Here is a 57,213-nt window from a genome sequence, read left to right on the forward strand (position 1 = left end):
GTTCACGCTTGGTGACTTATCAGACTGATGTCAATGGTCAGCCGGTCAATAGCATTTTAGTTTCTGAGGATGTTTATCCGGTTGAGCGCGAGTTGTACTTGGGCGCTGTGGTAGATCGCTCGACTCGCCGCATCACTTTTATGGCATCGACTGAAGGCGGTGTTGAAATTGAGAAAGTGGCCGAAGAAACCCCTGAAAAAATTATTAAAGTTGAGGTTGATCCTTTAGTTGGTCTAATGCCATTTCAGGCGCGTGAAGTTGCTTTTGCACTTAAACTCAAAGATGGACAAATCAATCAATTTGTTAAAGTCATGACGGCTGCCTATCAGGCATTTGTAGACAATGATTTTGCACTTTTCGAAATCAATCCGCTGTCTGTGCGTGAAAACGGCGACATTCTGTGTGTCGATGCCAAAATCGGAATTGATTCGAATGCACTGTACCGTTTGCCTGAAGTGGCTGCTTTGCGTGATAAGTCTCAAGAAAATGAACGTGAGTTAAAAGCCTCTGAGTTTGATCTAAACTATGTGGCACTTGAGGGTAACATTGGTTGTATGGTCAATGGTGCCGGTCTTGCCATGGCAACCATGGATATTATTAAGCTGTATGGCGGTCAACCAGCCAACTTCCTGGATGTGGGTGGTGGTGCGACCAAGGAGCGTGTGATTGAAGCCTTTAAAATTATCTTGGCAGATCACTCTGTCCAGGGTGTATTGATTAATATTTTTGGTGGAATTGTACGTTGTGACATGATTGCTGAAGCAATTATTGCATCGGTTCAGGAAGTAAATGTGACAGTTCCTGTGGTTGTTCGCCTCGAAGGCAACAATGCGGAACTGGGTGCAAAATTACTGGATGAATCAGGTTTGAAATTGATTTCTGCACATGGTCTTGCTGACGCTGCAGAAAAAATCGTTGCTGCTGTAAAAGCTTAAGGAGTATCTAACATGAGCGTATTAGTTAATAAAGACACTAAAGTATTGGTACAGGGCTTTACAGGCAAAAACGGCACATTCCATTCTGAACAGGCTTTAGCCTACGGCACTAAAGTCGTGGGTGGTGTAACCCCGGGTAAAGGTGGTCAAACCCATCTGGAATTGCCTGTATTTAATACCATGCGTGAAGCGGTGAAAGAAACTGATGCAGATGCTTCGGTGATTTATGTTCCGGCACCCTTTGTACTGGATTCTATTGTTGAGGCGGTTGATTCTGGCATTGAGTTAATTGTGGTGATTACTGAAGGTGTACCGACCATCGACATGCTCAAAGCCAAGCGTTATCTGGAAACCAATGGTAATGGCACACGTCTGATCGGACCAAACTGTCCGGGTATTATTACGCCGGGTGAATGTAAAATCGGGATCATGCCGGGACATATTCATCAGCCGGGTAAAATCGGGATCATTTCGCGCTCAGGCACACTGACTTATGAGGCTGTGGCGCAAACTACAAAACTCGGTTTAGGTCAGTCGACCTGTATTGGTATTGGTGGGGATCCAATTCCAGGCATGAACCAGATTGACTGCTTGAAACTGTTCCAGGAAGATCCGCAGACTGAAGCCATCATCATGATTGGTGAAATTGGTGGTACGGCGGAAGAAGAAGCCGCAGAATATATTCAATCGAATGTGACCAAGCCAGTTGTTGGTTATATTGCGGGCGTAACTGCACCTAAAGGTAAACGTATGGGCCATGCAGGTGCGATCATTTCAGGTGGTAAGGGCACAGCAGAAGAAAAGTTTGCTGCCTTTGAGCGTGCGGGTATGGCCTATACGCGCAGTCCTGCCGAACTCGGTTCAACTATGCTGCAAGTGTTAAAAGATAAAGGTTTGGCCTGATATCCAAAGTAAACCTGTAATAAAAAGCTCCCAGATGGGAGCTTTTTATATCGCATTCTATTTTTAAGTTTTAGCTTTAAGGCTCTGAGTCATGCCGTTGATATCACCACCTTGAATACCAAGCTCACTCATCAGACTGTCAATGAGCGGTGCTTGGCTACGATAACGTAGGGCGCTATTCACCACCTGATCTGACAGGGCAACATTACCATTCTCATGATGGGCATCTGCCTGACAGGCACCGGCATGACCGCCATGTAGGCCATTCACCTGGAGAATCTTGATATCATCAATATTTTCCATTGGTTTGACGCTTTCCCGGATAATTTCAGGCAAGTATTTCAGCATGGCCAGACGGATCTGCATTTCGACCTGTTCAGGTGACAGGACGTTATTGGCTTCATTGACCGCACGCGTACCTTCAGCATCGACCTGATACTGTTTTTCCATTGCCTGAGCCAGTAGAATTTTCGCATCCGCTTCACCCTTGGCCTTCAGGCGGACTTTTTCTGCTTCAGCCTCAGCCGCAATCCGCACTGCTTCTGCATCATCTGCTGCCGCCTGTTTGCCAGCTTCAGCGGCAACTGTAATGGCAATTGCATCTTTTTCAGCGTGTTCTTTGGCTGCGACCAGTTCAACTGCTTTTTGACGCTCTGCCTGCTGGATTTGACGTACGGTGATGACTTCTTCTTCCGCTTTTACCGCTTGTGCACGTGCCTGATCGGCTTGAGCTTTAGCTTCAGATTCAGCACGTGATTTTTCCGCAATCGCAATGGCGCGATCCTGTTCAGCCAGTTCAATGGTTTTCTTTTGCTCGACCTGTGCTTTTTGAATCAGCTGGGCCTTTTGAATATTTTCATTTTCGACATCACGGGCGGCCAAAATACGCTTGAGTTCGACTTCTCGTTCAGCGGCAATTTGTGCTTCTTCTGCTTCACGTTTTTTGCCGGCTTCCTGAGCGGCAATTTCAGCCAGTTGTTCAGCTCGGCGAATGGCAATTTCACGTTCTTGCTGCAGTTTGGCATATTCTTCTTCACGAATAATTTGCAGGCGCGCCTGTTCAGCTTCCAGATTTTTAGTTTTGATCGCCAGATCGGTATCCTGTTCGATGTGGTTACGCTTGCGACGGCGGTCTTCAATGGTTTCAGTGAGCTTGGTCAGACCTTCGGCATCGAAGGCATTTTGTGGATTAAAGTATTTAAATCCGGTCTGATCCAGTCCGGTTAGGGAAACCGTTTCAAGCTCCAGACCGTTTTTGTGCAAATCTTCTGAAACCACTTGTTGGACTTTTTGTACAAAATCGACCCGTTTTTCATGCAATTCTTCCATGGCCATTTCTGCAGCCACTGCACGCAGTGAATCAACAAATTTGCCTTCCACCAGATTTTTTAATTCATTGGGTGACATGGTTTTTTGACCAAGGGTTTGTGCTGCGGTGGCAATTGAATCTGCTGTAGGTTTGACTCGGACATAGAATTCGGCCATGACATCGACCCGCATCCGGTCACGGGTAATCAGTGCCTGATCATCAGCACGGCGGACTTCAAGGCGTAGGGTGTTCATATTTACTGGAATAATTTCATGTAACACCGGAAGCACGATTGCGCCTCCACCTAAAATCACTTTTTCTCCACCCCAACCGGTACGCACAAAGGAAATTTCTTTGCTTGAACGACGGTATAAGCGTGCAATGATGAGACCGAAAGTCACCAGTGCCACAAAAATAATTCCCGAAATAATTAAAATATTATATAAATCAAATGTTAACATTGTTATAAAGTCTCAATTGAGTGCTAGCTAAATAAAATTAAAGTGCAATGGCTTGAAAGCCGTTCTTGGTTTTGTGGGTTAGAACTACATTCTGACCTTGATTTAAAATTTGATTGTTTTCTGGTTCAACCAGAACATAATGAGTCTGGCCATGTTGATCTCGGACTTTGGCTTGTGCGGGAGAATTCACTTTGGCATCTCCCAGAATAATGGTCGCGGTACGTCCGATGAGTTCATCACTGTAAATCGCGGAAGTTTCATCTTGGGGCAGGAGCTTACTGGCGGCCATGGCAAGAAAGCGCACCACAGGCATACACAGAAACAGGCAGGCCGGAGAAATCAACCAAACATTAAACAGCTGGCTGGTCAGGCGCTCAAATATGCCCTGAATCAATAAACCGCTTAACCCATAACTGGTCAGAAAAATGATTAGCCAGATAAATAAAGGCAGACGCCCCAGATATAACCAGTCAAATACTTTGCTGAAAACACCCGGAGACTGATCCGGGCTTATTTCTGGTTGCAGGGGATCTTCAGGTAAAAACTGTTCGAAGATATGCTGAGAGCCGCCGCCGAGCAGCAATAGAATACATTCTAGTGCAGCAAACATCAGCATTAGGCTCAGGCTAATACTAAATACGATATTTGATGGATGCGTAAACAGTTCCCACATTTCTTTATCTCTATAATTATGTTTTTAGGAAAAGTGTCTGAAAGTTTTTATTGATATAACGATAACAGTAATTACTGATTTTGTATGCAAAAAAATAACAAAAAACCCGATAAACAAGGATTGAATATATTGATTATTTAATAATTATTGAACTATTAAAATTAATAATAAACTATAAGAAGCTAACTGGATGTTTGAGCAAGTGATGCCATAGTGGCAATAGGAATTCTGAATAGCATGGCATTCTGTGTGTGCTTGCCTGAGAAAGTATAGAGATACATCGACCTGAGTATCTCCAAATTTTTCTGTTCAAGTTTAAAGTAGGGCAGTCTGAATCCGGACTTTCATATCTAGAGTCTGTTGCAGAATATAGTGTTGCATCCATTTGACCTGTTCGCCCATAGGATTGACCTTGACTGCAGTATTCAGGAAGTCGAGATCAGGCTGCTTGAAAAGCTGTTGTTGCAAGGTTTGCTCCAAAATCTGACTGTTGGTTGTCAAAGGTAATGCCACTAGATAGAACGCTTTAGGATAATTATAAAAGGCATATAATAAATTAAAGGCTTTTTGATCACCTTTTAGGTTGCCAGCACCAATTTCGTAAGCTGCGTTCTGGTTGCTATAAGTAACGCCGATTAGGAATTCCCAATGACCTTCTTGCAAACGCAGACCAAACTGTAATCCGATTTGATCCGCGGTCAGCTCGTGTTGCAGATAGATATTTAAAGGCTTGCCATCATCACTGAAAGGTTCTTGCAAGACTAGAATATGTTGCTGATGCTGATAAATATAACCAGCAAGCTGGGCCTGTTCCAGACGGGTTTTTACAGTGGTGAGATCAAAAGCGCTATAGGGCATAAACGAAGTATATCAATAGGGAGAATTGGGTCTTACTCTAGTAATTTTTTAACTATTTGAGAACCACTACTTTAGATTATTTTCCTAGGATTTTATTGGTTTAGCGACAGGGTAATATATACCTATATCACACAATACCCTCGCTTGAATTGTGCAAATCATTGATTCATAAAAACTGATATTCATTATTGATGAATTTTTATATGAGCTTTTGATATATCAATATCATAAAACAAGCAATGGATAGGATAAGTAAATCACTATAATGAATATAAATTTTCAAAAGTGTCATAAGTACACGTTTTTCTAAGCTGGTGTTGTCCATGTCGTTAAATGAGGAAAGACTTACTCATCTCAAACAGCTTGAAGCTGAGAGTATTCATATCATCCGCGAAGTTGCTGCCGAGTTTGAAAATCCGGTCATGCTGTATTCGATTGGTAAAGATTCGGCGGTCATGCTGCATCTTGCGCTAAAAGCGTTCTACCCAGCAAAACTTCCATTTCCATTATTACATGTCGATACAGGCTGGAAGTTTAAAGACATGATCACTTTCCGGGACAATATGGCGAAAACCCATGGTTTCGATTTGATCGTGCATCAGAATAAAGAAGGGGTTGAGGCAGGTATTAACCCGTTCGACCACGGTAGTTCTAAATATACCGACATCATGAAAACTCAGGGCTTAAAACAGGCTCTGGATAAATACGGTTTTGATGCTGCTTTTGGTGGCGCGCGCCGTGATGAAGAAAAATCACGTGCGAAAGAACGTGTTTATTCATTCCGTGATTCGAAACATCGTTGGGATCCGAAAAACCAGCGCCCAGAACTTTGGAATCTTTATAACGGTAAAGTGAACAAGGGCGAAAGTATTCGTGTATTCCCATTATCTAACTGGACTGAGCTGGATATCTGGCAATACATCTATTTGGAAAGTATTCCATTAGTACCACTTTATTTGGCTGCAGAACGTCCTGTGGTTGAACGTAGTGGCACGCTTATTATGGTTGATGATGAACGTATGCCTTTAAAAGAAGGTGAAGTTCCACAAATGAAATCGGTACGTTTCCGTACTTTGGGTTGTTATCCATTAACAGGTGCTGTGGAATCTACAGCCAATACCTTGCCGGAAATTATTCAGGAAATGTTACTGGCAACCAGTTCTGAGCGTCAAGGTCGTATGATTGACCATGATGAAGCAGGCTCGATGGAGAAGAAGAAGCAGGAAGGCTACTTCTAATTTAATCTCCCCCCTTGCGCAGCAATGCTGCTCACCTCTTTAAAAAGAGGGGGAACTCCTAAATCAGAACGGAGATAAAGTCCCTCTTTATTAAAGAGGGATTTAGGGAGATTAAAAAAAGATTCAAAACAACCGATTTCTAAAGAATATGTGGAGCTTTGAGCGATGTCTCATCAATCTGATTTAATCAGCCAAGATATCTTGGGCTATCTGAAACAACATGAAAATAAAGACCTGTTGCGTTTCCTGACTTGCGGTAACGTGGACGATGGTAAATCGACGTTAATCGGTCGTCTGCTGTACGATTCAAAATTGATTTATGAAGATCAATTACAGGCTGTGACCCGTGACTCGAAGAAAGTCGGTACGACAGGTGATGCACCTGACTTGGCACTTCTGGTTGATGGTTTACAAGCAGAGCGTGAGCAAGGCATTACCATTGATGTGGCCTATCGTTATTTCTCGACAGAAAAGCGTAAGTTCATCATCGCGGACACGCCGGGACATGAACAGTATACCCGTAACATGGCGACAGGTGCGTCGACGTGTGACCTTGCGATCATTTTGATTGATGCGCGTTATGGCGTGCAAACCCAGACGCGTCGTCATACCTTTATTGCGAGTTTGCTCGGGATCAAGAACATCATTGTTGCAATCAATAAGATGGACTTGGTGGAATTCTCTGAAACGCGTTTCAATGAAATCCAGGCTGAATATGCGGCATTCGTTGCACAATTGGGCGACCGTAAACCAAGCAATATCATCTTTACGCCTATTTCTGCATTGAATGGCGATAACGTGGTGAACAAGTCAGCCAATACGCCATGGTACACTGGTGAAACGCTGATGGGTACACTTGAATCGGTGGAAATTAACCGTAGTTCAGCGAAGCAGGATTTCCGTTTCCCTGTGCAATACGTGAACCGTCCAAACCTCGACTTCCGTGGTTTCTGCGGTACGATCGCACTTGGCGATATCAATGTTGGCGATACCGTAACAGCATTACCTTCTGGTAAATCATCGACTGTCAAAGAAATTGTCACTTTTGATGGCAATCTTGAGCATGCAGTTGCAGGTCAGGCAGTGACTTTAACGCTTAACGATGAAATTGATATTTCACGTGGTAACGTGTTAATTCGTGCGGATCAAGCTGTTCCAAATATTTCCCGTTCAGTTCAAGCGACTGTTGTGTGGATGGCAGATCAACCACTTGTACTGGGTAAGCTGTACAACATCAAGATTGGTACGCAAACCGTTCCGGCAAAAGTAACGGCAATTCATTACCGTACCAACGTTAACACATTGGAAAAAGTTCAGGTGGATAAACTTGAGCTAAATGCAATCGCCAATGTGACTGTTGAATTTGATGCACCAGTGGTCTTTGACCGTTATCAAGACAGCCGTTTCACCGGTTCGTTTATCTTCATCGATCGTTTGAATAACGTGACGATTGGTGCTGGTATGGTGGAAGAATCAGTTGAATGGTCTGCACACGATGAGCCTGTCACTGCAGAAGCACGTGCGGCACGTTTGGGTCAAAAACCTGCTGCGGTGACTGTATCTGGTAAAGCTTTGGAAAATGCTCAGGCGCTAGAAAGCTTGCTGATTCAGCAAGGGATCGTTGCTATTGCTAAAGCATGTTTGAATGCGGAGCAGGTTGCACTGGTTCGTGAAACTGGTGTGGTTGTGATTACCGATGCTGCTGAAGGTACAGACACGACTTTAACCGTAGATACAGTTGAAGAACTTGCTGAGAAGATTGTGGAATTGGTTCGTCTTTAAGACTGGACTGATTTGAAGAAACCCGCTGAAAAGCGGGTTTTTTATTGCCTAAATTTTGATTGCATGAAAATCATTCGATTAGTCAAAATGTGATCTTTCAATTTACTAGTCAATTAATACAATACTCCCTAGATTTGGGGAATATATGAAAAAATTAATATTGCTGGCTGGCTTGTGTGTGGCTTTTGGAGCTGAAGCCAAACAGAGCAGCCAAAGCGTTGAAGCAATCAAGCAAAAAATAATCCAGCAGTCGATTCAGAATTATCCGGGAAATTGTCCGTGTCCTTACAATACTGCAAGTAATGGTAGTCGTTGTGGTAAGCGTAGTGCTTATAATCGTGCAGGCGGATATGCGCCGCTGTGTTATCCGGAAGATGTGAGTGATCGAATGGTAAAGGAATATAAAGGGCGTAGTTAATTAAAGGCTCCGTATTTAGATAGTGAGCTAAAAGAAATATTTTTGTTAGATTTGGCTTCACATGGGTAATTATTCATAAGAATCATTGAGGACTAAGGCCAGAATTGCTTTCATTTCGGTTAAACTTTTCACGCCTGCAATCCTTTTAATAATTTCTCCATTTCTAAAAATAAGCGTAGAAGGCAAACCATAGGCATTATAGCGCAAGGTTAAAATCGGAGACTGATCCACATTGATCTTGCCAAATTTAACTTCAGGATTTACCTCAGCATAGTATGTCGCCAGTTCGGCAAAGATCGGAAAATTCTGAACACAGGGCTTGCACCAGTCTGCATAAAAGCGAATCACGGCAAAACCTTCAAACCACTCAAAATCACTGTAATTGTTTTCGTTATATTCGATCACTTGGATCATGGTTGGCCTATTATCAATTTCCTGAATAGTCCCCCGATTATACATAAGTCCGATGTAGCTTCATTCCTCATGCTAACTATGTTCAAATAAGTCCAAGATATATGAAATGCATAGATTAGGGAAAGAAATCATGTCGCAACAAACCATGCAGCAAGTCATTATTACAGAACCAGGTGGTGTCGATAAACTCGCTTATGAAACGGTGACTGTACCTGAACCTAAAGCAGATGAAGTTCTGGTGAAAGTTCATGCCTTTGGTATTAACCGTCCAGATATCCTGCAGCGTCAAGGCTTATATCCGATGCCGAAAGGGGTAACGCCAGTTCCTGGCCTGGAAGTGGCAGGTGAGGTGGTTGCGATTGGTAGTGATGTAAGTCAGTTTAAAGTTGGTGACAAGGTTTGTGGTTTGACCAATGGTGGCGGTTATGCTGAATATTGCGTAGTGCCAGAAAGCCAGACCTTGAATATTCCTGAAGGCGTAAGTTTTGTCCAGGCAGCGGCCATTCCTGAAACTTTCTTTACCGTGTGGGCTAATGTGTTCCAGATGGGTCAGGCTAAAGCAGGGGAAACGGTACTGGTGCATGGTGGAACCAGTGGGATTGGTACGACTGCTTTGATGCTGTGTAAATCACTTGGTATTAAAACTTTTGCAACTGTGGGTTCAGATGAAAAAGTTGCAGCGATTTCTGATTTAACCACGGCTATTAATTATAAAACTCAGGACTTTGAGCAAGTTATTAATGAAGCTACCGACAATGGTGGTGTCGATGTTATTTTAGATATGGTCGGTGCACCTTATTTAGAGCGTAATTTAAATTTGTTGCGCCGTGATGGACGTCTGGTCTATATCGCCTTCTTGGGTGGTGCTAAGGCCAAAGAAGTTAAACTCGGACAAATCATGATGAAACGTCTGACCATTACCGGTTCGACCATGCGTGCACGCAGCACGGCTGAAAAAGCGGAAATTGCACAAGGCCTGAAAGAGCAGATTGCACCATTGTGGGCAAAAGGCGAATGTCTCCCGATGATCTATAAAACGTTTAAGTTCGATCAGATTCAGGATGCCCATGCCACAATGGATACTGGAGAGCATGTGGGTAAAGTTGTAGTTGAAATTATTTAATACGAGATAAGTGATTCAAAAAAAGCCAGTAATTTTACTGGCTTTTTTTAATTTTAAGTAAAATATTATTACAAATAAATATATAAAATCTTGAATAAAAATTAAAAAATGTTAACTGTTCGACACAACCTGTCAATTATGACACGTAAATTGCATGTATAGATAATTCCGACCAAATGGTTAAACATTCACATGAATGTGAGAGGGAAAATAAGATGAAAATTATTTCAACAGCATATAGTTCAAAACATAGTTTAAGCGCATTACGACGTATTCATAAAATGATTATTCGCGGAACCATCAGCTGGGTAGAGTTACATAAAATGTATCGGGCGATGCTGCATCTGGAGCGTTATATAGAAAGATTAACAATACAAAATCGTCATTCAAGCAAGAAAGCATCCAGAAAATCCAAATAAGATCTTGTATTTTTAGGGTGAATAAAGGGTCAAGATCTGATGCAAAAAAATATCTTAGACTTTGTCCTAATATTATTCATTGATCGGCATTCAGTATAATCATTCAACATCTAGCGATAAATAAGTACATGAGAATGTATTAAGTGGGGATTTATGAAGCGCCCAGCTTCAACACATGAGCGTCTTGCAGAGCGTTTAGCCAGAATTTTGACCAAATTAAACGTCGGATATCAACTCCGGGCTGCAGAGCTAGCTGCAGAATTTCAAGTCAGCACCCGTACCATTGAGCGTGATTTTGATCGTCTAGGCTCTTACTTACCCTTACTTCAAGATGAACAGAAACGATATTATCTGGAACTCTCTTATTTAGGGCGCTTTAAATTGCAGGATATCCAGACCTTTGCCCAGCTTTCGGGGATCAGTGAGCTGTATCCGGCGCTGGATATGTCTTTTATGCGTGAATTGCTGGATGAGCGGGCAAATCAGGTATTTTCGGCAAAAGGCTATTATTTTGAAGATGCCAAACAGTTTGCCGAGCATTTCAAGTTGCTTGCAAGCGCAATCTATAAACGTCAGCAGGTTGAGTTGCAATATTCAGATCAATTGCGAATCATTAAGCCTTATCGCTTGATTCACCATCATGGTATCTGGTATCTGGTATCTGGTATCTGGTAGGTGTAGATCAGGACAAGTTGCGCACCTATCGCTTAAGTCAGGTGCAACAACTCAAGCTGGTTTCTGAGGTGGAGAGCTTTGCGCATGATCCTGAAATACTGAAAATGCTGGTAGATGAAGACAGCATCTGGTTTGGGCAGCAAAAGCAGCAAGTCTTAATCAAGGTACAACCTGAAGTCGCGGTCTTTTTTAAAGAGCGCCGTTTATTTCCAGAACAGCAGATCGAGCAGGAAACTGGGACTGGAGAGTTAGTGATTAGTTGCCAGATTCGTCACGAAATGCAGTTATTGCCTTTGGTGCGTTACTGGTTACCTTATGTGAAAATTATTGAGCCGATTCATTTCCAGCAAAAACTGGAACAGGATTTGCAAGGATATTTACGTTCTGCTGGATGATATTGAGAAAGCAGAGCAGGAGGGCCTGATTAATGATGACACTTTAAATGGGAATTTAATTTACTTATTTTTTGACTAACTAAATTACAGACATAAAAAAACCAGCTTTCGCTGGGTTCTTTATTTGCACCATCTTTCTATAGTAGAAGAATGGTGCCCGAGGCCAGACTCGAACTGGCACGCTTTGTGGGCGGGGGATTTTAAATCCCCTGTGTCTACCGATTTCACCACTCGGGCTTTAACAAGATGGAGGCGGAGGTCGGAATCGAACCGGCGTCCACGGAGTTGCAGTCCGCTGCATGACCACTCTGCCACCCCGCCGCGTCTTGTTGATGCGTATATTAGCAAGCCCAGAAAAAAAAACAATAGTGTATTCATCTGTATGCGCATAAAAACATCATCTGGCGGAAAATATTTAAATTATTCATGTAGAATGTGCAAAATTGATTCATATCAACACTTGGGAGAAGTGCCGTGGCATTAGTTCTAGACGGTCGTGCATTGGCGAAGCAAATTGAAGCTGACTTGTTTACTCGCGTAGAAGCGCTGAAAGCAAAATCAGGTCGTACTCCAATTCTTGCGACGATTTTGGTAGGTGACGATGGTGCATCTGCAACTTATGTTCGCATGAAAGGCAATGCCTGCCGCCGTGTTGGTATGGATTCACTCAAAGTGGAACTTCCTAAAGAAACCACAACTGAAGAATTATTGGCTGAAATTGAAAAATTAAATGCAAATCCTGATGTGCACGGTATTCTGCTTCAGCACCCGGTTCCTGCGCAAATTGATGAGCGTGCCTGTTTCGATGCAATCTCGCTTGAAAAAGACGTAGATGGTGTCACTTGCCTGGGCTATGGTCGTATGGCAATGGGTGAGGCAGCCTATGGTTCAGCGACGCCTGCGGGTATTATGACTATCCTGAAAGAGAACAACATTGAAATCGCTGGTAAACATGCGGTAGTTGTAGGTCGTTCTGCAATTTTGGGTAAACCAATGGCTGCGATGCTGCTAGAAGCGAATGCAACCGTAACCATTTGCCATTCACGTACTCAAGATCTTGCAAGCTTTGTTAAGCAAGCAGATATCATTGTCGGTGCGGTAGGTAAAGCAGAATTAATTCAAAAAGACTGGATCAAACAAGGTGCAGTGGTTGTTGATGCTGGTTTCCATCCACGTGATGGCGGTGGTGTTGGTGATATCCAACTTGTTGGCATTGAAGAAATTGCTTCTGCTTATACCCCAGTTCCGGGTGGCGTAGGTCCAATGACGATTACTACTTTAATCCGTCAAACGGTTGAAGCTGCTGAGAAAGCGTTAGGTTAAGCCTATTCTCCCTCTCCCTGTGGGAAAGGGTTCGGGGTGAGGGTCTTAAAAATAATCCTCTCCCTAGCCCTCTCCTTTAAAAAGGAGAGGGAACTTTCTTTATTAATTTGACTTTCATATTTGAAACTAAAATTTTGCCTATCTAAGAATAAAAATCCAATGAGCTGTACCTTCCAATTCCCTAAAGCCCCTGAGCATTTACTCCAAGCCTTGCATGATGTGATTCCACACTGTGAGCTACATGCACAGCAATTGCCGGATACACCCATTTCCCTGTGGCTGATTCCGCCAGTATTCCCAACAGATAAGCTGGATGATGAGGTGATTCGTCGCATTTGGAATGATACACCATACTGGATCTTTTGCTGGGCCTCAGGCTTGGCGATGGCGCAGTGGCTATTGGCAGAGCCGCATCATGTTAAAGACAAAGTAGTTTTGGATTTTGGGGCGGGATCGGGCGTAGTTGCCATTGCGGCGAAAATGGCAGGTGCAAAACGTGTGATCTGCTGTGATATCGATCAAGTTAGTCTAGATGCCTGTCGTGCCAATGCAGAGCTAAATGATATCGAGCTTGAATATCTGGATGACCTATATAAGGCAGAGAAGGTGGATATTTTATTAGCCGCAGATGTGCTCTATGATCAATGTAACCGTTTCTTCCTGGATGAGTTTTTAAAATTTGCACCTGAGGTGTGGGTTGCAGACAGTCGGGTAAAAAACTTTAGTCATCCTCAATATGAAAAACTTGACGAGCGTAGTGCGACGACCTGGCCGGATTTGGATGAATCGCCCGAATTTCGTAATGTCAGTTTCTATAAAACACGTTAAATTTAAAAAATTAAAAAGGGCACTAGGCCCTTTTTGATTGTCTTACTCTGATTAAGTAACTAAGTATCAGATATTAAGAACAGGTATAACGAATAACCCGCATGGTCGTAGGGCGGGCTTCTAAAGCTTCGCGTGCACCCGGGTTCTCGCTATTATGTAAATCAGGCGTATTGCTCAAGCTGATTTGCGTGCGGCTATTACCCAGTTGGCGGCCATAGTTTTCCTGTTCCGCAGTTGGATTGGAAATTTCATTGGTGCTTAAAATCTGGATGTTGTAAGTTTTGGAATTTCCTAACACGTGTCTGCAAGCGGCTTGCAAGCGATTTTCATCCTGGCTTGGTCGTCCTGAGAGGGTGTAGCTCAGGGTTGCTGTATTGCCTGAACGTTCCAGAATTTCATAACCACTTTGTCCATTGAATTGATGGGGTGTGGTCTGACATGCACTCAGTATAAAACTGCTTGCAGCCACAGCCAAAATTACTGTTGTTCTTTTCATATTTATAGTTCCTGAAGTCTTGGTTTAAGTATGCCATATTTTGCTTAAGCAGCTGCTCTGGTCAATTGTGATCAATTGTTTAAACAGCCAATAAAAAAGGCCGCTTACGCGACCTTTTTTAAATTAAATCAGCAATTAAGCAGATTTAACCGCAGCAATAAGTTCTGCTTGACGAGTTTTTAACGCTTCCGGTAAACGCTCACCTAGCTTGTCGAACAATTCAGTATGGCTTTCAAGTTCTTTGATCCATTGATCTTTATCTTGAGAAGTTACTAGGTCAAATTGTTCTTTAGTGAAGTCAGAACCAGTCCAGTTCAGCTGTTCATAAGTAGGAACTAGGCCAATTGGTGTTTCAACAGCCTCAGCACGACCTTCACAACGGTCAATGATCCACTCAAGAACACGCATGTTTTGACCGAAACCAGGCCATACGAAGTTGCCTTCAGCATCACGACGGAACCAGTTCACGTTGTAGATACCTGGAAGTTTGTTGCCAGCAGCGGCAGCTTTCGCGCCCACTTGCTCGCCCATTTCTAACCAGTGCGTGAAGTAATCCGCCATGTTGTAGCCAGCGAATGGCAGCATCGCGAACGGGTCACGACGAACAACACCTTGTTGACCAACAGCAGCAGCAGTTGTTTCAGAGCCCATCGTTGCAGCTTTGTAAACACCGTCAACCCAGTCAAATGCTTCTGAAATTAGAGGCACAGTGTCTGCACGGCGACCACCGAAGATGAACGCAGAAATTGGCACGCCAGCTGGATTTTCCCAGTCAGCGTCAATAGAAGGGCATTGACCAGCTGCAACTGTGAAACGAGCATTTGGATGCACTGCTTTTTCTTCGCCAGTGTGTGGTTGACCTTTCCAGTTAGTCAGGTTGGCAGGCGCTTCTTTAGTCAGACCTTCCCACCATACTTCACCGTTGTCAGTCACAGCGACGTTTGTATAAATCACGTCTTTGTGCATGGTTGCCATACAGTTCGGGTTGGTCTTGGTGTTGGTACCAGGCGCTACACCGAAGAAGCCAGCTTCAGGGTTGATTGCATATAAGCGACCGTCTTCACCTGGTTTGATCCAGGCAATATCGTCACCTACAGTTTCAATCTTCCAGCCTTCATAGCCAGCTGGTGGAATCAACATAGCGAAGTTTGTTTTACCACATGCAGATGGGAATGCAGCTGCGATGTAGTGTTTTTCGCCTTGTGGATTGGTCACGCCAAGGATCAGCATGTGTTCAGCTAACCAGCCTTGTTGACGACCCATAAATGATGCAATACGTAATGCCAGGCATTTTTTACCCAACAATGCGTTACCGCCATAACCAGAACCATAAGACCAGATCTCACGAGTTTCTGGGTAATGCACGATGTATTTTTCTTTGTTGCAAGGCCATGCAACATCTTTTTCGCCGTTCGCAAGCGGAGCACCTACAGTGTGTACGCAAGGAACGTATTCACCGTCAGTACCAAGAACGTCATAAACAGCTTTACCCATACGAGCCATTTTAGACATGCTTACTGCAACGTAAGGAGAGTCAGTTAACTCGATACCGATATGAGCGATATGAGAACCCAATGGACCCATTGAGAATGGAACCACATAAAGTGTACGACCTGCCATTGAACCGTCAAATAAACCGTTCAATTTTTCGCGCATGACAGCAGGTGCTTCCCAGTTGTTGGTCGCGCCAGCATCGTCTTTGTTTTCAGAACAGATGTAAGTACGATCTTCAACACGTGCTACGTCAGAAGGATCAGAATTTGCAAGATAAGAACCAGGATGAGTTTCTTGATTCAGCGCTTGCATTGTGCCGTTAGCGATCATCAAGTCGATATAACGTTGATATTCTTCTGCGCTACCGTCACACCATTCAATTTTTGCTGGTTTTGTTAATTTAGCAATCTCTTCCACCCAAGCAATAAGCTTAGGGTGACGAACGAATTCTGGTGCGTTCACTTGGGTCATGGTGAGGCCTATCTCAAATGTGTACAAATTAGATGTACAAAGTACAATCCGAGCAATAAAAAATATCGCCCAGATGAAATATGAAAAAAAGTGGCTGTATTAAAGCATAAAATGATAAAAAAAATAAGACCAAAGAAGTGCTAGATTTCTTTTGGAATATAATGCTATTTTATTTATAAATATAAGTAAAACAACAAGATAAAACTAAATATTTGAATTATTGATTCTATTTATTTAAATGATGGGTGGTATTTATTTTAAAAATTAATATTAAAATCATTATCTTAATTTTATAAGATCTCTAATATTCATTATTGATTAAATAAATGGTTGCCATTTGAATTTTACATAAAGCCACTGTTAATTGTCTATGAATTGGACAAAATGCCAATAGGCTTCAATGAAATTGCGCGAAAAATGTCTAATCAATCTAAACCCTTATCGCTAATTTTTAATCATAAAGCTGGTTTTCGCATACAGGGGCCAGAAGGCATTTATGAACAGCTGATCGATATATTTTCAGCACAGGGTTATCAAACTAAAGCTTATGAAATCAATGATTCACAGCAATTTGATAAAATTATGACTGAGGTGCTTGAACAGCATTTGGCATCTAGCGAGTCAGGAATTATCGTTGCAGCGGGCGGAGATGGCACTTTAAATACAGTCGCCAAACATGTGTTGAATACGCAAATTCCTGTCGGTATTTTGCCTTTAGGGACTTTTAACTATGTGGCCAGATTATTGGGGATTCCGCTGGATTTGCTTGAAGCGGCAAAAGTGATTGCGACAGGACAGCCACAACGTATGAATGTTGCTCGGATCAATCAGGAAATTTATCTGAATAATGCCAGTTTAGGTCTATATCCTTTATTTATTAACAAACGTGAAGACTATAATCGTATTTTTGGTCGCTTACCGCTACATGCCTATACCTCTGCACTGGATGTTCTGATTCGCGACCGTAAAGAATTAAAGCTAAAAATCTGGGTGGACCACAAGAAATATCCAGTGAAAACACCATTGATCTTTTTTGGCAATAATCCCTTGCAACTGGCGGATATGAAAATGCGCATTGCAGAAGCGGCTGAAAAAGGCAAAGTGGCGGGAGTTGTAGTTTCTAAAAGTGATAAGCTTACTTTATTTAAGCTAGTGTATCAGCTGATTCGTGGCAAGATTGACCAGGCATCGGATGTTTATAGTTTTGCAGCCGATCAAGTTCGAATCGAATCCCGAGCCAAGAAACTGATGGTAGCGATTGATGGGGAAATTGTGGAAATGGCCCCGCCACTCAATATTTCTGTATTAAAAGATAGCCTAAACGTAATGGTGCCACATGATCCTGCATCTGTCTGATCTGCATTTTGGAACAGAGAAGCCGGAGTGTTTAGAAGCGATTCGGCATTTCTGTCAGACCCATCCACTTGAAGCCGTCGTCATCAGTGGTGACCTGACTCAGCGCGCACGTTTGGGTCAATTCTTTGCCTGCAAAAAATTTTTAGATCAGCTCAATACGCCTTATATGGTGATCCCGGGGAATCATGATATTCCGCTCTATCATTTGTGGAATCGGCTTTTCAATCCATTTACCCGTTACCAGATTTTTTTTGGTGAATTGGAGCCAATATTTGAAACTGAAAATTTTTATCTGATTGGGGTGAATTCGATCCGACGTCGATATCATACCAAAGGGCATTTATCCCTTGAGCAGATTCAGCGTATTGACCTGACGCTGGCGCAGGCGCCTGCTTCCAAATTAAAAATCATTGTCAGCCATCAGCCTTTTTATGTGCCTTTTCAAAATAAGCGCGGTTTCAAGGACAGCCCATTGATGGCCAAAATTGCTTTAGAGGCCTGGGCAGAGCATGGTCTGTTTGCGGTGTTACATGGGCATCTGCATCAACCGGCGATTTATGATTTGAATCAGATGTTCGGATTGGGGATGGATCATCCTGTATATGATGTACATGCAGGGACTTCTGCGTCAAATCGTCTACATAAAGATGAACCGAACAGCTTTAATCTGATTGATGCCACAGGAAAAATTTCTCAATATTTATTCGATGAAGTGGCACAAGCCTTTATGTTGAAGGCTGATCTGCCGAATAAATAGACGAAAACCTATGATTCGTTAAAAAAAACCAATTTTTTTTCATTTTTGCCCTTGAAGCGTTTTATTCCATCTCCATAAAAGTGACATCAAAAATTTTTGATGATGACCCATGGAATAATTAAGTCGTCATCAGTGACCTAAAAAAGACTTAGTCTGATGGAGTTATTTATGAGCAACATTCGTCCATTACATGACCGCGTTGTTATTCGTCGTGTTGAAGAAGAAACTAAAACAGCTGGGGGCATTTTACTTCCAGGTTCGGCTGCTGAAAAACCTGCTCAAGGTGAAATCATTGCAGTTGGTAATGGTCAAATCACTGACAATGGCGTACGCGCGTTAGACGTAAAAGTTGGCGACAAAGTATTGTTCGGTACTTATGCAGGCACTACTGTAAAAGTAAACGGCGAAGAGCTTTTAATCATGAAAGAATCTGACATTTTAGCGGTATTAGAAGCTTAATCTGCGCTAAAAAGTTTTATTCGTTCCAAATCAGATTTTGTAAAGATACAACAATATTCGGAGTCAAATATGTCAGCTAAAGACGTAAAATTTGGTGATTCAGCTCGTTCAAAAATGATTGCTGGTGTAAACACCCTTGCAGATGCTGTAAAAGTTACGCTTGGTCCTAAAGGCCGTAACGTTGTCATCGACCGTTCTTTTGGTGCACCGCACATCACTAAAGATGGTGTCACTGTTGCCAAAGAAATTACGCTGAAAGACAAGTTCGAGAACATGGGTGCTCAACTGGTTCGTGAAGTTTCTTCAAAAACCAATGACATCGCAGGTGATGGTACAACGACTGCAACTGTATTGGCACAAGCAATTTTGAATGAAGGCATCAAGTCAGTAACAGCGGGTATGAACCCAATGGACTTGAAACGCGGTATCGATATTGCGGTACGTTCTGTTGTTGAGAATATCAAGGCAACTGCAAAACCAGCATCAGACTCTAAAGCGATTGAGCAAGTAGGTTCGATTTCTGCTAACTCTGACACGACTGTAGGTCAGCTGATTGCGCAAGCAATGGAAAAAGTGGGCAAAGAAGGCGTAATCACGGTTGAAGAAGGTTCAGGCTTCGAAGATTCGCTTGACGTAGTTGAAGGTATGCAGTTTGACCGCGGTTATATTTCTCCGTACTTCGCGAACAAGCAAGATACTTTAACAGCTGAACTTGAAAATCCATTCATTCTTCTTGTTGATAAAAAAATCAGCAATATTCGTGAGTTGATTACAGTACTTGAAGCTGTTGCTAAAACTGGCAAACCGCTTTTAATCATTTCTGAAGATGTTGAAGGCGAAGCGCTTGCGACACTTGTTGTCAACAACATGCGCGGTATTATCAAAGTATGTGCGGTGAAAGCACCTGGTTTTGGTGATCGTCGTAAAGCTATGCTTCAAGACATCGCGATCTTGACTGGCGGTACTGTGATTTCTGAAGAAATCGGCATGCAGCTGGATCAAACGACGCTTGATCACTTGGGTACAGCACATAAAGTAACTGTATCTAAAGAAAATACTGTAATTGTAGATGGTGCTGGTAATGCTGGCCAAATCGCTGACCGTGTACAGCAAATCCGTGCACAGATCGAAGAATCTACTTCAGAATATGACAAAGAAAAACTTCAAGAGCGTGTAGCGAAACTTGCTGGCGGTGTTGCTGTCATCAAAATCGGTGCTGCAACTGAAGTTGCAATGAAAGAGAAAAAAGACCGTGTAGATGACGCGCTTCATGCGACTCGCGCTGCGGTTGAAGAAGGTGTCGTTGCGGGTGGTGGTGTTGCACTAGTACGTGCTGCATCTGCACTTGAAGGCGTAACAGGCGCGAATGATGACCAAAACGTAGGTATCAACATTCTTCGTCGTGCGATTGAAGCACCGCTTCGTCAAATCGTATCTAACGCAGGTGATGAGCCTTCTGTAGTGATCAACGCTGTGAAGAATGGCGAAGGTAACTTCGGTTATAACGCTGCAACTGGCGAATATGGCGATATGCTGGAAATGGGTATTCTTGACCCTGCTAAAGTAACGCGTTCTGCACTTGAGCACGCCGCTTCTGTTGCTGGCTTGATGCTGACCACTGAATGCATGATCACTGAAATCCCAGAAGACAAACCTGCAATGCCTGATATGGGTGGCATGGGTGGTATGGGCGGCATGATGTAATTCATCATCCGAGCATTTCATAAAAAATCCCCGCAATAGCGGGGATTTTTTTATGCGTTTACAAAATTATGATGCGGACTTTTTAACTAATTTATAATTTAAATTACTGTCGATTTTTTTACCTGATTTCATCTCGCGTGCTTCAACAAAATTTTCACCAACAAAGAATTTACGGTTTTCAGCTTTGTTATCTAATGTGATGATTGAAGGATCTTGAGGGTCAAAACTGAAACTACCTTTAGTTTCCGTCTCATTATTTCCAGCTTTACCTAAATATTCCTCATTTAGCTCATAGGTTTTATCCGGATTGAGATCTAACTCGACCTTAATCCCTTCACAGTCAGCACAAGGAAAAACACCTTCGTATTCACCTGCCCAATCTAGCGAAGTTTCTGCGCTATCAGCACGGTTCACACTAGTATCCGCGTTATTTTGCTCCATCATGGCTGGGCTGGGTTGAGCATTATTACTCATCGGCTCATTATCATTGGGCTTTGAACAGGCGGTTAAAGCTCCTGCAAGAACGACTGCTATCGCAGCAGTAAGCGTTAATTTTTTCATTGTTTTAACCCTATTAAATTATTTGTTATGAATTACATTAAAAGTAGTCAGTACAGATAAATAGGGCAATCTTGTTAAAGTTTGATTCATTAGGTGAATGAGGCCAGAGTTATTGATAAGTGAGCAGGATTTAAGAATTTTTAGCCAAGTTTAAAGTCACTTTATGCTGTTTCGTTAACCAATTCTGAACGCTATGATTAGAAAATAATGATAATGCGGAGGGGATAATGAAATTAGAACAAGAAAATAATCTGATTGCAAAAATTTATGATGCTGCTGTATTGCCATCTTTATGGCTGGACGTGATCAAAGATATCGTGAGCTATACTAAGAGTAAGAGTGCAATTTTTACCGGTCTGGATCAGCTTAATCCAGGCTATGATTTTGTCTATACGCACAATATCCCGAATGAAAGTCTGGCTGCTTATCAAGATGAGCGTATCAGAGTGATTGATATGAAACTGCATATGCCCTTATGGAATGCGATCGAGATGGGCGATGCTTTAAGTCATAACTGTCAGCACTATGCAGAACAGCCGGGTACGGATCACTATGTGTTCTATGAGAAGTGTTTAAAGCCTGGCGGTGTATCTTATCTGGCGGGCGTATTGCTGGATCGGGGAAATTATCGTTGGGCAGTACTGGGTATTCATCGTGCACCTGAAGTACAGCCTTTTGAACAGCCTGAGCTGGATTTTTTAAGACGTATCAGTATCCATTTACGCCGGGCTTTGCAAATTCACCGGCAAATCAACTTGATTCAGCAAGATAATTTAAGCTTGTATACTGTATTGGATAGTTTAAAAACCGGAATTGTACTGCTCGATCAAGACCTGTGTTTAAGTTATTCCAATCCTGTTGCGCAAAAGATGCTTGATCAAAGTTCATGTCTGGATCTCGATATACATAACCGTCTAAAAACCAATTATGCTCAGCAGATACGTTTTGATCAGCTATTAGAAAGTGCTTTGCTGGAAGATACGACCATTCAGACTGAGGTGGGTGGAGTCTTGGCGTTGAGTGATGGGGCAGGCTCGCAATTTATGCTGACGGTGGTGCCATTTAAAAAATTAAGAAATATGCAGCATTTACAGTCTGCTCAGCATCAGATTGCCTTATTTATGACAGATAAAAATCAGCATTACTCCCTGTCAAGAGCTTACCTACAACAGTGTTACCAGCTTTCCAAACGAGAGTTTGATTTATGCGAGTTGTTAATTAATGGTTATAAAATAGAAGATATTGCAGAACAGTGTGGCATTACGTTGAGTTCGGTACGGACGTATTTTAAAAATATTTATGAAAAAACCCAATGTTGTTCGCAAATCGAACTGATGCATTTATTGATAGGCTGTACCATTCAATTTGAACATATTGATTAAACCGGCCTGAATTTCATATTCAAGCCGGTTTATATGGGTTATTTAACACGTTGTAAAGTTACAGAATCTTCACCTTGCGGATGTAAGATAAGATTGTTGTTAGATATATTGATGCTTGCAATTGTCTTACTGCCATTTGAACTATCTTGTAATCCACCACACTCGTTGGTATCGAATAATACCTCGGTTGTGGTGAGAGTATTTGCTGACAATGTATATTTGCCATATTCAATCCCTGGCCAACCACAGTCATCTCCACCTTCAGTGTCTAGGAAGAAATAATAGTTGTTATCAAAGAAAGCAAATAGATGTGTTTCATTAAGTCGCCACGTGCCGACGAGACTATTAGACTGCTTAACTCGATTTAAACGGTATTCAGTACTAACGCCGGGTTCAGTAAGAATTAATTGAGTTCCATTAAAGTTTAAAGAATAAGGTTTATTCTCGGCAGGATGTGAAAGTCCCCATTCACCATTGGTGTCATGTAGGATTTCCGGTTCAATCACGGTTGTTGTTGCATTCCATTTTAAGCGGCCCATTTCAATGCCTGCTTGACCACTCTCATCTTTTGCTTCTGCTTCACCTAGTGCATAGCGTCCATCTTCCAGAATGTGAATCAACACAGCAGTGTTATCGGTACGGTTAATCTCCCACGTACCGGCAATATCTTTATAGAAGGTCATTTGGAAGTTTTCTGAAGCTTTTTCTGGTGTTATCAACTGATCTGGTGTGATGGCTGTTTTGGTGACAACTTCATTTACGAAGTCGGTGGTACTTTGGTTAAAATTAAGCTTTACAGCAGTGAAGGCTGTTTTAGTGTCATCACTAATCTGAATGCCATCGCTATGATCACCTTTTCCATCTAAGGATTGTAAAAAAACCATAAGGTTGATACGCGCATTTTCACTTTCGACTAAATCTAATGGTGTGATACGCTCCTTTGCTTCAATTTCATCACCGAGTTGTACACCCCCAATAAAGAATTTTACTTTTTCATCATCATTAAATTTAAATTCTCCTTTTTCGTTGGTAACTCCTGTTGCACCACTACTGGTGATATAGGTCACCCCTGAAATGATTCCGTCCGTCAGTACGCCGGTTTGGGTGCCAACATTGTTTGCTGGAGGTGTACTGGCATTATCATCCGAACCGCCGCAGGCACTAAGTAACCCCGCTAAAGCAATACAAAGTAAAGTCTTTTTCATTAGAATCTTCCTGAAATTTATAATGTGGATTCAGTATAAAAAGACCCTCGTTTTTGCCATATCCCAAAATTAGGAGGTCAAGAGCTTTTTAATGCATGGATCCTTTAAATTAGAAAGAAATTTCTATTGATATTGGGAAGCAATCTGAACTATCCGTAAATTGATGTATGAGATAAGTTGAAAGGTGGCAAAAATAATCAACTATTCATTTAAAAATTCTAATTATACAAATATAGATTAACTGTTTATTTATTGATCATAGAGCACTATCTATATTTGCCGAGGTTGCTAAAATTCGCGCAATTTTGAATAGAATTGGTGCGTGACGTGTTTGAGAAGTTAGCAGAACAAAGCCTGAGGCTGATGGGTTGGGAAATTGATAACCATTGGCCCCTAGATTTAGACCAATGTGTCATGATTGCTGCTCCTCATACCAGTAATTGGGATGCACTGTATGCGCGACTGGCCTTAAAAGCATTAGGTGTGAATGTTCGCTTAACCATTAAAGACAGTTATATGAAATTGCCATTTGGACCTTTTGTACGTGCTATGGGCGGTATCGGGATCGATCGCCGTCCTAAACAGCCGGGGGAGCCTCGTCCGAGTATGGTTCAGGTGATGACGGAATTATTCAAGACCCATCCTAAACTGGTGATGCTGGTCACGCCAGAAGCGACTCGTGCTAAACAGGAACAGTGGAAGACAGGTTTTTATCATGTCGCGATTAATGCAGGTGTGCCAATTGCATTGGCCTATATGGATTATGAGAAGAAGAAAACTGGTGTAGGTAAAATTGTTTATCCGACAGGGGATTATGAAAAAGACATGGCAGAAATCATGGCATTTTATGCAGAGATTCAGCCAAAATTCCCTGAATGCTTCAGCGTAGATCAGCGCTATTATCAGAATTAAAATTGAGTTGAAAAAAAGCAGGAAAATTCTCCTGCTTTTTTATTGCCTAATCATCATGAAGATTGACAGACTTAAGAGGCATGTTCAGAAGCGGGTAAAATTCCACCCAGATTTTGGCAGGCATCTTTATAAAGATCATATTGTTGCTCCACCACTTCATGCAGTGGCAGGTCAAACAGCTCTTCACCTTGATGATACTGTTTGATATAAGACTCGACTTTGGATTTGCTGCCATACAACATCTGCTGATAATAGTCGGTCATACTGCTATGTGGCATTTGGGCGGTATCTACCTTGGCACAATGGAAATTTTGCAGTAATTGTTCTGATTTTTTCAAATCGCTGGACATACAACCTGCCAGTAGCAAGGTACTGAGCAATGTCGTGATAAATTTCATGGAAAGTAGACTAAAGGCTTTATGGGAGCGCACTATTGTAGAAGTAAAACCCGGTCACAAAACCTTTTTAATCTACCAAATGGTTAAAAAATAGAACAACAGAATTTGAAAATTCAAGTCCATTCTCTAAACATTTAACCTTTGACCAGCCCGCCATCTACAATCAGGTTTTGTCCTGTGACGGCACGTGAATAAGGTGACAAAAACATCAGGATTGCAGCAGCAAATTCTTCTGGTGTAATTACGCGGCGTAAAGGCGTCGATTGAGCAATCAGGTCAAAGACAATGTCAGGTGTGGCCTTACTGGCATCCGTGGTTTGTAACAGGCCACCAGAGAGCATATTCACATTGATGCCATATTGTCCCAAGTCCTGCGCCGTGGTGCGGGTAAAGGCCAATAATGCAGCTTTGGCGGTGGTATAGTCATGATAAGGAACCACCGGATTTTGCACCAGGTTTGTACCAATATTCACGATCCGGCCAAACCCTGCCTGTTTCATATCATCCAGTGCGGCTTGTGTAGTATTTAAGGCAGCCTGTACTGCACCGCTAAATTGCCGTTGCAACATATCCCAAGTCAGCGTTTCTACTTTAGGGCGTGCATCACCATTAAATTCAAATTGAATCAGTGCGTTATTGATTACAGCATGAATCGCTTCCCCGAAATGGGTTTTAGCTGCGGCAAATAAAGCGCGGACCTGATCAGTTTGAGTGACATCTGCCTGATAAATAAATACCTGTTCAGGATACTGCTGGGCCATCTGTTCAGCTTGCTGCTGACTGCTATGATAATTGACGACCACGCGCGTGCCCTCAGCCAGTAAAGCCTGAGTAATGGCTAAACCCAAACCACGTGCACCACCAGTAACAAGAACAATCTGATCACGAATCTGCATAATGATGATCTATATTTACAAAGATTGGCCTTAACATAGCAGTTATTTCAACGGATTCAAGCTTTAGCGGGGAAGACAGACTCGGCTTGATCTTGTGTTTAAATGAATTGGGACGCTAATAGAAAACAGCCTGCACTAAAGAGTAAACTTAAGATCATGCGTTTGAACAGTAATTCCGAAATTTTATAAAATAGTTTTGCGCCTAAAATTGCCGGAATACTCACAAAAACAATCAGCAAGGCCATATAGGGTAAATGGCTTTGATTGATCAGGCCTTGCCATACATAAGTACCCAGCGTGAAAAGCTGAATTGCAAAATTAAAGTGCCGTAAAATATAGCGCTGCTGGGTTTTGGGTAATTGTTTTAACATCACCCAGGCCGAAGGAATGGCACCGCAAAAACCGCCCAGTCCTCCTAAAATTCCGCCAATAAAACCGATGCAGCTATCAGTCAATTTTCCTGAATGCTGAATTGTTTTGAATTGCGGATTGAATAGCATCACCGGACACCACAGTACCAGAAAAAATCCCAAGATCATCTTAAAGGTATCTGCTTGAATGATCTGCAACAGATAAGTACCCAGCGGCACGCCAATCAGACCAGCAATCAGATAAGGCAGCACCAACTGCCTGGATAAAACTAGCTGCTTTTTTTCCTGACTGAGTGAAATCACATGACTCCAGATCGAGGCAAATACCAGCAAGGGCGCGGCCAGTTGCGGAGGCAGCACCCAGACCCAGAAAGACATGGCGATCAGGGCAAAGGCAAAGCCGGTCAGCCCCTGGACAAAACCTGCGACCATTGCACCAAGAATAAATAACAGCCAAGTCATAAAGATCAGGTCATAAGCAAAGGCAGCAGTATTCTCAAGATTTAAACAAAAGCCAAGCTTCCATTTAGCTGGATTTATGCAAATGAAAGTTCAAATTCTCATAAAAGCATGAATGCTAATTAAGAAAAAAGAGGTTTACGGCCATGCATAAAACATGCATAAATCTCTACAAGAGTGCAACAATGGCTCCGTTCACTCTCCATGAACTCGCCTGATACTGACAGAGTGCAGTAAGAGGTGATGGACATGATGAAAAAAGTGATATTACTTTCTGTATTGGCTGTGTCATTAACCGGTTGTGTGGTTGATCCTTGGGATGATGATTATCGTGGAAACAGAGATCGTAATGGACATTATGATCGAGACCACAGAAATCATGACTGGAAAAATAAGGACCATAAAGATCATCGGGATTGGAAACGTGACCGAGATAACCGCGACTGGCGCCGTGATCGTTAATCACAGTCTTTAAATTTGACTGACTACAATGACAAAAAGGATTCCACTGAGGAATCCTTTTTTAATGGCTCTTCAAAACAATTTAAATCAAGAAATACTTTTTTGATAAAGCCCCGCACGAACTGTACCGGCTTTGGTGTTTTTAATTAAACGCCATGAGGACGGTAATTTAAGTAATTGTAAATCACGATCTGCTTCTACATAAATATAGGCATTGTCCTTGATCAGAGGATCTGCCTTTAGCGCTAGTTCTTCCCATAAATCCAAGCTATATGGCGGATCTAGAAAAACCAGATCAAACTGTGCCTGAAGGGTAGACAAAGCTTGCTGCGCCGTAGCCACTTTTAATTGTGCACGTGCTTTGGTGACTTTTAAAAGTTCCAGATTTTGGGTCAGAAATTGTGCCTGAGTACGATCCGGCTCAATCATCACCACTGATGCAGCACCACGCGATAATGCCTCAAACGCCAATGCCCCAGAACCGGCACAAATATCCAACACCTGGGCATTTTGTACATCCCACATCAGCCAATTAAACAGTGTTTCCCGAACACGGTCAGGCGTCGGGCGCAAACCCTCAATGCTGGCAAAAGGCAGTTGGCGGCGTTTCCAGTCACCACCAATAATTCGAAGCTGGTTTTTCATCTTTAATCTCGCTCTACCGGTGTCGGAGCAGGTGTTGCTGCGGGAGATGCAGCCGTATTTGCAGAAGTCGGAGCAGCATTGTCGGGCTGGTCACTGGCTGGAACGGCACTAGATGCTGCATCCTGACTCAACATGCCTGCACCACTTGGCAATTCAGCTGGCTTGATTCCGGCCGTCATCAGACCACCACTTAATTGGTGGCCTTGTGGGCGTACCGGATTTTTATCTTTATGCAGTAACCAGTAATCAAAAATTGGACGGGCCAGAGCCGTTGCGGCACTACCACCGCGACCATTTTCCAGAATAACTGCAATCGCGATTTCAGGATTTTCAGCAGGTGCAAAACCGACAAACAGGCCATGATCCAGCTGACGGTCAGTCAATAAGGATTCATTATAGCGCTTGCCCTGAGCAATACTTTTTACCTGTGCCGTACCGGTTTTTCCGGCAATAGAATATTGTAAGCCGCTTTTGATGCCTCGGCCTGTACCGGATTGAATTACGTCCACCATCGCATCACGCATTTTGATCCAGTCTTCTTCCTGACCATTAAAATCGATCTTGCCATGCGTGCCATTATGCACCTTGAACGGTTTGGCACCGCGACTTTCGCGCAGAACATGGGGAATGACTTTATTGCCATGGTTGGCGGTAATGGCTGTGGCCATAGCCAGCTGCAATGGCGTTGAAGTAAAAGCACCCTGACCAATACTGACAGAAATGGTTTCACCACGTGACCATTTGGCCTTGCGGGTACGCATTTTCCATTCCGGGTTTGGATACAGTCCTGAGCTTTCACTTGGTAAGTCCACGCCGGTTTTTTCCCCAAAGCCAAACTGACGCATCCAGGTATTCATTTTTTCAATACCCATGCGGTAGGACATGACATAGAAATAAGTATCACAGGAGACGACTTGGGCCTTATGCATATTCACTGCGCCATGCCCGGATTTTTTATGGTCACGGAAACGGTGACTGTCTCCCGGCAGGCTGAAATAACCCGGATCAGAAATAGTGGTATCCCAGTCCACCAAACCATGATGCAGACCACCGAGTGCAAACATTGGTTTAATAGTAGAGCCAGGCGGATAAACCCCTTGCACGGCACGGTTATATAAAGGTTGATCAAGGTTATCACGCAGGAACGAATAATCTTTGGTGCTGATCCCGGTCACAAACAGGTTAGGGTTAAAACTTGGACTGGAGACCAGCGCCAGAATTTCCCCGGTTTTGGGATTCATCGCCACAATCGCGCCACGACGCCCGGCCAGTTGCTCCGAAGCGACTACCTGCAAGCCGTAATCCAGTGACAGGAACAGATCATTACCACGTACCGGATCTTTACGGCCCAAATGACGCAGCACATTACCAAAGGCATCGGCCTCTACCGATTCATTTCCTGGCACACCATGCAGCAGCTCTTCATAGGATTTTTCCACCCCGATCTTTCCAATCAGGTTGGTTCCGGCATAGAGATCCTTATCAATGGCTTTCAGTTCTTTGTCATTAATACGACCGACATAACCGATCACATGTGCGAACAGATCGCCATGCGGATAGTAGCGGGTCATCTGGGTTTCAATATTCACGCCCGGAAACTGATATTTAACTTCACTAAAACGGGCAATATCATTTTCGTTCAGATTGAGCTTGATTGAAACCCGTTCGGTTTTACGCGCTGTTTTAATCCGGGTTTGAAAGCGTTCCAGGTCTTCTTCGGTCAGTTCCAGAATCGGTTTGAGGCGTTCGAGCGTTTGATCGATATCCTGTACGTCGGCACGACTTAAAGTGGCAGTAAATACCGGATAGTTATCGGCCAGCAGAACGCCGTTTCGGTCATAAATATAACCGCGCGCTGGGGGGAGGGGTTGCAGACGAATCCGGTTTTCATCAGAAGCTGTAGTAAAGCTTTCAAAGTTGAACAGTTGCAAATAGGCATAGCGGCTGACCAGCAGCAGCATAAAGAAAATGACAATACCCATGGAGATCAAGACTCGACTGCGATAGATGCGCTTTTCTTGTTGTGCATTTTTTAAAGGAAAGTGCTGCTTCATACGCGATCGACTTAAGACCTGAGAGTGGTAGAAAAGAATCAAAGTGGAGTATTCTAACGCAACTGCACTTGATTTGATAATGAAAAACTGCCCTTACAATCAGTTCCTTTAAGCTTTGACTTTGCAGACATTAAAATTGTAAAGTGCTGTATATAAGAGTTGTGATAATTCTGCTAGAGTAAAATCTAATAAAAATAGGACTATACCAAAAACTATAATTAAGGAAGATGGTGAAGGAATGAACAAGGTTTACCCTTTGTTAGCGTTTGCATTGTGGGCGAACGGGGCTTATGCACATGATCAGATTAATAATACTGCAACCAAAATAGAGCCTGCTCAGGCAAAAGCCTTTAATGTGGGTGTTGGTTTTACCCAGAAATTACTGCATTTAAATACCGAATGGGTGAACCCTTATGGGATTGCTTATGTGAAAGGTGGTGTTTTTCTGGATGATGATCGTACGATTGGCGGCCAGGCAGGCTTTCGTTATCCTGCACATCTCACCGGTAAAGATAAAAATGGTTATTATGTCGGGGTTTATGCCGGTCATATCGACAGCAAACAGGTTGATGGCGAGTATGAAGGCCGTTTAGGTGCTGGTGTTGATTTGGCCTATGTTTTGCTTAGTTCAGAACGGATCAGCAGTTTTAGTATCGGGATCGGTGCCGGAGAGAAACTCGAAGACCGAAATGGTCGTGCTGTGGCTGAAACAGAACCCCGGCTACAATTTTCCTATACTTTAAGTATCGGTTTATAGACAAAATATTCGACCTTATTAATATGTGTATTCTGTGAACAAAAAATTAAATATGGAAGTTATGCATGCTTGAGTACGTCAACGAGTTGTGGCAAACCTTTGTAAACCGCCCGGATTTTTGGGCCGTGCTCAGCATTATTCCAGTGACTGCATTTGTAACCTGGGCTCACGTCTGGATGGCGCTGAAAATGGTCTTTTATCCGATCAATTTTTGGGGTTTCCATCTCGGGCCTTTACCTGTGGGCTGGCAGGGGATTGTGCCACGCAAAGCTGGACGTATTTCAGGCATTATTACCGATAACACACTGTCAAAATTAGGCTCTATCCGCGAATTTTTACAGGCGATGGATCCGGATGATATGGCACGGATCATTGGCGAGCAGGTCGGTTTCGAACTGGAACATCTGATTGATGAAGTTATGATGGATCGCAATGCGGTGCTTTGGGAAAACCTGCCTTTTGCCATCAAACGCAGGATTTATGCACAAGCGCAAAAACAAATGCCGGCAATTTTGCGTGAATTAGTGACTGAGCTGACCATGAACGTCGAGTCACTTGTAGATATGCGTGAAATGGTAGTGAGCCAGATGGAAGGCGACCGTCGCTTGATGGTGCGTATGTTCCTGAAGGTGGGTCAAAAAGAGATCAATTTTATCTGGCATATCAGTGCCCTCATCGGGATGTTCTTTGGGATTTTCCAGATGATTGTCTGGTTTGTAGTGCCGTGGCACTGGACTGTACCGTTCTGGGCTGCGATCTGGGGCTTTTTGACCAACTGGATCGCGATCTGGATGGTCTTCAATCCGCTCTATCCACACCCAGTAAAGTACCCGCAATTCTTTGCCCGTACCACAAATCGCAAGTTTCCGTGGATTAAGCCGGTGATTCCTCGTATCGGCACCTATAACATACAAGGCGCATTTATGAAACGTCAGGATGAAGTCTCTGACGTCTTCGCAAGTGTAGTCACAGAAGACCTGATTACGTTAAAATCGATCATGACCGAGATGATGTATGGCGGCAGAAAAGACAAAACCCGCCGCATTATCAAACGTCATATTAATGAAATTATGGAAACACCCCTGGTTCGGACCTCTTTACAGCTGTCTTTAGGACCAAAAGAGTATGCAAAACTCAAGACGGACTTGATCGATCGCTCGATTGAAATTACGATGGTACCTGTATGCGACCCAGCATTTAATGCGAGCCGTGCACAGAAAATCTATCAAATGTTTAGAGACCGCATACGTGAGTTGACTCCGAAGGAGTTTCAGAATCTTTTACGTCCTGCATTTCAGGAAGATGAATGGATTCTGATTTTATTGGGTGGGGTAACCGGTTTTGTCGCGGGTTTAATCCATTTGTTTGTGGCTTTCTTATAATGAGATGTCGGGGGACACAATCGGGTGATTGTGGTCGTGGCGTCATACATATTGTTTAAATGAGGATGTTTATATATGCGCATTATCTTACTCGGACCACCTGGAGCAGGTAAAGGTACACAAGCTCAGTTGATCTGTAAGCGCTACAATATCCCACAAATTTCAACCGGTGATATGCTCCGTGCTGCAATTCGTGAAGGAACTGAATTAGGTCTACAAGCTAAAAGTGTCATGGACAATGGCGGTTTGGTTTCTGATGAGTTGATCATTGGTCTGGTGAAAGAGCGCATTGCGCAACCTGACTGTGTAAACGGCTGCATTTTTGATGGTTTCCCGCGTACCATTCCTCAAGCAGAAGCCTTGGAAAAAGAAGGCATTGCAATTGATCACGTGATTGAAATTGATGTACCAGATGAAGAAATCGTACAACGTCTTTCTGGCCGTCGTCAGCATCCTGCATCTGGCCGTGTCTATCACATCGTTTACAACCCGCCAAAAGTGGAAGGTAAAGATGACGAAACGGGTGAAGATCTGGTTCAACGTCCTGATGACCAGGAAGCAACCATTCGTAAGCGTCTAGGTTCTTACCATACTGAAACCGAGCAACTGGTTGGTTTCTACCAAGGCCGTGCAGCGTCTGGTGAAAATGCACCAACTTATGACAAGCTAAATGGTTTACGTCCAATCGATGAAGTTCAAACTGATCTTTTCGCGATTCTGGATCAGGCAAAATAATCGGCTGACGATGATTTTGACAATCGGAGAGCCCTAAGTCATATTAGGGCTCTTTTTTATTGCGTATTTGAACAGGGTACTTGTTGCTATGAAATTTGGCGTATTGGTGTTGATGGTAGTCTTTCTGGCAGTATTGGTAGGTCTGTTCTATTTCAGTTTTAAAATGCTCAACAAAGTACGTCAGGAAGAACGTGCTGAAAATGCAGCAAAGCGACCTGAGCGCCAGCTCCATCCAAAATTACAAGCCGAACTTGAACAGCGCAAGCAGCAGGAAAAGGCTGAACAAGATCAGGATAAATAATCCATAATAGTTCAGCTCAGCTAAGAATTTAGTTTGAACGAAAAGCACTCTTCTCATAGTCGATAAAAAGGTGACACATTGGTCACCTATTTTTATCCCAGCTTGATCACGCCGTTCTATTCAGCAAGCTCAATATTTTTCACTGCAATTTGGCGGGCTGCACCAAATTCAAACCGATCCGGCCAGTTACACACATCGGATACTACACATTCATGACATTTCGGTTTGCGCGCAATACACGTATAACGACCGTGTAAAATCAGCCAGTGATGTGAATCAATGATAAATTCCTTGGGAATGACTTTGACCAGACGGTGTTCAACTTCCAGCACATTTTTGCCAACCGCTAGTCCGGTACGGTTACCTACCCGGAAAATATGGGTATCAACCGCCATGGTCGGCTGACCAAAGGCCGTATTCAGTACCACATTCGCCGTTTTACGACCTACACCCGGCAGGGCTTCTAAGTCTGCACGATTGTCCGGTACGATGCTGTTGTGCTTCTGAATCAGCATCTCGCAGGCTTTAATCACGTTGACCGCTTTCGAGTTATATAAACCAATGGTCTTGATATATTCCTTCAAGCCGTCCACACCTAGCGCATAAATGGCTTCCGGTGTATTGGCGACTGGAAAGAGTTTGTCTGTGGCTTTGTTGACGCTGACATCGGTAGCTTGAGCAGAGAGCGTGACCGCGACCAGTAATTCAAAGGGATTGGAATAATTCAGCTCAGTTTTTGGGTTAGGCCGCTGTTCACGCAGGCGTTCAAAAAAGGTCTGAATCTGCTTTTTGGTCATGTTTTTAACGAGCTTGGCCTTTGCTGTGGTCATGTTCTATCCCTGTAAAGCCTGTAATTGCTGTGTCAGTTCTTCCAGTTGGGTGCGTTTTCGGGCATCTTCACGAACCGAAAGCTGTTTTTCCAGTTTTTTAATTTGGGTACGTAGTTTTGCCAGTTCAATCGTGGTCTTGGAATCGAAAGCTACAGGTGCATTCTCTGGCTTGCTCGCGACTTCAATCACAGGAAGTTGCTCATTTAAAGCAGAGAAACGGGCAAACAGGGCAGTATCGATTTCTGCACGGACCACAGGTCCCTTACGATCGGTACGCCGTTTTTCTTCACGCTGGATGTGCGCATAGTAACGCTGACGCAGATCATCCTGTTCAGCAAGACGCTGAGCTTCAGTCGGCAAGGGTTGTTGATCTTCAACCAGATCGATGCAGTCTACCGGACAAGGGGGAATACACAGCTCACAGCCAGTACAGAGGTCGGTCAGAATGGTATGCATCAGTTTGCCTGAGCCAATAATCGCATCGACGGGGCAGGCGCTAATACATTTGGTACAGCCAATACATTCATCTTCACGAATTACGGCTTTGATGCGCTGAGGACGACCATCGGCTTGAACTGGCCAGACACTTTCTTCTGCCACAAGTTTAGGGCGATTTAATAATCTAGCCAAAGCATCGGCAACAGGCTGTCCGCCCGGCACACATTTATTGGCATTTTCACCCTCAGCAATCGACTGGGCATAAGGTAAACATCCGTCACGATGACCACAGAGTCCACATTGGGTTTGAGGGAGTAAAGCATCAATCGATTGGACCAGAGAAATTGGCGAATTCATGAATAACCAGAGCTGCTCATGCTGAGCTTTGCAGTAAGTGAAACAAAATATGTCGAGTTATGCATTTTAACATATTTTTAAACTCCTAAGTCGTGCGCAATTAAGGGTCAAGTTATGCCTTATTATTAAGCATAAATCTGAATCTAAGCCTTGATTCAATGGGCATTTCCTGACATAGAAAAAATATTCATAATCAATATAAATATTTGTTATCAAATTAATTTTAAAGTATTTTCAAAAAAAGTATTGTAGATTAGTTACAAAAGATATTTAATATTTTGCGCCAAAATTTAACATTGATTGTAAATTTGACCAATTTTGATCCATTTTCTGCTGAGGATTAAGCGTTGAAATACAACACACTTAATGAGTTCCTAGATTACGTAAAATCACGTGATGCACACCAACCAGAATTTCTTCAAGCTGTCGAAGAAGTGATGACCAGTTTGTGGCCATTCATTCAAAAGAATCCACAATACGCAGCACATGGTTTGCTAGAACGTCTAGTTGAGCCAGAACGTGCGATCCAGTTCCGAGTTTCTTGGGTAGATGACCAAGGTCAGACTCAAGTAAACCGTGCGTTCCGCGTACAGTACAACTCAGCGATCGGTCCATTTAAAGGTGGTATGCGTTTCCACCCTTCAGTGAATCTTTCAATCCTAAAATTCTTAGGCTTTGAGCAAACATTTAAAAATGCTTTAACCACACTTCCTATGGGTGGCGGTAAAGGCGGTTCTGATTTTGACCCTAAAGGCAAATCAGAAGGCGAAATCATGCGTTTCTGCCAGGCTTTAATGATCGAGCTGTATCGTCACCTTGGTGCGAACACAGATATCCCTGCAGGTGATATTGGTGTAGGCGGTCGTGAAGTGGGCTACATGGCCGGCATGATGAAAAAATTAAGTAACGATACGGCATGTGTATTCACTGGTAAAGGTTTAACTTTCGGTGGTTCATTGGCACGTCCGGAAGCAACGGGTTACGGTACTGTGTATTTTGCTGAGGAAATGCTTAAGTCTCGTGGCGAAAGCTTCAAAGATAAAGTCGTTGCGATTTCAGGTTCTGGTAACGTCGCGCAATATGCTGCTGAAAAAGCAATGTACCTCGGTGCGAAAGTGGTTTCACTTTCTGACTCTGCCGGTACAGTTCACGTTAAAGACGGTTTCACTGAGGCGCTTCTTGCTGAAGTCATGGAACTTAAAAATGTAAAACGTGGCCGTATTTCAGAATTCGCGTCTAAACATGGTTTCGAATATCTTGAAGGACAACGTCCTTGGGGTATCAAGTGTGATATCGCATTGCCATGTGCGACTCAAAACGAACTTGATGCAGACGACGCTGCTCAGCTTCTTGCAAACGGTGTAATCTGTGTGGCTGAAGGTGCGAACATGCCTTCTACGCTTGAAGCGGTTGAGAAATTCGTTGAAGCGAAAATTCTTTATGCGCCAGGTAAAGCATCAAATGCAGGTGGTGTGGCAACTTCTGGTCTGGAAATGTCTCAAAACGCATTGCGTTTAGGCTGGACTTTCGAAGAAGTTGATGAGCGTTTACACGCAATCATGAAAGAAATTCACCGTAACTGTGTGAAATTCGGTACTAAAGAAGACGGTACTGTGAACTATGTTGACGGTGCGAACATTGCTGGCTTCGTAAAAGTTGCTGATGCAATGCTTGCTCAAGGCGTATTCTAAGTCTGACTTAGTCTAAGCTGAAAAAACCGGGGCTGTTGCCCCGGTTTTTTTATATCTGGTATTTTTAGCCTTAAAGAGCACCCTTAACTAATTCACGCTCAACCGCCATATCAAAAATATAGGCATATTTCGATTGATCAGCTGCCGTATGCTTAATTTCAAAACGTTTGACCCGAATAATCTGCCGTTCATTTGGTGAATGCCGAAAACCTTCAATCTGATCATAGAATAAAGTCCAGTCCTTATCGACCTGAGTTTTCAGGCCATTCTGATCATATTTCACTTCTTTGACTTGCAAGCAGCTTTGTTGGGTTACGCCGGTACATTGTTTGGTATCGGGGGAAATTTCCAGAAAAATTGTTTCAGCCTGTCCTTGGTATTTGGTTTCCGGAGTCATTTTCCCGATAAATTCATAGGTTTGACCATTTGCGGCCATCAACGTCAGGGTCGGCTTGTCAGGATCTGTGGTATTGAGCGTAAAAGGAATGTCACGCTTCTGTAAAAGTTGGCTGACAAAACGTTCCTGCTCCATCAATGCTGCATCACAGGCCATTTCAGTGCCTATAACTTCGCTGGTGGTGATGATATTGTTTTTGACTGACCAGGTCGTCCCGAGTCCATTACAGCCCGTCACGGCGCTCAGCCGGCCTTGAGCGTTGAAACTCAGTACAACGGGTCGTTCTAGTCCACGATTCAGTTCCCAGTAATAGGCTGGAAGAATCTGATCTGCATTTTTTTGTTGGATGGTGGCCACCGCAAGATCTCCAGCTCGTTGAATATCACTGGACTGACAGCCTGCAAAAGTTAAAGGCAATAATGCCAGCACAATAAATTTTAATTTCATGGACTTATAATGAAGTATATAAAGTTCAAACAATAATAATGGATGTATTGCAAAAAAATATGGATACATTTCGCAGCTTTGAGTTGCAAAATGTATCCATCATTAAGATTTTAGCGCTGAAGCAAGATTAATCGAAGCGGTAAATATCCATACCGAGTGAACCCATGGTGAAACTGCTATGTACCAGACTAAAACGCTGACCTGTGCCTATCGCAAAGAAAATCGGAGCAAAATGTTCCAGCGTTGGATGATTCCGTGCCATATGCGGAATATTGGACCAGTCCAGTACAGCATCATAATCATTGTGCGTCAGTTTATGCACCACAAAATTACGGAAGCCTGAGGCCCATTCGGGTACATCAGCAGCCGATCCATCCCAAGACAGTTCACGTAAATTATGGGTAATACTGCCCGAACCAATCAGCAGGATTTGCTGTTCACGTAAAGGTGCGAGACTTTGACCAATCTGATAAATTTCATCCGCACTCATCGACATGGGTAAGGAAATTTCTACCACGGGAATGTTGGCATCTGGATACATATGTAGCAGCGGCATCCATACCCCATGATCACGCGGACGAGTACTGTTGGCATGTGCAGAAAAGCCGGCATTGGCCAGCAAGCCTAAGACTTTCTCGGCCAATTCAGGATTTCCCGGTGCAGGGTAGCGTAATTGATAAAGTTCAGGCGGGAAACCACGAAAATCATGCCAAGTTTCTGGGCGAATTGCGCTACTGACTTCCAACGCATCACTTTCCCAATGCGCAGACATCACAATAATCGCTTCCGGGCGTGGCAGATTTTCGCTCAAACGATGCAAGGCAGGACCCACTTGCTCAGGATTCAGCGCCAGCATAGGAGAGCCATGAGAAATAAATAAGCCGGGCAACGTTTGTAAGTTCATAAGTCAAACCACATCTGGAAAGATACCTCAATAATGCATGAAAAATAGAAATAAGAGCAGGAGATATTATTCAACAAAACGTTGCATATAAAGAACGCTTCAGCAAAATCATTAGCCTGCCCGATGATAAGGATGGTTGTTATTGATGCTCATGGCACGATAAAGCTGCTCGATCAGCATGACACGTACCAGTGGATGCGGCAGGGTTAACTTGGAAAGTGACCAGTGCCATGCAGCAGCTTTACGCACGGCTTCTGAGTGACCATCCGGCCCGCCAATCGCAAGTGCTACATCATTGCCTTCCAGCATCCAGCCTTTCATGGTTTCAGCCAGTTTTTCGGTACTGAATTCACGTCCGCCCACTTCAAGCGCAATCAGGGTTTCATTCTGCTTGAGCGCATTTAAAATACTGTCGCCCTCAATATTACGGTATTTCAGAATATCCGCTTCAGAATCATTTTTCCCGCGCTTGGCCATCGGCAGTTCAATAATCTGGGTCTGTACAAAAGGCTGAATACGTTTGAAATAATCTTCAAAACCAGTCAGCACCCACGCTGGCATTTTTTGACCAATGGTTAGGATACGGATTTTCATACAGACAGATCAATAATTGGATACCTCATTATAACGATCAAACAACATGAAGTTGAGCAGGGAAACAAATTGAAATTGAAATGAGAGATTTAGTGTTGCTTTAATGTCCGTAGTTCAAGTATCCGCTTGATAAAGGAATGGAATAATAATAAATGCGGAACAGTGTCATGATAAAAGGATGTTGTACTGTGCTGCTGTTACTGATAGGCCTCATGGGGCCTAGTCTCTGTGCAGCCAATTCGAGCAAAAATGCTCAGGTCTCTCATCTGGAATTATTTTTTAGCCAGATCATGAGTGTTGATGAATACCGAAATTATAAAAATCTGAAAGAGCTGAATCGGGTATCTGCCTGGATTAAAGGGCAGATGCAGCGCTTTGGCATCCCATGCCAGTTTCAGGTCTATGTGGTCAATAACCTGAGCTACCGAAATGTCATCTGTAGTTTGGATACTCAAGCCAAAACCAAAATGGTAATGGGAGCACATTATGATGTTTTCAGTGCCCGATATGGGGCTGATAATAATGCCTCAGGTGTGGTGGGCTTAGTAGAAACAGCAAGACTACTCGCTTTACAAAAATCCAAGCTCAAACATAATGTCGAATTTGCTTTCTATACGCTTGAAGAGCCGCCTTTTTTCAAGACAGAACATATGGGCAGTTATATGCATGCCAAGTCTTTAAAAAAGCAGAAGCAGAAAATTGAGGGCGTGGTGATTCTGGATTCGATTGGTTATTTTGATGAACATCAGGTGCAGAGCTATCCGGTGGGATTAAAATGGATTTATCCACGACATGGCAATTTCATTGCAGCCATTGGGCATTTAGCCTCAACTGGCCTGACTGGAGATTATTGTGATGCCATGCAGCGTTTTAACCGTCTGGAATGTCAACGCTTTGTCAGCCCAAGTTTTGCTCAGGATATGAATTTCTCGGGCTATCTGAATTATGCCAAATTCAACTATTCGACCATGCTGATTACCGATACTGCGAGTTATCGTAATCCTTATTACAATACCGAATTGGATACCCTCGACAAGCTTGATCTGAACAAGATGACTCATGTGATTGATGGATTGGTTACGATGGCACTACAGCCATAATTCAGTTGTTTTATTCAATAACTCAATAAAAAACCCTGCCGAAGCAGGGTTTTTTATATGAAACATCAAGTCTTAATGACGCGCTGCTTTCGCTTCTTCTTTGGTTTTCACAATTGGTGCTTTAACCAAGGCTTTTGGCAAAGAGGTCAGTGCCAGCGGTAAAATCTCATCAATCGATTTTACGGCTTTAATTTCTAGACCTTCTTTGACATTTTCTGGAATTTCCGCCAGGTCACGTACGTTTTCCTGTGGAATGAATACCAGCTTGATGCCACCACGATGGGCTGCCAAAAGTTTCTCTTTCAAGCCACCGATACGCAGCGCACGACCGCCCAGACTGGTTTCACCTGTCATCGCGATATCCGGACGAATCGGGATACCCGTGAAAGCAGATACCAATGCTGTAGTCAAAGCCAAACCTGCCGATGGACCATCTTTCGGTGTTGCGCCTTCAGGTAAATGCACATGCACGTCGGTTTCTTCAAAGCGCGAGGCTTCGATGCCGAGTTCATCCGCACGGGTACGCACTACAGTCATCGCAGCGGTAATCGATTCTTTCATGACATCGCCAAGAGAACCGGTGGTAATGAACTTGCCTTTACCTGGGACTGCTGCAACTTCAATGGTCAGTAATTCACCGCCGACAGAAGTCCAAGCCAGACCATTTACACGGCCAATTTGCGCTTCTTCTTCCGCCATACCGTAGTCAAATTTATGTGGACCCAAGTAATCTGGAAGATTTCCTGCGGTCACTTCAACCTGAAGGTTTTTGGCTTTCTTGCTAACCGCTTCTTTTACCACTTTACGTGCAATTTTTGACACTTCACGTTCAAGGTTACGAACACCGGCTTCACGGGTATAACGGCGCACGATGTCACGAATCGCCTCTTCATGCACGGTCAATTCTTTGGCACGTAGACCATTGTTCTTGATTGCTTTAGGAACAAGGTAACGGTCCGCAATATTGACTTTCTCTTCTTCGGTATAACCCGGGAGACGAATCACTTCCATACGGTCCAGTAGGGCCTCAGGAATGTTCATGCTGTTCGCGGTACAGATAAACATCACTTCAGACAGGTCCAGATCCAAATCCAGATAGTGATCGCTGAACTTGTTGTTTTGTGATGGATCAAGTACCTCAAGCATCGCAGAAGCCGGATCGCCACGGTAGTCTTGCGCCATCTTGTCGATTTCATCGAGCAGGAACAACGGGTTTTTTACACCCACTTTAGTCAATGACTGCACAATTTTACCTGGCATCGCACCGATATAGGTACGACGGTGACCGCGAATTTCCGCTTCATCACGCACGCCGCCCAGTGCCATACGCACGAACTCACGACCAGTTGCTTTGGCAATTGATTCACCGAGTGAAGTTTTACCCACACCTGGAGGACCAACCAGACACAGAATCGGGCCACGCAATTTTTTCACGCGTGACTGAACTGCCAGATATTCCACAATGCGATCTTTGACATCGTCCAGACCATAATGGTCTGCATCCAGAATTTCCTGTGCTTTGCTCAGGTTAATGCTGACTTTGCTGGCTTTATTCCATGGTGTATCCAGAATGACTTCCAGATAGTTACGTACCACAGCAGCTTCACTTGAAGCAGGCTGCATCGCTTTTAATTTACGGAATTCAGCTTCTGCTTTTTTACGTACATGCTCAGGCAAATCTGCTTCAGCCAGACGTTTTTCAATTTCAGCGACATCGTCTTCCGCACCACCATTCATATCAGAAAGCTCGCGCTGAATGACTTTCATTTTTTCATTCAGGAAATATTCGCGCTGGTTCTTTTCCATCTGACGTTTAACAGAATCATGCAGGGTTTGCTCAATCTGTTGTTCTTCAGACTGTTGCAATAGATAAGTCATCAGCTCAGTCAAATGCGCTTCGAATTCGTCATGTTCCAGGAATTTCTGTTTGACATCAATATTCAAGGGAACACGGGTTGCGACGAAGAACAATAACTGTAATAGATCTTCAATTTTGTTGGCTGCGGTGATCAGTTCACGCGCATTACGAAGTTTCGCTTCTGCATATTGAGCGAAAAGCGCACGTAATTCCTGCAAGCGCACAGCTTGGGTGTCTGCATCGACGCTCACCGTCATTGGGCTGAGTTCATGCTCTGCTGTCAGATACTCAGTTTCGTCAATGATAGTTTTCAGCTTGGCACGGTGCAGGCCTTCGATCAGGACTTTAATACAGTTTTCATCATTTTCGTGATTCACAACTTGCACAATCTTCGCGACAGTACCGTATTGATATAAATTGTCGTGATCAATTTCTTCTGTAAGCGAATCTTTTTGCGCAACTACAAATACTAGATTGTCACTGTTACGAGCCACATCAACTGCATTGATCGATTTTTCACGACCGACAAACAGCGCAATTTGCATATGTGGATAAACCACCACATCACGCAGCGCCAAAAGGGGTAATACACTTGGAACCTGAGGCTCTAAGGTTTCTTGATTCATAATAATTTCAGACATGAGCACTCCTAATGAGTGACAACGGTGTTGCCATGCTTTTAATAGTGATGGGTAATTTTAAAAATACAAGGGCAGTTAAGATTAAATTGTATAAAAAATGACTAATTATGTGATTTTAAAGTAGTTAGCAAGGATAAAATTGCAAAATTAACGTTTGAACTTTATAAATATTGTCGGGGTGATTAAAGCATCAAGGGGCTGATCCCATGGTTCACGTTTTAACGGCTGTGCCAGCAGTTGAAAGTCATGTGCCAGCCCCAGACGGAACGGACGCCCAGGCGCAGAAGCCAAGGTACGATCATAAAAACCGCCGCCCATCCCAATCCGTGTGCCTGAAGTATCACAGGCCAATAGCGGCATGAGTAATAAATCCAGGTTGGAAACATGCACACCACGGGTGCTCATGGGCTCTCGCATACCCAGCCGATGATGGGCAAAGCGCTTGTTATGATATTGATGCTGGGTGATCCGGATCCAGACCAGCTGCTGATTCATGTCGCAAATCGCTGGTAGATACACCTGTTTGCCCAGTTTAAAACAGCGTTCAATAATCGATTGGGTCTGAATCTCCCCAAAAGCATGCAAATACAGGCCAATACGTTGGGCATGAATAAATTCTGGACTGCGGATCAGGCGGTTTAAGACTTTTTGTGCGGACTGCCTTTGCTCAAATTTAGAGAGATGACGACGCGTTTTACGAAGGTATCTTCTTAATTCCTGAATGGTCATAGGGCAAAAAGCATATGCAACAAAATTGTGCTCTAGTCTAAGTGGGAATTCTGGAAAAGTAAAAAATAATTATGAGCTGAAATTTCATATGATTCCATATCTGGTTATTTAAATTCGGCTAATTTTGCCAGCAGTCTCAAAGTTAAAAAACTAAAAAAGTATTTATATCACTAATTTTTTTAATATCTCGAAACGGTCAATTCATTTTCTTTGATTCACGATTTTCTAAGCAATCCATCGTTCAGTGACAAACTCTGGAAACGCATCAGTTTAAGCACTTTGAAACAGCTTTCGATCAATAAAAATACAATTCTAAAGTAGGTTTATTCTGTTTTTTGGTGAAAGATAGACAAGGGATCATATGACTATTCTCGACTGATATATGAAACACATTGTGCTTAGGCAGAGCGTGTAAGACCTAAATCAATGGAGATTGAACATGATGAATATTGCGAAGAACACCATCTGCCTTTGGTACGATGACGATGCCGAAGGTGCAGCACGATTTTATGCAGAAACCTTTCCAAACTCCTCAGTTGGCGCGATCAATCTTGCACCCGGAGATTATCCCTCCGGAAAAGAAGGCGATGTTATCACCGTCGAATTTACGGTGATGGGCGTTGCCTGCATTGGACTGAATGGTGGCCCTGACTTTCAACACAATGAAGCATTTTCATTTCAGGTGGCGACTGAAGACCAAGAAGAAACAGACCGATACTGGAATGCCATTGTTGGCAATGGCGGTCAGGAAAGCGAGTGTGGATGGTGTAAAGACAAGTGGGGTATTTCCTGGCAGATTACGCCAATGGTCCTGATCAACGCCTGTAACAGTCCTGACCGTGCTGCGGCCAAGCGCGCATTTAATGCGATGATGACCATGAAGAAAATTGATGTTGCCGTGATTGAAGCCGCTTTTCGTGGTTGAGTGACAGAGATTATCCGTAATTTCAGTGAATATTACTGGGTAGCCTTATTTACTTCAATATTTGAAACCTCTCCTTTTATATTTCCTTTCGATCATCTCCTGTGTGCCTATATGCATCTTGGGTTAAAACCCCCTTAAGCCCGGCATGGAGTACCTCCAATTTTATTACTAGCCCAAGATATAAGCTGAATGGTTCCCTTAAAGGTTCATTAATAGATAGGCTTTTATATCAGTGTCGTACAAGTTGGAGAGATGTAGCTCATGCAATATGAGTTCCAGAATAATTTTTGCACTGAATTGAAAACAGGCTGAACCAAAAACAACCATCCAATGAAATTCTCCCTAATTTATACATCTTAAATTTTATTAAGACATTGAAAATAAAATAAAAATTAAACTGGCATAAGTTCTGCATAACTGTATTCAAACTTGGATACAAGATTGGATACAGAATGCTTCATCAGAAAATGATCGGCTGGACAGTCCGAAAATGGCGCGATGCCGATCAGCCAAAACAGCTTCAACTGAATCATCTTGCTCAACGCACTACCCATTTTGAGGTGGGTGAACTTGTCTGGATTCCGGTTGCGAATGCTGCACCTCTTCAAGCAAAAAACGATGCATTTAAAAAAGCTGTATTTGCGGACGGTATGTATCAAAGGCTACGACACAGAGCAGCGAACATAGTCGATAGCGGCTTTATATACAGCAGCTGAATCAGAAAACAACGAAATAGACCCATTCAGCAGATTCAAAAAATAGAGAGAATAAAAGGGGATTCACATGTTTAAAACTGTACTGATTGCAAATCGCGGCGAAATTGCTATTCGTGCCATTCGCACATTAAAAAAAATGGGTATAACCAGTATAGCCATCTATTCAGAAACGGACCGTTATGCACAGCATGTGATTGATGCAGATATTGCAGTGTCCTTAGAAGGTACCAAACCGAGTGATACCTATTTAAGTATTGAAAAGCTGATTGCCGCAGCCAAGAATACCGGGGCCGAAGCAATTTTCCCAGGTTATGGTTTTCTGTCAGAAAGTGCTGACTTTGCCCGTGCCTGCGAAGAAAATAATATTGCCTTTATGGGGCCAACACCGGAGCAGATTCTGGAATTCGGCTTAAAACACAGGGCGCGTGAACTTGCTGCAGCTGCCAATGTACCCATGACTCCCGGTACAGGTCTGCTAAATAGTCTGGACGAAGCTTTGGCGGAAGCTGAAAAAATTGGTTATCCAATTATGCTGAAAAGCACAGCAGGTGGTGGTGGAATTGGCTTGACCCGTTGTGATGATGCCGAGGCACTTCGGGAGGCTTATGAAAGTGTAAAACGTCTGGGCGAGCAGTTCTTTAAAGACGCAGGGGTATTTTTAGAACGCTTTATCGATAAAGCCCGTCATGTCGAAGTTCAGATTTTTGGGGATGGTCAGGGACAAGTCGTGGCTTTGGGTGAACGGGATTGTTCATTACAGCGCCGTAATCAGAAGGTTGTGGAAGAAACACCAGCGGCACAGTTACCTGAAGCAACCCGTCAAAAACTGCATCAGGCGGCAGTTGAACTGGGTAAATCGGTGAAATATCGCAGTGCCGGTACGGTTGAGTTTATTTACGATGCAGCACGTGACGAGTTTTATTTCCTTGAAGTGAATACCCGTTTGCAGGTAGAGCATCCGGTGACTGAAATGGTGACTGGACTGGACCTGATCGAATGCATGTTGAAAGTGGCAGCAGGCGATACTCTGGATTGGAAGCATCTAAGCAGTATTCAGCCTCAGGGTGCAGCGATTGAAGTACGCATCTATGCCGAAGATCCGGTGAAAAATTTCCAGCCGAGTCCAGGGATTTTGACGGATGTCTTTTTTCCGGAAGATGTCCGGGTTGATACCTGGGTGAGTACCGGAACTGAAATTTCCCAATACTTTGACCCAATGATTGCCAAGATTATTGTGCATGCTGAAGACCGTGATATCGCCATTCATACGCTTAAATCAGCTTTAGCTGAAACTCGCCTGAATGGTATTAGTACCAATCTGGATTATGTGCATACTGTTATTTCAGATCCACGTTTTGAACAGATGCAGATCTGGACACGCATGCTGGATGATTTCAAATATGTGCCGAATGTGATTGAGGTGATTCAGCCGGGTACACAAAGTTCGATTCAGGATTATCCGGGTCGTGTCGGGTATTGGGATATTGGTGTACCGTCTTCAGGCCCAATGGATGATTATGCCTTCCGGCTGGCCAATAAAATTGTTGGGAATGTCGAGGCCGCCGCCGGGTTTGAATTTACCCTGCAAGGTCCAATCCTCAAATTTCATGCAGAAAATATCATTGCTTTAACTGGCGCACCTTGTCCGGTAAGTCTGGATGATGAAGCAGTAAATTTCTGGCAGCCTATTCAGGTAAAAGCAGGCCAAACCCTAAAAATTGGACAGGTTGAATCCGGATGCCGGACCTACCTGGCTGTACGAAATGGTCTGAATGTGCCGGAATATCTGGGTAGCCGTTCTACCTTTGCTTTAGGTAATTTTGGTGGACATGCAGGCCGAGTGTTACGGGCTGGTGACATGATTAAGATGGTGAATCCTGAGCTGCCGGCCGATGGTCTACCTTTAGCGATTGCAGAACCTGAAGTTTTGGCAACAGATCTGATTCCAAGTTATGGCAAGGAATGGAAAATTGGTGTGCTCTATGGTCCGCATGGCGCTCCTGATTTCTTTAAAGCTGAATATATTGAGGAGTTTTTTGCATCAAGCTGGAAAGTGCATTTTAACTCGAACCGATTGGGTATCCGTTTAACCGGACCGACGCCAAACTGGGCGCGTGAAAATGGCGGTGAAGCGGGTCTGCATCCATCCAATGTACATGACTGTGAATATGCCATTGGTGCGATTAACTTTACCGGTGATTTCCCGGTGATTTTAGCCAAAGATGGTCCGAGCTTGGGCGGTTTCGTTTGTCCGGTAACCATTGTCAAAGCTGAACTATGGAAAATTGGACAGCTGAAAGCCGATGACACGATTAGCTTCTATCCAATTTCGGTAGAACAGGCCAATGCGCTGGAGCGGCAGCAAATTCAAACCCTCCAAAACTTTGCCAAGGCAGAGATGCCCTACGAGGCTGAAGTCGTGGCAGTTCAAGCAGAAAGTATTCTGGCATTGCGTGAAGCTACACCAGATGCACCAAAAGCTGTATATCGTCAGGCAGGTGACAGTTATATCTTACTGGAATATGGTGACAACGTACTGGATTTGGCCCTACGCCTGCGCGTACACCGCTTGATGCAACTGATCCGTGAAGCTGATCTTGACGGTATCCTGGAATTATCACCTGGTGTGCGATCCTTGCAGATTAAATATGATGGTCTGCGTTTGAGCCAGCAGCAACTGATTCACTTCCTGCTTGGTCTTGAAGAACAGATGGGTGATTTACGTGACATTAAAATACCTTCAAGAATTATCCATTTACCCATGGCCTTTGAGAACTCAGCGACTCTGGGTGCGGTTGAGCGTTATCAGGAAAGTGTCTGTGCCAAGGCCCCATGGCTACCGAATAATGTCGATTTTATTCAGCGAATTAATGGTCTAAACACTCGTCAGCAAGTTAAAGACATTATTTTTGATGCCAATTATCTGGTTTTGGGGCTAGGAGATGTGTATCTGACCGCACCTTGTGCAGTACCAGTCGATCCGCGCCACCGTTTACTGAGTTCCAAATATAATCCGGCCCGTACTTTTACCGCTGAAGGTACAGTCGGGATTGGTGGCATGTATATGTGTATTTATGGCATGGACTCACCGGGTGGCTATCAGTTGATCGGCCGTACCGTGCCGATCTGGAACAAGTTTAAAAAGAACAAACAGTTTGGCGATCAGCAATGGTTCTTACGCTTTTTTGACCAGATTAAATATTATGAGGTCACTGAGGCCGAACTGGACCAGTTCCGCGCTGATTTCACCCATGGTCTGGCAGAAATTAAAATTGAGGAATGCGAGTTTGACTTTGCAGCGTATCAGGATTTCCTTGCTGCAGAACAGGACAGCATTGCCGCCTTTAAAGCGCAGCAGCACGCTGCTTTTAGCACCGAAGTTGAACGCTGGAAAGACGAGTTTGATGCACCTGTAGAAATAGAAGTGCTGCAGGATGATACCGATTACAGCCAGTATGTCCCTCTCAACGCCTCTATGACCGGCAATATCTGGAAGATTTTTGTAGAAGCCGGGCAGATTGTGAAAAAAGGCGACACGGTGGCCATCATCGAGGCCATGAAAATGGAGCTGCCGGTCTATGCTGACGATGATGGCATTGTCAAAGCCATTATCTGCCGTTCTGGTCAGACCGTGCATAGTGGTGAGCCACTGGTCTATATGGAGTAATGGATTGAGCCATGACTATTGTTCGCAATCCAAGTACTAAAGCGACAGGAAAAAGCTCAGACAATCTGTCTGAGCTGGTTTTCCAGAAAATTAAAAATGACATTTTTGACTTTAAGCTGATGCCGGGAGAGCGCTTTACCGAATCGGAAATTGCTGAAAGCTATGCCGTAAGCCGTACACCCATCCGGCAAGCTTTGTATCGCTTGCAGCAGGAAGGTTATGTCGAGGTGCAGTTTAGAAGTGGCTGGAAGGTTCGGTCACTAGACTTTAAAGTTTATGAAGAACTGTATGATCTGCGGATTTTATTGGAAGGTTATGCAGTCGAACAACTTTGTCAGATGCCCAAAGACCAGTTGCAGGTTGCTCTGGCTGTTTTGATTCAAACCTGGTGTATTCAACCAGAACAATATATCTATGATCTCAGGCGGTTATCTGTAGAAGATGAAGCATTTCATTGTCATTTGGTATTGGCAGCCGGCAATGCAGAAATGGCAAAAATACATAGTGAGATCAGCGAAAAAATTCGGATCATACGCCGTCTAGATTTTTCCAAAGATTATCGGGTTACAGCGACCTATGCCGAGCATCAACAAATTTTAAAGGCGCTGCTTGCCCAAGATGCAGTCGCTTGTCTTTCTATATTAGAGGCTCATATTCGACACAGCCGTAATGAGGTAAAAAAAATTACTCTGGAAATGTTATCCTGCCGTCCTGCGTAAGTTAGTCAGGATAAATTTATTTTTATAGCAAGATAAATATCAGACTTAACTCAAAATTGATAACCAATTCATAACCAGAAAAAACAAGAACCCGCTAGTGGCATCTCAAATTGTTTTTTAAAGTAAGTTGAGGATGATAATAACAAGAGATAAAAATGCTTCATCAGCCTATTCAACTTTTACTTACAGGTGCCAGCTGTGCACTTCTCCTAACCATGACTGGATGTACCATGCCTTCCAAGTCGCCTATCAATGACAGTTATGGTTCCCAGCCACATTTGCCCAAACCAAAATCAAGCTTGCTGCCTACAGTCAATATGGCGCCCGCCAAAGGTTGGCCTGAAGGTAAAATGCCGACACCCGCGACAGGTTTAAAAGTTCAGGCATTTGCCAAAGGGTTGCAGCATCCGCGCTGGCTATATGTATTGCCGAATGGTGATGTGCTGGTGGCCGAAACGGATGCACCACCCAAGCCCGATGATAGCAAAGGGATCAAAGGAAAAATCATGAAATGGGTGATGCAACGTGCAGGTTCATCGCACCCCAGTGCCAACCGCATCAGTCTGCTTCGCGATAGCAATGGAGATGGGGTGGCTGAACAAAAAATCGTATTTTTACAGAATCTCAATTCTCCATTTGGCATGGCACTGGTCGGCAATATGTTGTATGTGGCGAATACTGATGCCCTAATGCGCTTTCCTTATCAGAACGGTGCGACTCAAATTACAGCAGCCGGTACCAAGGTGCTGGATTTACCGGCAGGCCGTTTAAACCATCACTGGACCAAAAATGTCATTGCCAATCCTGCCGGAAGCAAACTCTATATCACGGTGGGTTCCAACAGTAATGTCGCTGAAAATGGCTTAGAGCAAGAGCAGGGCCGGGCACTGATCATGGAATTTGACATAGCCAGTGCTCAAGCGCGACCTTTTGCCATCGGACTGCGTAATCCGAATGGCATGGATTGGCAACCTAAGAGCGGCACACTTTGGACAGTGGTGAATGAACGTGATGAGCTCGGTAATGATCTGGTTCCTGATTACCTGACCTCTGTCAAAGAAGGTGCTTTTTATGGCTGGCCCTATAGTTATTATGGCCAACATGTAGATACACGGGTCAAACCGCAAAAACCTGCCTTAGTTGCGCGAGCAATTCCACCGGATTATGCATTGGGCAATCATACAGCTTCATTGGGCTTGGCCTTCTATAGGGCAGACCTGATGCCTCAATATCGAAATGGAGCGCTGATTGGTCAGCATGGTTCATGGAACCGCAAACCGCATAGTGGCTATAAAGTGATTTTTGTTCCCTTTCAAAATGGGCAACCGATGGGCCCACCTCAAGATGTCTTGACTGGATTTTTAAGTGATCAGGGCGATGCATATGGGCGACCAGTCGGTGTGGCGGTAGATTCCTCCGGTGCCATTTTGGTTGCTGATGATGTCGGTGATGTGATTTGGCGAGTATCAGCCTTGAGTACACTAGCTGCAGTAAGTAAATAAAGGTCTAGGGATTCAAGATTTTATTCAGATCTGAATCTATGGAAAGTAAAAGTTAAAGCAAAGACTGTTTCATTCAAACGTCAATATTTTGATTGAAAATATGCAAAGGTTAGCGGATTTAAAATAATTTTTAAGCTTCATTTAAGCTGGCTGAATTAGGCTTTCAGGATATTTTTACGCGGGATTACAGCATGTACAGAGATTCTGCTGATCCCATTAAAAATATCTAAATCTTAGTACCAGTTTTAAGTGCCCATAAAAACTGGATATAAAAATTTAAAACATGGCAAAAGAGGGTTTTAAAAATGAAATCAATTATTGCATTTATCTTCCCTTGGTCATTATTTATGACCCTTCATCGACCAGTCGAAGCGACAGTGTGCTTAATGCTTCAAATTTCGATTTTAGGCTGGATTCCTGCTGCAATCTGGGCGATGCATATTTTATATCGAGATAAAATTGCCTAAAAAATAGGGGAGTGAGTTACCAAAAACTTTTTCATCTTTATTTAACTTAAAGCAATTTAGATTTCTTTTTTTAATTTAAAAGAGTTCATTTTCATGCAAGATGATTATTACATCAATAAAATGAATCTGGAAGAATGTTCGAGAGAAAGACTATAAAATTAAAATAAGAGGAAATTCAGGAAAAATTATAATTATATTTTGAAAAAGAAATTGAAGTACTCCGAAGATGCCGCTGCATGTGTCGTTACCCTGAACCCGATGAGTTCAAGGAGGATGCGACGTATACTTGCTGGGTTTCCCATACGGAGATGGGCATACACTCTAAATATACAGAACACACCCATAAGTGTTAGTATCGGCAGGGGAATAGACCCGCTGGCGAACACCTCAGAGTTAAGTTAATTATAAACAATAATCCCGGTGTGGCAACTCTATGCTGTTCATGAACTGTAAACAGTTCGGTCGAATGTCCGAAGTTTAAACAGAATTCGAGATTATTCAGTCAGTTCTTCAACTTCTTCTAAAATAGTTTGTAACAAACGCTCGCAATGCGCATATTGTTGCAGTGATCTATTCATATTCAAAACCTCCTGCATCAGCTCAAGTGCCACCATAATAATCAGCTTGCTAGGTTCCATGCGTGGTGCTTTACGGCGAAATTCATCATATTTGTCATTTAATAACTGTGCCGCGCGTTCTAATTCTTCCTGCTTGTCAGGAGTAGAGGCCAAACGGAAACTATGCCCCAATACTCTGAGATCAATTGCAATTTGTTCACTCATGATGAGGCTTCCTCAGTCGCTTCAGTCGGATGGGCCAGTTGTTGAATTTCCTGTGCGTGATGATCCTGCGCAGTGCCAAGAATGGCCAGACGTTGAATAATCGCTTCAACCTTGGCTTTGGCATTTTCATTTTTCTGGGTTAAACGTTCAGATTCCTGAGTCAGACGCTGAATTTCCTGCTGGGCATGACGCTGTTCAAGGATCATCTTTTCCTTAACTACGCGCAGTTCATTCCGTTCAGCCAGAATTTCCTGAAAACGGTTTTTCAGGTCGGTACAGCTTTTTTCCAGACGACCATAACGGTCTGCCAGTGCAGTTGCATCATTATTAAGCAGTTGAAACTGGGCACGAGAATCCGTCAATTGTTCTGTCAGATTTTCATTTTCTTGTTGTTTTTGCGCAATCACGCTGTTTTTTTGTTCAATTTGCTGTTGATGTTGCATCATTGAAGAGTCTTGCTCTTCGCGCAAACTGGAATTTTCACTTTCAAGCCGTGCAAGTCGCGTTTTTAACACGCCGATCTGCACTTGTAGACGCTGTAATTCTTCTAACATATCGAGGTCGCACAGTGTTGCAAACAAAGGTAATATATAAGCAGTATAAAGATTGGATAAACGAATGCAAGACGATATTTCAGGTTGGACCGAATGGCACCGCAATTTTTCTTCAATTGAGGAAATTTCTAGCCCTAGCGAACTACATGGTTTGCTAACTGGCATTGTTTGTGTCACCCAGGCGCCAAGCAGTGAAGAGTGGTTACAGATTTTAGAAACACTGGATGTACCTGAACTGGATGCCGAAGCATTAGAGTTGTTGACGGGCGAAGCTGAAGATGTGTTTCATGCACTGTCTGAAGATGAGCTGGATTATTTACCTTTGCTGCCTGATGATGAGCATGTGCTTTCAGAACGCGTACAGGCTCTGGCGGACTGGTGTGCAGGCGTGGTCTTAGGTTTCGGACTGGCTTCAGGACATATCCGTCAGGATGAAGTTGAGCTGATTGAACATTTACAAGATGTAGCCGCAGTTGAATTTGAAGACTCAGACGATGATGATGAAGGTGAAGAAAGCTATCAGGAATTGTACGAATTTGTGCGTCTGATTCCTGTCAGTCTGTCTTTAGGGCGTAAAAAGGTCCAAGTTGAAGAAACGCCCCTCTTACAGCAATTTAGTCAAAAAAATCAGCCTAAAGTCGCTACTACAGAAGCGCAAAGTGTAGTCGAGATTTTCTCGCCTAAACGTCCAAGCTGATGAAATGCTGAGGTGAGTCATCACCTGCTTGAAATCAGGCATATATTTTGCTGTTTACAGTGAAATCTATAGTCTGATTTCAAGACTATATTCTAAATACAAGTATTGATCGATAAGAAGTAAAGTGTAATGAAGAAATTGACACAGGCAGTTTTTGAGGAGCGTCGCGCAATCCTCGCAGGGGAAATCGGTTTACGCAGTATCGCTATTATCGCGACCAGTCCGGTAGCCATGCGTAACCGTGATGCAGATTATAAATACCGTGCAGACAGCAGTTTCTTCTATTTAACCGGATTCGCGGAACCTGAAGCTGTGGCTGTGATTGAAACCTTTGACACTGAAGAAGAAGGCTATAGCTACAGTTTGTTCTGTCGGGAACGTAACCGTGAAATGGAAATCTGGAATGGCTACCGTGCGGGTATTGATGGAGCTATTCAGGATTATGATGCAGATGAAGCCTATGCAATTGATCTGCTAGATGAAGAAATCTTAGAAAAGTTACAAAATAAAGATCAGTTATTTTATCGCATTGGACAGCATGCAGAGTTTGATGCGCGTGTCGCCAAATGGATTGCAACTGCAAGTGGTGAAAGCCGTCGTGGTACTTCTGCACCAGCGCAAGTAATTCAGCTGGATCGTATTGTCGATGAAATGCGTCTGCATAAAGATGCAAATGAAATTGAATTGATGCAGATTGCTTCCGATATTTCTGCTGATGCACATACTCAAGCGATGCTAGCAGTACGCCCGGGCATGATGGAATATGCACTGGAAGCCGAGCTGAATTATATCTTTGGCAAAAATGGCGGTGTTCCGGCCTACAACAGTATTGTCGGTGGCGGTGAGAATGCCTGCATCCTGCATTATGTAGAAAATGACAAAGAACTGAAAGATGGCGATTTGGTCCTGATTGATGCTGCGGCTGAATATCAGCTTTATGCTTCAGACATTACCCGTACCTTTCCAGTGAATGGTAAATTTAGCCCGGAACAGAAAGCTTTATATAATGTAGTGCTGGATGCTCAAATTGCTGCAATTAATGCTGTGCAAATTGGTAACTCGTATAAAGAACCACATAATGTTGCAGTGCGCATCCTAGTGCAAGGTTTGCTCGATCTTGGCTTGATGCAGGGGAATATTGACGACATTATAGAAAAAGAAGCTTTTCGTCAGTTCTACATGCACGGTACGGGGCATTGGCTCGGTATGGATGTGCATGATGTCGGTGCTTATAAGGTTGATGGTGAATGGCGCTCGTATGAAGAGGGCATGGTCGTGACCGTTGAGCCGGGTCTTTACATCGCGTCTGATGATGAAACAGTCGATGCCAAATGGCGTGGAATTGGTATCAGGATTGAAGATGATGTGGTAGCCACTGCAAATGGCCCGCTGGTTTTAACTGCGAAAGTTGTCAAAACGGTAGAAGAGATTGAAGCATTGATGGCGAAAGCGCGCGCTGCTTAATTTGAGAAAAAATACGGAAAGCCGGTCGCGAGATCGGCTTTTTTTATGACATTTCTATGCCATTTTAAAAAAGAACTCCTAGCTATATCACATCGAGCAAAAAGTGATTTAGCTTACGTTTATATCGAACAAGTCAAATAAAACTAACCTAAGTAAAATTTACGGCTTAAAAATTGACAGGAAGTCAACACAGAAAATCCGTTTTTAGCATCAAAGCTACATATTAAATGGGCTGAGATTCTCATACTTTCTCTGATCCTTAAATAAACTTAAATAAGAGCAGGAGAACGCTTATGAGATTAAATACGATTGACTGGATTGCTTATGCTTTAACAATCATTGGTGGCATTAATTGGGGTTTAATTGGTGCATTCGATTTTAATTTGGTCGCTGCAATCTTTGGTGATATGAGCGCCTTATCTCGAATTGTTTATGTATTGGTTGGTTTGTCGGCATTGTACCTGATTTATACAGGAACGAAGTTGGGTAAAACAGTACACCACACAGATCATCATACCAATATTGTGCGTTAAGCTAATCTTCTTGGGCGAGTTTCTTGCAAGATAGGATTCATGTCTTCGAGTAACTTGCCGAGAGGATAGAAATAGTGTGGAAGATGAAGAAACCTCGGTAGATTTCCGGGGTTTTTTATTAGGTGTTTATACGTTATTAATAGAACCATCCCCAGATCTACAACAATGCCTAGCTAAAGATTGATGATCACTATCATACAAATAAGATTAGATTGTACATGGTTGGATAAATTTTTTTAAAATATCTGTTAGCTCAAAGATCGAGTTATATTTATACAATTATCTTAAAATAAGAAAAGAATAGTGATTGTAAATGGGCCTCCTGCTACTGAAAGTGAATATCAGCTCATTTATAAATGGCTTGATTCACAATTTTATCATTCAGGATCTACGAGCATCAGTATGTATTCAAAATTGTGCGAAGCGAGTAGATCGAGTTATACCAATTTGACTAGGTTTGCGATCGAATCGTATAAGTGCCAAATGAAATCACAACATTCCTTTTTTTAAGGCCGAGCTGATAAAAGTGAGTATAAATATTTTAGTTGCTGAATTAAAGACAACTTGGTTGGAGTTAAGAGCATATAAAGTTGGAGATGAATTTTCATTATTCCAAGAGTATTGTGGCGATGTTGAAGCATCAAAATATTTACAACGACAGATGCATACAACAGTCGGTCAAACTCAGCAGATGTTACAGAAATGGGCGTTAAGCTATTGGCAGCAACCGAGTGACGGATTTTCATGGGTGATTGCTGAGCGAAAAAGTCATCTGGCAATCGGGTTACTAACGATCATTCAACAGCAAAATAACAGCCTTGAAGTTCATTTCGGACTTGGTCCTCGATTTCAGGGTCAGGGCTATATGCTTGAGGCGATGAAAGCGGTGATTCAGTATTTTAAACAATATCTTACACTTAAATCACTGGATACTTTCTGCGATGCAGAACATATACAGGCACACCAAGTGCTTTTAAAGACAGGGTTTGAAATCGTTGAACGGATCAATGCCTATACTGTATTGCCGAAGTTAGGTAATGAAAAGCGTGATGTCTTGATTTTTCAATATAGGCTGGATCATCATGAAGAAAACTAAATAAAACGAATCATTATAAAAATTTAAAGCCTTGAGGTAAGATAAAACCAGTATACGTTTTATGTAATTCGCCATAGATGCGAATAAACAGATAAGGAAGTAAGCATGCAACAAGAAGTCATCATTGTCGGTGGTGGGATGGTCGGCTTAAGCCTCGCATTGATGTTGGCGAAAACCAATATTGCAGTCAAACTGTTGGAAGCCATCAAATATCCAGATTATGATGATGAAAATCTTGCGCCCTATCATTCCAGTTTTGATGCACGTAACAGTGCCTTGTCACGCCGTAGCGTGCAGATTTATCAGGAACTTGGACTTTGGAATGCCTTGCAAGAACATGCTACCCCAATTCTGGAAGTGAATATTACCGAACAAGGCAGCTTTGGTAAGGCCCGACTGAAAGCCAAGCAGGAAAAAGTCGAAAGCTTTGGTCAGGTCATTGAAAATGCCTGGCTCGGTCGTGTACTGCTGACCCAAGTCAAAAAAGAGCCATTAATTGAATTGATTGATGGTGTTCAAGTGACCTCCCTTATCCAAGATACAGACTTTGCTTATATCGAAGCTCAGCGTGGTGAATCATCACTAAAATTACAGTCCAAACTGGTTATTGCCGCCGATGGACGGGATTCTTTCTGCCGTAAAGCCTTGGGTATTGGTGCGTCAGAACATGATTATGATCAGGTTGCAATTGTGACCACAGTACAAACGTCTAAGCCACATGGTCATGTGGGCTTTGAGCGTTTCAGTCATTTAGGGCCTTTGGCACTGTTGCCATTGCCGGGCGAATATCGCCGTTCCGTGGTCTGGCCAGTGAAAAAAGGTACTGAAGGAGAATGGCTGGGAGATGAAAATGACCAGCATTTCCTCGATGCCTTGCAGGAAACGTATGGCGATCGTGCCGGAAAGTTCCAGAAAACCGGAAAACGGTTCAGTTTTCCCTTATCTCAAGTGTTAGCTGAAAAACAGGCTGTTGGCCGTGTCGTGTTGATGGGCAATGCAGCACATACGATTCATCCGGTGGCTGGTCAGGGTTTTAACCTGTGTATGCGTGATGCGCATGTATTGGTGCGTTACCTCAAGGAACAGCAAGCACA

Annotated in this window: 55 protein-coding genes, 2 tRNA genes, 1 other RNA gene and 1 pseudogene (2 of these 59 cut by a window edge); 34 read left to right on the forward strand and 25 right to left on the reverse strand. The window is 43.2% G+C overall.

The window, feature by feature from the left end; translation table 11 throughout:
- Both sucC and sucD read left to right on the forward strand, forming a co-directional pair.
- Nucleotides 1–935: the 3' portion of an ADP-forming succinate--CoA ligase subunit beta gene (gene sucC, locus I6L24_RS08255; protein WP_005262354.1), read on the forward strand. Its footprint begins 232 nt before the window's first position; only the last 935 of its 1,167 coding nucleotides appear in the window; the start codon falls outside the window, past its left edge; it ends in the stop codon at nt 933–935.
- A 12-nt stretch (nt 936–947) separates the two neighbouring features.
- Entirely contained in the window at nt 948–1,838 is an 891-nt protein-coding gene (sucD, locus tag I6L24_RS08260) for a succinate--CoA ligase subunit alpha (protein WP_004730261.1), read from the forward strand.
- Nucleotides 1,839–1,901: 63 nt separating this feature from the next.
- Here the strand turns inward: sucD and I6L24_RS08265 are convergent, their stop codons facing one another.
- From I6L24_RS08265 to I6L24_RS08275, 3 genes are all read right to left on the reverse strand, one after another.
- The gene (locus I6L24_RS08265; protein ID WP_004730259.1) at nt 1,902–3,608 is read right to left on the reverse strand and encodes a flotillin family protein; all 1,707 of its coding nucleotides are present in this window, start codon (nt 3,606–3,608) and stop codon (nt 1,902–1,904) included.
- A gap of 37 nt (nt 3,609–3,645) precedes the next feature.
- Nucleotides 3,646–4,281, reverse strand: a complete 636-nt coding sequence (locus I6L24_RS08270; protein WP_004730256.1) for a YqiJ family protein — start codon at nt 4,279–4,281, stop codon at nt 3,646–3,648.
- 315 nt (nt 4,282–4,596) lie between these two features.
- On the reverse strand, nt 4,597–5,139 hold the full coding sequence (locus I6L24_RS08275; protein WP_004730254.1) for a hypothetical protein: 543 nt from the start codon (nt 5,137–5,139) through the stop codon (nt 4,597–4,599).
- A gap of 323 nt (nt 5,140–5,462) precedes the next feature.
- Here I6L24_RS08275 and cysD point away from each other — a divergent pair, with 323 nt between their 5' ends.
- From cysD to I6L24_RS08290, 3 genes are all read left to right on the forward strand, one after another.
- Complete coding sequence (gene cysD, locus I6L24_RS08280) at nt 5,463–6,377, forward strand: sulfate adenylyltransferase subunit CysD (RefSeq protein WP_004730252.1); 915 nt, start codon at nt 5,463–5,465, stop codon at nt 6,375–6,377.
- Nucleotides 6,378–6,542: 165 nt separating this feature from the next.
- Nucleotides 6,543–8,159: a sulfate adenylyltransferase subunit CysN gene (cysN, locus tag I6L24_RS08285; RefSeq protein WP_004730250.1), complete on the forward strand. Its 1,617-nt coding sequence runs from the start codon at nt 6,543–6,545 to the stop codon at nt 8,157–8,159.
- Between the two features lie 145 nt (nt 8,160–8,304).
- The gene (locus tag I6L24_RS08290) at nt 8,305–8,577 is read left to right on the forward strand and encodes a hypothetical protein (RefSeq protein ID WP_004730248.1); all 273 of its coding nucleotides are present in this window, start codon (nt 8,305–8,307) and stop codon (nt 8,575–8,577) included.
- 69 nt (nt 8,578–8,646) lie between these two features.
- Here I6L24_RS08290 and I6L24_RS08295 read toward each other — a convergent pair whose 3' ends face one another.
- On the reverse strand, nt 8,647–8,991 hold the full coding sequence (locus I6L24_RS08295; protein WP_004730246.1) for a thioredoxin family protein: 345 nt from the start codon (nt 8,989–8,991) through the stop codon (nt 8,647–8,649).
- 130 nt (nt 8,992–9,121) lie between these two features.
- Here I6L24_RS08295 and I6L24_RS08300 point away from each other — a divergent pair, with 130 nt between their 5' ends.
- From I6L24_RS08300 to I6L24_RS16825, 3 genes and pseudogenes are all read left to right on the forward strand, one after another.
- A complete protein-coding gene (locus I6L24_RS08300; protein WP_004730244.1) occupies nt 9,122–10,114 on the forward strand; it encodes an NAD(P)H-quinone oxidoreductase in 993 nt (330 codons plus the stop codon).
- A 215-nt stretch (nt 10,115–10,329) separates the two neighbouring features.
- The gene (locus I6L24_RS08305; RefSeq protein ID WP_004730241.1) at nt 10,330–10,533 is read left to right on the forward strand and encodes a hypothetical protein; all 204 of its coding nucleotides are present in this window, start codon (nt 10,330–10,332) and stop codon (nt 10,531–10,533) included.
- A 153-nt stretch (nt 10,534–10,686) separates the two neighbouring features.
- Nucleotides 10,687–11,603: pseudogene (locus tag I6L24_RS16825) on the forward strand (helix-turn-helix transcriptional regulator).
- Nucleotides 11,604–11,754: 151 nt separating this feature from the next.
- On the opposite strand, the gene I6L24_RS08315 reads toward I6L24_RS16825, so the two are convergent.
- A tRNA-Leu gene (locus tag I6L24_RS08315) sits at nt 11,755–11,840 on the reverse strand.
- Between the two features lie 10 nt (nt 11,841–11,850).
- Nucleotides 11,851–11,924 (reverse strand) — tRNA-Cys (locus tag I6L24_RS08320).
- Nucleotides 11,925–12,077: 153 nt separating this feature from the next.
- Between I6L24_RS08320 and folD the strand changes: the two genes are divergently transcribed.
- Both folD and I6L24_RS08330 read left to right on the forward strand, forming a co-directional pair.
- Nucleotides 12,078–12,926 carry a bifunctional methylenetetrahydrofolate dehydrogenase/methenyltetrahydrofolate cyclohydrolase FolD gene (gene folD, locus I6L24_RS08325; RefSeq protein ID WP_004646309.1) on the forward strand — a complete coding sequence of 283 codons (849 nt, stop codon included), beginning with the start codon at nt 12,078–12,080 and terminating at the stop codon, nt 12,924–12,926.
- A 159-nt stretch (nt 12,927–13,085) separates the two neighbouring features.
- On the forward strand, nt 13,086–13,754 hold the full coding sequence (locus I6L24_RS08330; protein WP_004730236.1) for a class I SAM-dependent methyltransferase: 669 nt from the start codon (nt 13,086–13,088) through the stop codon (nt 13,752–13,754).
- Between the two features lie 73 nt (nt 13,755–13,827).
- Here the strand turns inward: I6L24_RS08330 and I6L24_RS08335 are convergent, their stop codons facing one another.
- On the reverse strand, nt 13,828–14,250 hold the full coding sequence (locus tag I6L24_RS08335) for a hypothetical protein (protein WP_004730234.1): 423 nt from the start codon (nt 14,248–14,250) through the stop codon (nt 13,828–13,830).
- Nucleotides 14,251–14,385: 135 nt separating this feature from the next.
- Nucleotides 14,386–16,215 (reverse strand): phosphoenolpyruvate carboxykinase (GTP), encoded by a 1,830-nt coding sequence (locus tag I6L24_RS08340; protein ID WP_216985892.1) that lies wholly within the window; start codon nt 16,213–16,215, stop codon nt 14,386–14,388.
- 417 nt (nt 16,216–16,632) lie between these two features.
- On the opposite strand from I6L24_RS08340, the gene I6L24_RS08345 reads away from it, so the two are divergent.
- The 4 genes from I6L24_RS08345 to groL all read left to right on the forward strand — a co-directional run bounded on the left by I6L24_RS08345 (nt 16,633) and on the right by groL (nt 20,491).
- Nucleotides 16,633–17,571: a diacylglycerol/lipid kinase family protein gene (locus I6L24_RS08345; RefSeq protein ID WP_034619166.1), complete on the forward strand. Its 939-nt coding sequence runs from the start codon at nt 16,633–16,635 to the stop codon at nt 17,569–17,571.
- Complete coding sequence (locus I6L24_RS08350; RefSeq protein ID WP_004646314.1) at nt 17,552–18,328, forward strand: metallophosphoesterase family protein; 777 nt, start codon at nt 17,552–17,554, stop codon at nt 18,326–18,328. Before I6L24_RS08345 ends, I6L24_RS08350 begins: the two co-directional genes overlap by 20 nt.
- A gap of 168 nt (nt 18,329–18,496) precedes the next feature.
- Nucleotides 18,497–18,787, forward strand: coding sequence for a co-chaperone GroES (locus I6L24_RS08355; protein ID WP_004646315.1), 291 nt, complete (start codon nt 18,497–18,499; stop codon nt 18,785–18,787).
- A 69-nt stretch (nt 18,788–18,856) separates the two neighbouring features.
- The gene (gene groL, locus I6L24_RS08360; protein WP_004279474.1) at nt 18,857–20,491 is read left to right on the forward strand and encodes a chaperonin GroEL; all 1,635 of its coding nucleotides are present in this window, start codon (nt 18,857–18,859) and stop codon (nt 20,489–20,491) included.
- Nucleotides 20,492–20,557: 66 nt separating this feature from the next.
- On the opposite strand, the gene I6L24_RS08365 is transcribed toward groL, so the two are convergent.
- Entirely contained in the window at nt 20,558–21,052 is a 495-nt protein-coding gene (locus I6L24_RS08365) for a copper resistance protein NlpE (protein WP_004279475.1), read from the reverse strand.
- A 227-nt stretch (nt 21,053–21,279) separates the two neighbouring features.
- Between I6L24_RS08365 and I6L24_RS08370 the strand changes: the two genes are divergently transcribed.
- Nucleotides 21,280–22,434, forward strand: a complete 1,155-nt coding sequence (locus tag I6L24_RS08370; RefSeq protein WP_004730227.1) for a LuxR C-terminal-related transcriptional regulator — start codon at nt 21,280–21,282, stop codon at nt 22,432–22,434.
- 38 nt (nt 22,435–22,472) lie between these two features.
- Here the strand turns inward: I6L24_RS08370 and I6L24_RS08375 are convergent, their stop codons facing one another.
- Entirely contained in the window at nt 22,473–23,639 is a 1,167-nt protein-coding gene (locus I6L24_RS08375; RefSeq protein ID WP_004279478.1) for a hypothetical protein, read from the reverse strand.
- Between the two features lie 363 nt (nt 23,640–24,002).
- On the opposite strand from I6L24_RS08375, the gene I6L24_RS08380 reads away from it, so the two are divergent.
- Nucleotides 24,003–24,551 carry a 1-acyl-sn-glycerol-3-phosphate acyltransferase gene (locus I6L24_RS08380; protein WP_004730226.1) on the forward strand — a complete coding sequence of 183 codons (549 nt, stop codon included), beginning with the start codon at nt 24,003–24,005 and terminating at the stop codon, nt 24,549–24,551.
- Nucleotides 24,552–24,622: 71 nt separating this feature from the next.
- Here I6L24_RS08380 and I6L24_RS08385 read toward each other — a convergent pair whose 3' ends face one another.
- From I6L24_RS08385 to I6L24_RS08395, 3 genes are all read right to left on the reverse strand, one after another.
- Nucleotides 24,623–24,949 (reverse strand): hypothetical protein, encoded by a 327-nt coding sequence (locus I6L24_RS08385; RefSeq protein ID WP_004279480.1) that lies wholly within the window; start codon nt 24,947–24,949, stop codon nt 24,623–24,625.
- A 134-nt stretch (nt 24,950–25,083) separates the two neighbouring features.
- Nucleotides 25,084–25,845, reverse strand: coding sequence for a 3-oxoacyl-ACP reductase (locus tag I6L24_RS08390; protein WP_004279481.1), 762 nt, complete (start codon nt 25,843–25,845; stop codon nt 25,084–25,086).
- Between the two features lie 98 nt (nt 25,846–25,943).
- A complete protein-coding gene (locus I6L24_RS08395) occupies nt 25,944–26,678 on the reverse strand; it encodes a sulfite exporter TauE/SafE family protein (protein WP_004730222.1) in 735 nt (244 codons plus the stop codon).
- A 246-nt stretch (nt 26,679–26,924) separates the two neighbouring features.
- On the opposite strand from I6L24_RS08395, the gene I6L24_RS08400 reads away from it, so the two are divergent.
- Nucleotides 26,925–27,137: a hypothetical protein gene (locus tag I6L24_RS08400; protein WP_004646324.1), complete on the forward strand. Its 213-nt coding sequence runs from the start codon at nt 26,925–26,927 to the stop codon at nt 27,135–27,137.
- An 87-nt stretch (nt 27,138–27,224) separates the two neighbouring features.
- Here I6L24_RS08400 and rsmD read toward each other — a convergent pair whose 3' ends face one another.
- A complete protein-coding gene (gene rsmD, locus I6L24_RS08405) occupies nt 27,225–27,782 on the reverse strand; it encodes a 16S rRNA (guanine(966)-N(2))-methyltransferase RsmD (RefSeq protein ID WP_004279484.1) in 558 nt (185 codons plus the stop codon).
- Nucleotides 27,783–27,784: 2 nt separating this feature from the next.
- Nucleotides 27,785–29,836 carry a penicillin-binding protein 2 gene (gene mrdA, locus I6L24_RS08410; RefSeq protein WP_004279485.1) on the reverse strand — a complete coding sequence of 684 codons (2,052 nt, stop codon included), beginning with the start codon at nt 29,834–29,836 and terminating at the stop codon, nt 27,785–27,787.
- Between the two features lie 238 nt (nt 29,837–30,074).
- Here mrdA and I6L24_RS08415 point away from each other — a divergent pair, with 238 nt between their 5' ends.
- The 4 genes from I6L24_RS08415 to I6L24_RS08430 all read left to right on the forward strand — a co-directional run bounded on the left by I6L24_RS08415 (nt 30,075) and on the right by I6L24_RS08430 (nt 33,011).
- On the forward strand, nt 30,075–30,593 hold the full coding sequence (locus I6L24_RS08415) for a hypothetical protein (protein WP_004279486.1): 519 nt from the start codon (nt 30,075–30,077) through the stop codon (nt 30,591–30,593).
- Between the two features lie 65 nt (nt 30,594–30,658).
- The gene (locus tag I6L24_RS08420) at nt 30,659–31,975 is read left to right on the forward strand and encodes a membrane protein (RefSeq protein ID WP_004279487.1); all 1,317 of its coding nucleotides are present in this window, start codon (nt 30,659–30,661) and stop codon (nt 31,973–31,975) included.
- Between the two features lie 75 nt (nt 31,976–32,050).
- Nucleotides 32,051–32,710: an adenylate kinase gene (adk, locus tag I6L24_RS08425; protein ID WP_004279488.1), complete on the forward strand. Its 660-nt coding sequence runs from the start codon at nt 32,051–32,053 to the stop codon at nt 32,708–32,710.
- Nucleotides 32,711–32,798: 88 nt separating this feature from the next.
- Entirely contained in the window at nt 32,799–33,011 is a 213-nt protein-coding gene (locus I6L24_RS08430; protein WP_004279489.1) for a hypothetical protein, read from the forward strand.
- A 116-nt stretch (nt 33,012–33,127) separates the two neighbouring features.
- Here the strand turns inward: I6L24_RS08430 and nth are convergent, their stop codons facing one another.
- Nucleotides 33,128–33,841 (reverse strand): endonuclease III, encoded by a 714-nt coding sequence (gene nth / locus I6L24_RS08435; protein WP_004279490.1) that lies wholly within the window; start codon nt 33,839–33,841, stop codon nt 33,128–33,130.
- Between the two features lie 3 nt (nt 33,842–33,844).
- Nucleotides 33,845–34,636 carry an RnfABCDGE type electron transport complex subunit B gene (locus I6L24_RS08440; protein WP_004279491.1) on the reverse strand — a complete coding sequence of 264 codons (792 nt, stop codon included), beginning with the start codon at nt 34,634–34,636 and terminating at the stop codon, nt 33,845–33,847.
- A 347-nt stretch (nt 34,637–34,983) separates the two neighbouring features.
- Between I6L24_RS08440 and gdhA the strand changes: the two genes are divergently transcribed.
- A complete protein-coding gene (gene gdhA / locus I6L24_RS08445) occupies nt 34,984–36,327 on the forward strand; it encodes an NADP-specific glutamate dehydrogenase (RefSeq protein ID WP_004279492.1) in 1,344 nt (447 codons plus the stop codon).
- A 70-nt stretch (nt 36,328–36,397) separates the two neighbouring features.
- Here the strand turns inward: gdhA and I6L24_RS08450 are convergent, their stop codons facing one another.
- The 3 genes from I6L24_RS08450 to rlmH all read right to left on the reverse strand — a co-directional run bounded on the left by I6L24_RS08450 (nt 36,398) and on the right by rlmH (nt 38,669).
- Nucleotides 36,398–37,171 (reverse strand): META and DUF4377 domain-containing protein, encoded by a 774-nt coding sequence (locus tag I6L24_RS08450; RefSeq protein ID WP_034436014.1) that lies wholly within the window; start codon nt 37,169–37,171, stop codon nt 36,398–36,400.
- 127 nt (nt 37,172–37,298) lie between these two features.
- A complete protein-coding gene (locus tag I6L24_RS08455) occupies nt 37,299–38,075 on the reverse strand; it encodes a DODA-type extradiol aromatic ring-opening family dioxygenase (RefSeq protein ID WP_004279494.1) in 777 nt (258 codons plus the stop codon).
- Between the two features lie 111 nt (nt 38,076–38,186).
- Nucleotides 38,187–38,669, reverse strand: coding sequence for a 23S rRNA (pseudouridine(1915)-N(3))-methyltransferase RlmH (rlmH, locus tag I6L24_RS08460; protein WP_004646335.1), 483 nt, complete (start codon nt 38,667–38,669; stop codon nt 38,187–38,189).
- 167 nt (nt 38,670–38,836) lie between these two features.
- Here rlmH and I6L24_RS08465 point away from each other — a divergent pair, with 167 nt between their 5' ends.
- The gene (locus I6L24_RS08465; protein ID WP_004730218.1) at nt 38,837–39,769 is read left to right on the forward strand and encodes a M28 family peptidase; all 933 of its coding nucleotides are present in this window, start codon (nt 38,837–38,839) and stop codon (nt 39,767–39,769) included.
- Nucleotides 39,770–39,841: 72 nt separating this feature from the next.
- Here the strand turns inward: I6L24_RS08465 and lon are convergent, their stop codons facing one another.
- A complete protein-coding gene (gene lon / locus I6L24_RS08470) occupies nt 39,842–42,268 on the reverse strand; it encodes an endopeptidase La (protein WP_004279497.1) in 2,427 nt (808 codons plus the stop codon).
- Nucleotides 42,269–42,415: 147 nt separating this feature from the next.
- Nucleotides 42,416–42,997 (reverse strand): 5-formyltetrahydrofolate cyclo-ligase, encoded by a 582-nt coding sequence (locus I6L24_RS08475; RefSeq protein WP_004279498.1) that lies wholly within the window; start codon nt 42,995–42,997, stop codon nt 42,416–42,418.
- Between the two features lie 442 nt (nt 42,998–43,439).
- On the opposite strand from I6L24_RS08475, the gene I6L24_RS08480 reads away from it, so the two are divergent.
- The 6 genes from I6L24_RS08480 (at nt 43,440) to I6L24_RS08505 (ending at nt 50,993) form a co-directional block, all read left to right on the forward strand.
- Nucleotides 43,440–43,922, forward strand: a complete 483-nt coding sequence (locus I6L24_RS08480; protein ID WP_004730215.1) for a VOC family protein — start codon at nt 43,440–43,442, stop codon at nt 43,920–43,922.
- A gap of 452 nt (nt 43,923–44,374) precedes the next feature.
- Entirely contained in the window at nt 44,375–44,638 is a 264-nt protein-coding gene (locus I6L24_RS08485; RefSeq protein WP_216985893.1) for a hypothetical protein, read from the forward strand.
- A gap of 67 nt (nt 44,639–44,705) precedes the next feature.
- Nucleotides 44,706–48,305 carry an urea carboxylase gene (uca, locus tag I6L24_RS08490; protein WP_216985894.1) on the forward strand — a complete coding sequence of 1,200 codons (3,600 nt, stop codon included), beginning with the start codon at nt 44,706–44,708 and terminating at the stop codon, nt 48,303–48,305.
- Between the two features lie 11 nt (nt 48,306–48,316).
- Entirely contained in the window at nt 48,317–49,024 is a 708-nt protein-coding gene (locus I6L24_RS08495) for a GntR family transcriptional regulator (protein WP_004279502.1), read from the forward strand.
- Between the two features lie 215 nt (nt 49,025–49,239).
- On the forward strand, nt 49,240–50,526 hold the full coding sequence (locus tag I6L24_RS08500) for a PQQ-dependent sugar dehydrogenase (RefSeq protein ID WP_228127853.1): 1,287 nt from the start codon (nt 49,240–49,242) through the stop codon (nt 50,524–50,526).
- Between the two features lie 305 nt (nt 50,527–50,831).
- Nucleotides 50,832–50,993: a YqaE/Pmp3 family membrane protein gene (locus I6L24_RS08505; protein ID WP_004279504.1), complete on the forward strand. Its 162-nt coding sequence runs from the start codon at nt 50,832–50,834 to the stop codon at nt 50,991–50,993.
- A gap of 213 nt (nt 50,994–51,206) precedes the next feature.
- On the opposite strand, the gene ssrS is transcribed toward I6L24_RS08505, so the two are convergent.
- From ssrS to I6L24_RS08520, 3 genes are all read right to left on the reverse strand, one after another.
- Nucleotides 51,207–51,390: non-coding RNA, 6S RNA (gene ssrS, locus I6L24_RS08510), on the reverse strand.
- Nucleotides 51,391–51,487: 97 nt separating this feature from the next.
- Nucleotides 51,488–51,775, reverse strand: a complete 288-nt coding sequence (locus I6L24_RS08515; protein ID WP_004279505.1) for a cell division protein ZapA — start codon at nt 51,773–51,775, stop codon at nt 51,488–51,490.
- Nucleotides 51,772–52,329 carry a hypothetical protein gene (locus I6L24_RS08520; protein ID WP_004279506.1) on the reverse strand — a complete coding sequence of 186 codons (558 nt, stop codon included), beginning with the start codon at nt 52,327–52,329 and terminating at the stop codon, nt 51,772–51,774. Before I6L24_RS08520 ends, I6L24_RS08515 begins: the two co-directional genes overlap by 4 nt.
- Before the next feature lie 64 nt (nt 52,330–52,393).
- Between I6L24_RS08520 and I6L24_RS08525 the strand changes: the two genes are divergently transcribed.
- The 5 genes from I6L24_RS08525 to ubiH all read left to right on the forward strand — a co-directional run.
- Nucleotides 52,394–53,026 carry a UPF0149 family protein gene (locus I6L24_RS08525; protein ID WP_004279508.1) on the forward strand — a complete coding sequence of 211 codons (633 nt, stop codon included), beginning with the start codon at nt 52,394–52,396 and terminating at the stop codon, nt 53,024–53,026.
- A gap of 129 nt (nt 53,027–53,155) precedes the next feature.
- Entirely contained in the window at nt 53,156–54,490 is a 1,335-nt protein-coding gene (gene pepP / locus I6L24_RS08530) for a Xaa-Pro aminopeptidase (protein WP_004279509.1), read from the forward strand.
- Between the two features lie 293 nt (nt 54,491–54,783).
- Nucleotides 54,784–55,023, forward strand: coding sequence for a DUF378 domain-containing protein (locus tag I6L24_RS08535; RefSeq protein ID WP_004279510.1), 240 nt, complete (start codon nt 54,784–54,786; stop codon nt 55,021–55,023).
- A gap of 526 nt (nt 55,024–55,549) precedes the next feature.
- Nucleotides 55,550–56,119, forward strand: a complete 570-nt coding sequence (locus tag I6L24_RS08540; protein ID WP_004279513.1) for a GNAT family N-acetyltransferase — start codon at nt 55,550–55,552, stop codon at nt 56,117–56,119.
- A 105-nt stretch (nt 56,120–56,224) separates the two neighbouring features.
- Nucleotides 56,225–57,213, forward strand: partial view of a 2-octaprenyl-6-methoxyphenyl hydroxylase gene (ubiH, locus tag I6L24_RS08545; RefSeq protein WP_004279515.1) — the 5' portion only. Its footprint extends 220 nt past the window's final position; only the first 989 of its 1,209 coding nucleotides appear in the window; it begins with the start codon at nt 56,225–56,227; its stop codon lies off the right edge, out of view.

The sequence above is a fragment of the Acinetobacter lwoffii genome (assembly GCF_019048525.1).
GTDB lineage: Bacteria > Pseudomonadota > Gammaproteobacteria > Pseudomonadales > Moraxellaceae > Acinetobacter > Acinetobacter lwoffii_K.

What these genes read in the sequence shown, in the direction of transcription:
- I6L24_RS08290 (WP_004730248.1), top strand. Translation starts at nt 8,305, where the DNA reads ATGAAAAAATTAATATTGCTGGCTGGCTTGTGTGTGGCTTTTGGAGCT.
- I6L24_RS08520 (WP_004279506.1), bottom strand. Translation starts at nt 52,329, where the DNA reads ATGTTAGAAGAATTACAGCGTCTACAAGTGCAGATCGGCGTGTTAAAA.
- I6L24_RS08440 (WP_004279491.1), bottom strand. Translation starts at nt 34,636, where the DNA reads ATGAATTCGCCAATTTCTCTGGTCCAATCGATTGATGCTTTACTCCCT.
- adk (WP_004279488.1), top strand. Translation starts at nt 32,051, where the DNA reads ATGCGCATTATCTTACTCGGACCACCTGGAGCAGGTAAAGGTACACAA.
- I6L24_RS08365 (WP_004279475.1), bottom strand. Translation starts at nt 21,052, where the DNA reads ATGAAAAAATTAACGCTTACTGCTGCGATAGCAGTCGTTCTTGCAGGA.
- I6L24_RS08400 (WP_004646324.1), top strand. Translation starts at nt 26,925, where the DNA reads ATGATGAAAAAAGTGATATTACTTTCTGTATTGGCTGTGTCATTAACC.
- I6L24_RS08500 (WP_228127853.1), top strand. Translation starts at nt 49,240, where the DNA reads ATGACTGGATGTACCATGCCTTCCAAGTCGCCTATCAATGACAGTTAT.
- I6L24_RS08455 (WP_004279494.1), bottom strand. Translation starts at nt 38,075, where the DNA reads ATGAACTTACAAACGTTGCCCGGCTTATTTATTTCTCATGGCTCTCCT.
- I6L24_RS08295 (WP_004730246.1), bottom strand. Translation starts at nt 8,991, where the DNA reads ATGATCCAAGTGATCGAATATAACGAAAACAATTACAGTGATTTTGAG.
- I6L24_RS08390 (WP_004279481.1), bottom strand. Translation starts at nt 25,845, where the DNA reads ATGCAGATTCGTGATCAGATTGTTCTTGTTACTGGTGGTGCACGTGGT.
- uca (WP_216985894.1), top strand. Translation starts at nt 44,706, where the DNA reads ATGTTTAAAACTGTACTGATTGCAAATCGCGGCGAAATTGCTATTCGT.
- I6L24_RS08370 (WP_004730227.1), top strand. Translation starts at nt 21,280, where the DNA reads ATGAAATTAGAACAAGAAAATAATCTGATTGCAAAAATTTATGATGCT.
- cysD (WP_004730252.1), top strand. Translation starts at nt 5,463, where the DNA reads ATGTCGTTAAATGAGGAAAGACTTACTCATCTCAAACAGCTTGAAGCT.
- I6L24_RS08495 (WP_004279502.1), top strand. Translation starts at nt 48,317, where the DNA reads ATGACTATTGTTCGCAATCCAAGTACTAAAGCGACAGGAAAAAGCTCA.
- I6L24_RS08485 (WP_216985893.1), top strand. Translation starts at nt 44,375, where the DNA reads ATGCTTCATCAGAAAATGATCGGCTGGACAGTCCGAAAATGGCGCGAT.
- sucD (WP_004730261.1), top strand. Translation starts at nt 948, where the DNA reads ATGAGCGTATTAGTTAATAAAGACACTAAAGTATTGGTACAGGGCTTT.
- I6L24_RS08395 (WP_004730222.1), bottom strand. Translation starts at nt 26,678, where the DNA reads ATGACTTGGCTGTTATTTATTCTTGGTGCAATGGTCGCAGGTTTTGTC.
- I6L24_RS08335 (WP_004730234.1), bottom strand. Translation starts at nt 14,250, where the DNA reads ATGAAAAGAACAACAGTAATTTTGGCTGTGGCTGCAAGCAGTTTTATA.
- I6L24_RS08345 (WP_034619166.1), top strand. Translation starts at nt 16,633, where the DNA reads ATGTCTAATCAATCTAAACCCTTATCGCTAATTTTTAATCATAAAGCT.
- I6L24_RS08340 (WP_216985892.1), bottom strand. Translation starts at nt 16,215, where the DNA reads ATGACCCAAGTGAACGCACCAGAATTCGTTCGTCACCCTAAGCTTATT.
- nth (WP_004279490.1), bottom strand. Translation starts at nt 33,841, where the DNA reads ATGACCACAGCAAAGGCCAAGCTCGTTAAAAACATGACCAAAAAGCAG.
- I6L24_RS08355 (WP_004646315.1), top strand. Translation starts at nt 18,497, where the DNA reads ATGAGCAACATTCGTCCATTACATGACCGCGTTGTTATTCGTCGTGTT.
- I6L24_RS08265 (WP_004730259.1), bottom strand. Translation starts at nt 3,608, where the DNA reads ATGTTAACATTTGATTTATATAATATTTTAATTATTTCGGGAATTATT.
- I6L24_RS08450 (WP_034436014.1), bottom strand. Translation starts at nt 37,171, where the DNA reads ATGAAATTAAAATTTATTGTGCTGGCATTATTGCCTTTAACTTTTGCA.
- groL (WP_004279474.1), top strand. Translation starts at nt 18,857, where the DNA reads ATGTCAGCTAAAGACGTAAAATTTGGTGATTCAGCTCGTTCAAAAATG.
- I6L24_RS08525 (WP_004279508.1), top strand. Translation starts at nt 52,394, where the DNA reads ATGCAAGACGATATTTCAGGTTGGACCGAATGGCACCGCAATTTTTCT.
- I6L24_RS08535 (WP_004279510.1), top strand. Translation starts at nt 54,784, where the DNA reads ATGAGATTAAATACGATTGACTGGATTGCTTATGCTTTAACAATCATT.
- I6L24_RS08350 (WP_004646314.1), top strand. Translation starts at nt 17,552, where the DNA reads ATGATCCTGCATCTGTCTGATCTGCATTTTGGAACAGAGAAGCCGGAG.
- I6L24_RS08330 (WP_004730236.1), top strand. Translation starts at nt 13,086, where the DNA reads ATGAGCTGTACCTTCCAATTCCCTAAAGCCCCTGAGCATTTACTCCAA.
- I6L24_RS08465 (WP_004730218.1), top strand. Translation starts at nt 38,837, where the DNA reads ATGATAAAAGGATGTTGTACTGTGCTGCTGTTACTGATAGGCCTCATG.
- lon (WP_004279497.1), bottom strand. Translation starts at nt 42,268, where the DNA reads ATGTCTGAAATTATTATGAATCAAGAAACCTTAGAGCCTCAGGTTCCA.
- I6L24_RS08430 (WP_004279489.1), top strand. Translation starts at nt 32,799, where the DNA reads ATGAAATTTGGCGTATTGGTGTTGATGGTAGTCTTTCTGGCAGTATTG.
- I6L24_RS08305 (WP_004730241.1), top strand. Translation starts at nt 10,330, where the DNA reads ATGAAAATTATTTCAACAGCATATAGTTCAAAACATAGTTTAAGCGCA.
- I6L24_RS08415 (WP_004279486.1), top strand. Translation starts at nt 30,075, where the DNA reads ATGAACAAGGTTTACCCTTTGTTAGCGTTTGCATTGTGGGCGAACGGG.
- I6L24_RS08375 (WP_004279478.1), bottom strand. Translation starts at nt 23,639, where the DNA reads ATGAAAAAGACTTTACTTTGTATTGCTTTAGCGGGGTTACTTAGTGCC.
- pepP (WP_004279509.1), top strand. Translation starts at nt 53,156, where the DNA reads ATGAAGAAATTGACACAGGCAGTTTTTGAGGAGCGTCGCGCAATCCTC.
- I6L24_RS08300 (WP_004730244.1), top strand. Translation starts at nt 9,122, where the DNA reads ATGTCGCAACAAACCATGCAGCAAGTCATTATTACAGAACCAGGTGGT.
- rlmH (WP_004646335.1), bottom strand. Translation starts at nt 38,669, where the DNA reads ATGAAAATCCGTATCCTAACCATTGGTCAAAAAATGCCAGCGTGGGTG.
- I6L24_RS08505 (WP_004279504.1), top strand. Translation starts at nt 50,832, where the DNA reads ATGAAATCAATTATTGCATTTATCTTCCCTTGGTCATTATTTATGACC.
- I6L24_RS08420 (WP_004279487.1), top strand. Translation starts at nt 30,659, where the DNA reads ATGCTTGAGTACGTCAACGAGTTGTGGCAAACCTTTGTAAACCGCCCG.
- I6L24_RS08475 (WP_004279498.1), bottom strand. Translation starts at nt 42,997, where the DNA reads ATGACCATTCAGGAATTAAGAAGATACCTTCGTAAAACGCGTCGTCAT.
- I6L24_RS08480 (WP_004730215.1), top strand. Translation starts at nt 43,440, where the DNA reads ATGAATATTGCGAAGAACACCATCTGCCTTTGGTACGATGACGATGCC.
- I6L24_RS08270 (WP_004730256.1), bottom strand. Translation starts at nt 4,281, where the DNA reads ATGTGGGAACTGTTTACGCATCCATCAAATATCGTATTTAGTATTAGC.
- I6L24_RS08515 (WP_004279505.1), bottom strand. Translation starts at nt 51,775, where the DNA reads ATGAGTGAACAAATTGCAATTGATCTCAGAGTATTGGGGCATAGTTTC.
- I6L24_RS08275 (WP_004730254.1), bottom strand. Translation starts at nt 5,139, where the DNA reads ATGCCCTATAGCGCTTTTGATCTCACCACTGTAAAAACCCGTCTGGAA.
- cysN (WP_004730250.1), top strand. Translation starts at nt 6,543, where the DNA reads ATGTCTCATCAATCTGATTTAATCAGCCAAGATATCTTGGGCTATCTG.
- rsmD (WP_004279484.1), bottom strand. Translation starts at nt 27,782, where the DNA reads ATGAAAAACCAGCTTCGAATTATTGGTGGTGACTGGAAACGCCGCCAA.
- mrdA (WP_004279485.1), bottom strand. Translation starts at nt 29,836, where the DNA reads ATGAAGCAGCACTTTCCTTTAAAAAATGCACAACAAGAAAAGCGCATC.
- I6L24_RS08380 (WP_004730226.1), top strand. Translation starts at nt 24,003, where the DNA reads ATGGGTTGGGAAATTGATAACCATTGGCCCCTAGATTTAGACCAATGT.
- I6L24_RS08385 (WP_004279480.1), bottom strand. Translation starts at nt 24,949, where the DNA reads ATGAAATTTATCACGACATTGCTCAGTACCTTGCTACTGGCAGGTTGT.